The sequence below is a fragment of the Rothia mucilaginosa genome (genome assembly GCF_019334805.1).
Lineage (GTDB): Bacteria > Actinomycetota > Actinomycetes > Actinomycetales > Micrococcaceae > Rothia > Rothia mucilaginosa_C.
In genome coordinates this window covers 115,344-173,014 of sequence record NZ_CP079822.1, presented here as the reverse complement: position 1 = coordinate 173,014, position 57,671 = coordinate 115,344, and the positions used below count along the sequence as shown (strand labels likewise).

General features: G+C 58.9%; 43 protein-coding genes (2 of these 43 cut by a window edge). 31 read left to right on the top strand and 12 right to left on the bottom strand.

Going from position 1 to position 57,671, the window contains the following annotated elements:
* Positions 1-2,262 carry the 5' portion of a nitric-oxide reductase large subunit gene (locus LPB405_RS00685; RefSeq protein WP_219101528.1) on the bottom strand. It extends 156 nt beyond the left edge of the window, so 2,262 of the gene's 2,418 nt are visible here — the first part of the coding sequence; its start codon is at positions 2,260-2,262; its stop codon lies beyond the left edge, outside the window.
* Positions 2,263-2,885: 623 nt separating this feature from the next.
* Here LPB405_RS00685 and LPB405_RS00680 point away from each other — a divergent pair.
* From LPB405_RS00680 to LPB405_RS00640, 10 genes are all read left to right on the top strand, one after another.
* Positions 2,886-3,566 carry a lysophospholipid acyltransferase family protein gene (locus LPB405_RS00680; protein ID WP_044150489.1) on the top strand — a complete coding sequence of 227 codons (681 nt, stop codon included), beginning with the start codon at positions 2,886-2,888 and terminating at the stop codon, positions 3,564-3,566.
* A gap of 190 nt (positions 3,567-3,756) precedes the next feature.
* A complete protein-coding gene (uvrC, locus tag LPB405_RS00675) occupies positions 3,757-5,697 on the top strand; it encodes an excinuclease ABC subunit UvrC (protein ID WP_219101526.1) in 1,941 nt (646 codons plus the stop codon).
* A gap of 174 nt (positions 5,698-5,871) precedes the next feature.
* On the top strand, positions 5,872-7,077 hold the full coding sequence (gene metK / locus LPB405_RS00670) for a methionine adenosyltransferase (RefSeq protein ID WP_049353130.1): 1,206 nt from the start codon (positions 5,872-5,874) through the stop codon (positions 7,075-7,077).
* A gap of 33 nt (positions 7,078-7,110) precedes the next feature.
* Positions 7,111-9,564, top strand: coding sequence for a primosomal protein N' (locus LPB405_RS00665; RefSeq protein WP_219101525.1), 2,454 nt, complete (start codon positions 7,111-7,113; stop codon positions 9,562-9,564).
* A gap of 240 nt (positions 9,565-9,804) precedes the next feature.
* Positions 9,805-10,617, top strand: coding sequence for a hypothetical protein (locus LPB405_RS09020; protein WP_257604931.1), 813 nt, complete (start codon positions 9,805-9,807; stop codon positions 10,615-10,617).
* Positions 10,595-12,262 carry an aconitase gene (locus LPB405_RS00660; protein WP_257604930.1) on the top strand — a complete coding sequence of 556 codons (1,668 nt, stop codon included), beginning with the start codon at positions 10,595-10,597 and terminating at the stop codon, positions 12,260-12,262. The genes LPB405_RS09020 and LPB405_RS00660 overlap by 23 nt, the downstream gene beginning before the upstream one ends.
* Positions 12,263-12,493: 231 nt before the next feature.
* Positions 12,494-12,745 carry a hypothetical protein gene (locus tag LPB405_RS00655; protein WP_049327135.1) on the top strand — a complete coding sequence of 84 codons (252 nt, stop codon included), beginning with the start codon at positions 12,494-12,496 and terminating at the stop codon, positions 12,743-12,745.
* Between the two features lie 361 nt (positions 12,746-13,106).
* A complete protein-coding gene (locus LPB405_RS00650; protein ID WP_219101523.1) occupies positions 13,107-13,358 on the top strand; it encodes a DNA mismatch repair protein in 252 nt (83 codons plus the stop codon).
* 388 nt (positions 13,359-13,746) lie between these two features.
* On the top strand, positions 13,747-14,364 hold the full coding sequence (locus tag LPB405_RS00645; protein WP_219101521.1) for a hypothetical protein: 618 nt from the start codon (positions 13,747-13,749) through the stop codon (positions 14,362-14,364).
* Between the two features lie 26 nt (positions 14,365-14,390).
* A complete protein-coding gene (locus LPB405_RS00640; RefSeq protein ID WP_219101519.1) occupies positions 14,391-15,611 on the top strand; it encodes a hypothetical protein in 1,221 nt (406 codons plus the stop codon).
* 324 nt (positions 15,612-15,935) lie between these two features.
* Here the strand turns inward: LPB405_RS00640 and LPB405_RS00635 are convergent, their stop codons facing one another.
* Both LPB405_RS00635 and LPB405_RS00630 read right to left on the bottom strand, forming a co-directional pair.
* Entirely contained in the window at positions 15,936-17,063 is a 1,128-nt protein-coding gene (locus LPB405_RS00635) for a glycosyltransferase family 4 protein (protein ID WP_219101517.1), read from the bottom strand.
* Between the two features lie 9 nt (positions 17,064-17,072).
* Entirely contained in the window at positions 17,073-18,128 is a 1,056-nt protein-coding gene (locus LPB405_RS00630) for an alpha/beta fold hydrolase (RefSeq protein ID WP_219101515.1), read from the bottom strand.
* Between the two features lie 252 nt (positions 18,129-18,380).
* On the opposite strand from LPB405_RS00630, the gene leuS reads away from it, so the two are divergent.
* From leuS to LPB405_RS00525, 21 genes are all read left to right on the top strand, one after another.
* Positions 18,381-20,882: a leucine--tRNA ligase gene (gene leuS / locus LPB405_RS00625; protein ID WP_374021077.1), complete on the top strand. Its 2,502-nt coding sequence runs from the start codon at positions 18,381-18,383 to the stop codon at positions 20,880-20,882.
* 193 nt (positions 20,883-21,075) lie between these two features.
* Positions 21,076-22,158: a DegV family protein gene (locus tag LPB405_RS00620; protein ID WP_219101513.1), complete on the top strand. Its 1,083-nt coding sequence runs from the start codon at positions 21,076-21,078 to the stop codon at positions 22,156-22,158.
* Positions 22,159-22,668: 510 nt separating this feature from the next.
* Positions 22,669-23,673 carry a type I glyceraldehyde-3-phosphate dehydrogenase gene (gene gap, locus LPB405_RS00615; RefSeq protein WP_005506148.1) on the top strand — a complete coding sequence of 335 codons (1,005 nt, stop codon included), beginning with the start codon at positions 22,669-22,671 and terminating at the stop codon, positions 23,671-23,673.
* A gap of 344 nt (positions 23,674-24,017) precedes the next feature.
* On the top strand, positions 24,018-25,241 hold the full coding sequence (locus tag LPB405_RS00610) for a phosphoglycerate kinase (RefSeq protein WP_219101511.1): 1,224 nt from the start codon (positions 24,018-24,020) through the stop codon (positions 25,239-25,241).
* Positions 25,242-25,566: 325 nt separating this feature from the next.
* Entirely contained in the window at positions 25,567-26,505 is a 939-nt protein-coding gene (locus LPB405_RS00605; RefSeq protein WP_219101509.1) for a DUF6318 family protein, read from the top strand.
* A 157-nt stretch (positions 26,506-26,662) separates the two neighbouring features.
* A complete protein-coding gene (locus tag LPB405_RS00600) occupies positions 26,663-27,277 on the top strand; it encodes a DUF6318 family protein (RefSeq protein ID WP_257604929.1) in 615 nt (204 codons plus the stop codon).
* The gene (locus LPB405_RS00595; protein WP_219101507.1) at positions 27,274-28,146 is read left to right on the top strand and encodes a DUF6318 family protein; all 873 of its coding nucleotides are present in this window, start codon (positions 27,274-27,276) and stop codon (positions 28,144-28,146) included. The genes LPB405_RS00600 and LPB405_RS00595 overlap by 4 nt, the downstream gene beginning before the upstream one ends.
* A 469-nt stretch (positions 28,147-28,615) precedes the next feature.
* Positions 28,616-29,206 (top strand): DUF6318 family protein, encoded by a 591-nt coding sequence (locus LPB405_RS00590; protein ID WP_219101505.1) that lies wholly within the window; start codon positions 28,616-28,618, stop codon positions 29,204-29,206.
* 121 nt (positions 29,207-29,327) lie between these two features.
* Positions 29,328-30,074 (top strand): DUF6318 family protein, encoded by a 747-nt coding sequence (locus LPB405_RS00585; protein WP_257604928.1) that lies wholly within the window; start codon positions 29,328-29,330, stop codon positions 30,072-30,074.
* Between the two features lie 512 nt (positions 30,075-30,586).
* Positions 30,587-31,348 carry a DUF6318 family protein gene (locus LPB405_RS00580; protein ID WP_219101501.1) on the top strand — a complete coding sequence of 254 codons (762 nt, stop codon included), beginning with the start codon at positions 30,587-30,589 and terminating at the stop codon, positions 31,346-31,348.
* 14 nt (positions 31,349-31,362) lie between these two features.
* Positions 31,363-32,229 (top strand): DUF6318 family protein, encoded by an 867-nt coding sequence (locus LPB405_RS00575; protein WP_049341304.1) that lies wholly within the window; start codon positions 31,363-31,365, stop codon positions 32,227-32,229.
* A gap of 58 nt (positions 32,230-32,287) precedes the next feature.
* A complete protein-coding gene (locus tag LPB405_RS00570; RefSeq protein WP_049337663.1) occupies positions 32,288-32,890 on the top strand; it encodes a DUF6318 family protein in 603 nt (200 codons plus the stop codon).
* Between the two features lie 2 nt (positions 32,891-32,892).
* On the top strand, positions 32,893-33,774 hold the full coding sequence (locus tag LPB405_RS00565) for a DUF6318 family protein (RefSeq protein ID WP_219101499.1): 882 nt from the start codon (positions 32,893-32,895) through the stop codon (positions 33,772-33,774).
* A 69-nt stretch (positions 33,775-33,843) separates the two neighbouring features.
* The gene (locus LPB405_RS00560; RefSeq protein ID WP_219101498.1) at positions 33,844-34,419 is read left to right on the top strand and encodes a histidyl-tRNA synthetase; all 576 of its coding nucleotides are present in this window, start codon (positions 33,844-33,846) and stop codon (positions 34,417-34,419) included.
* A gap of 244 nt (positions 34,420-34,663) precedes the next feature.
* Positions 34,664-35,440 (top strand): triose-phosphate isomerase, encoded by a 777-nt coding sequence (tpiA, locus tag LPB405_RS00555; RefSeq protein WP_005509126.1) that lies wholly within the window; start codon positions 34,664-34,666, stop codon positions 35,438-35,440.
* A gap of 227 nt (positions 35,441-35,667) precedes the next feature.
* Complete coding sequence (locus tag LPB405_RS00550) at positions 35,668-36,132, top strand: hypothetical protein (protein ID WP_049349692.1); 465 nt, start codon at positions 35,668-35,670, stop codon at positions 36,130-36,132.
* Between the two features lie 108 nt (positions 36,133-36,240).
* A complete protein-coding gene (gene secG / locus LPB405_RS00545) occupies positions 36,241-36,498 on the top strand; it encodes a preprotein translocase subunit SecG (RefSeq protein ID WP_012903590.1) in 258 nt (85 codons plus the stop codon).
* 190 nt (positions 36,499-36,688) lie between these two features.
* Positions 36,689-38,098 (top strand): SWIM zinc finger family protein, encoded by a 1,410-nt coding sequence (locus LPB405_RS00540; protein WP_219101496.1) that lies wholly within the window; start codon positions 36,689-36,691, stop codon positions 38,096-38,098.
* Positions 38,099-38,180: 82 nt separating this feature from the next.
* Positions 38,181-40,949: a DUF6493 family protein gene (locus LPB405_RS00535; RefSeq protein ID WP_219101494.1), complete on the top strand. Its 2,769-nt coding sequence runs from the start codon at positions 38,181-38,183 to the stop codon at positions 40,947-40,949.
* 78 nt (positions 40,950-41,027) lie between these two features.
* Positions 41,028-43,928: an endonuclease gene (locus LPB405_RS00530; protein ID WP_219101492.1), complete on the top strand. Its 2,901-nt coding sequence runs from the start codon at positions 41,028-41,030 to the stop codon at positions 43,926-43,928.
* Positions 43,929-44,377: 449 nt separating this feature from the next.
* A complete protein-coding gene (locus LPB405_RS00525; RefSeq protein ID WP_219101490.1) occupies positions 44,378-47,020 on the top strand; it encodes a hypothetical protein in 2,643 nt (880 codons plus the stop codon).
* Positions 47,021-47,134: 114 nt separating this feature from the next.
* Here LPB405_RS00525 and LPB405_RS00520 read toward each other — a convergent pair whose 3' ends face one another.
* From LPB405_RS00520 to LPB405_RS00480, 9 genes are all read right to left on the bottom strand, one after another.
* A complete protein-coding gene (locus LPB405_RS00520) occupies positions 47,135-47,479 on the bottom strand; it encodes a type II toxin-antitoxin system HicB family antitoxin (protein WP_070635253.1) in 345 nt (114 codons plus the stop codon).
* Positions 47,472-47,723 carry a toxin HicA gene (locus LPB405_RS00515; RefSeq protein WP_083309920.1) on the bottom strand — a complete coding sequence of 84 codons (252 nt, stop codon included), beginning with the start codon at positions 47,721-47,723 and terminating at the stop codon, positions 47,472-47,474. Before LPB405_RS00515 ends, LPB405_RS00520 begins: the two co-directional genes overlap by 8 nt.
* Before the next feature lie 120 nt (positions 47,724-47,843).
* Complete coding sequence (locus LPB405_RS00510) at positions 47,844-48,938, bottom strand: 6-phosphogluconolactonase (RefSeq protein WP_219101488.1); 1,095 nt, start codon at positions 48,936-48,938, stop codon at positions 47,844-47,846.
* Positions 48,931-49,917, bottom strand: a complete 987-nt coding sequence (locus tag LPB405_RS00505; RefSeq protein WP_049349677.1) for a glucose-6-phosphate dehydrogenase assembly protein OpcA — start codon at positions 49,915-49,917, stop codon at positions 48,931-48,933. The genes LPB405_RS00510 and LPB405_RS00505 overlap by 8 nt, the downstream gene beginning before the upstream one ends.
* On the bottom strand, positions 49,914-51,461 hold the full coding sequence (zwf, locus tag LPB405_RS00500) for a glucose-6-phosphate dehydrogenase (RefSeq protein WP_219101486.1): 1,548 nt from the start codon (positions 51,459-51,461) through the stop codon (positions 49,914-49,916). The genes LPB405_RS00505 and zwf overlap by 4 nt, the downstream gene beginning before the upstream one ends.
* 299 nt (positions 51,462-51,760) lie before the next feature.
* The gene (gene tal / locus LPB405_RS00495) at positions 51,761-52,861 is read right to left on the bottom strand and encodes a transaldolase (protein ID WP_049354616.1); all 1,101 of its coding nucleotides are present in this window, start codon (positions 52,859-52,861) and stop codon (positions 51,761-51,763) included.
* A gap of 201 nt (positions 52,862-53,062) precedes the next feature.
* Positions 53,063-55,165, bottom strand: coding sequence for a transketolase (gene tkt, locus LPB405_RS00490; RefSeq protein ID WP_219101484.1), 2,103 nt, complete (start codon positions 55,163-55,165; stop codon positions 53,063-53,065).
* A 703-nt stretch (positions 55,166-55,868) separates the two neighbouring features.
* The gene (locus tag LPB405_RS00485; protein WP_012903578.1) at positions 55,869-56,771 is read right to left on the bottom strand and encodes an ABC transporter permease; all 903 of its coding nucleotides are present in this window, start codon (positions 56,769-56,771) and stop codon (positions 55,869-55,871) included.
* Positions 56,768-57,671 carry the 3' portion of an ABC transporter ATP-binding protein gene (locus LPB405_RS00480; RefSeq protein WP_219101482.1) on the bottom strand. Its footprint extends 230 nt past the window's final position, so 904 of the gene's 1,134 nt are visible here — the last part of the coding sequence; its start codon lies off the right edge, out of view; its stop codon occupies positions 56,768-56,770. Before LPB405_RS00480 ends, LPB405_RS00485 begins: the two co-directional genes overlap by 4 nt.

Genomic DNA, 57,671 nt, shown 5'->3' with positions numbered 1-57,671 from the left:
GATCTCCTTGATACCCAGCAGCGCCAGCTTAATCAGCGGGATAATGCCGACCAGGAAAATCACGTCACCGGGCATACGCATCCAACCCATCACGGCGGAAGCACCGTCGTGAATGAACGCGAAGGAACGAGCCTCGTAGTAGCCTTCACCCACGGACTTGTACAGCTGAGCAATACCCAGCGGCAGCAGCGAGATGAAGGACATCCACAGCAGACCAATGTTCAGGGTCCAGAAGGAGAACTTCAGACCCTTCTCAGGCCACTTGTCCTCAGGGATCAGGTAGCGCAGACCAAATACCGCGAACGCGATCGCTAGCATACCGTACACACCCATCATGGATGCGTGTGCGTGGTTTGCGGTCAGCGCGGTACCAATCTCGAAGTAGGACACGATCGGCAGGTTAATCAGGAAGCCGAACACACCTGCGCCGAGGAAGTTCCAGAAGCCCACAGCAATCAGGAACATAACAGCCCAACGGTGCGGGAAAGGCTTGGTGCGGTTGGAGTACTGGCGGGCACCCAGCTGCATGAAGCCCCACGCCTCAACGGTCAGGAAGGTCAGCGGGATAACCTCAGCAGCCGAGAAGAACGCACCGAATGCCATCTGCTCGGAGGGGGTACCGACGAAGTAGGTGTGGTGCAGAGTACCGATCACACCACCGGCGGAGTAGAGCACAGCGTCCATCATGATGATGGAGATTGCGATGCGCTCGCGGACCACGCCGAGCAGCACGAAGATGTACGCCACCATCACGGTGGTGAACAGTTCGAGGAAGTCCTCCACCCAGAGGTGAACCACCCAGAATCGCCAGAATTCGGCGACGGTCACGTGGGTACGCTGACCTGCGAGCAGGCCGACCGCGTAGAACATGGGGATGGCGAGGCCGGAGAAGAGGAACAGCCACGGCAGGGAGGTCTTCTTCGAGCCCTTCAGACGAGCGGAGAGGGTACGCCAGACGATGACGATCCAGATGAACATACCCGCGGTGAGCAGGATCTGGAAGAATCGCGGCAGGTCCAGGAACTCCCACTGCTGCGAGAAGAAGCCGGTGAGTTCCTTGGGGATGAGGCCCTTCTGAGAGAACCATTCGTTCAGCAGCGAGCCGAGGACCACGAAGACCACGGCGCCGATGAGAACGTAGGTAAGCAGGCCCTGCTTCTTGGGTTCGCGGCGGGTAATCAGCGGGGCGATGAAGATACCGCCCGCCAGGAACGCGCCTGCGGTCCAGAAGAGGGAGAGCTGAAGGTGCCAGGTTCGAGATACCGTGTAGGGCAACAGCTGGCCCATGTCGATACCGAAGAAGCCGGTGAGTTCTTCACGGTAGTGCTCGGTGAGTGCACCCACCAGAGCCTGCAGCAGGAACAGCACCAGGATCGTTGCGAAGAGCAGGCAGGCTGCCTTCTGCGAGGGGGTCAGGCGAACTTCGTCGGGCTGACGGAAGTCGAGGACGGGTGCCTCTTCCGCGTGCCAGCCGATAGCGCGGGACCAGCGGCCGTAGATGGCGAACATCAGACCGGTACCACCGATGAGGGCAATCAGGGAGAGTGCCGACCAGACCATCAGATCCGCGGTGGGCTTGTTGTCCACGTTGGGTTCGGAAGGCCAGTTGTTGGTGTAGGAGTAGGGCTGGTCGGGGCGGTCTGCCGCCGATGCCCATGCGGTCCAGCCGAAGAATGCGACGAGGTCGTGCAGTTCTTCGTCGTTCTTAATGGCGTCGGGGAACAGGCCCTGCGAGGTGTCACCCTTCATGAGGGTTTCACGGTAGTGCTTGAGCATGAGCTGGTAGCCCTTGGTCTCACCAGCGGACCAGGTGATGGTCTTAGTCTGCTCGTCGTACTTGTTCTCCTTGCGCCACTCGTTCTTGACGAGTTCGCGGGGGTCCTGCTTGCCCTGTTCACGGTACTCCTTGACGGCAGCATCGGTGGTCAGGCGCAGGTATTCTGCAGTGTAGTCGGGGCCGAGGTAGGCACCGTGACCGAGCACGGATCCGTACTGCTGCAGGCCGCGTCCCTGGAACAGTTCCTGACCGTGCAGGATCTGTTCTTGGGTTGCGATAGTTTTGCCGTCGTTGCCGACGATTTTATCGGGGAGCGGCATGGAGAGTGCGTAGGTGCGCATTGCAAGGACTGCCATAATGGTGAAGCCCAGGAGCATCACAAACGCAACAGCCTGTACCCAGCCTTTTCCGGCATAGGCACCGACCGTGTCTGAGCGGCGGGCAATCTTTGCTGCCTGCGCACGCGAGACGGGTTTTGTAGCCATAGTGTATGTCTCCAGTGTGCGTGGATTGTGTAGGTGGAGTGGTTCCGACGCACATCCGCTGGAGGGGCGGCTCACTATGTTCAGGGTGAATCGTCCTTGAGGGAGGTGCGACAGCCCACCCTGCTCTCATTTTTGCATATTAAATGCGTATTTACGAAACTTTGCTGACGTATCGTCACAATATGACAGGCGTATTCAGGCATAAAAGCCACAGTTACAAGGCAAAAAAGTTCGAATGTTACGTTGAGGTTGAATCCTTAGCTTCCGTGACTACTTACCAGCCTGCAACGGGGGAACATAGGGCGGAAGCTATGCAGGCTCCCTCAATCAGGACTCTTACTCGGGTTCCTACTCGGGCTTCTACTTGAGCTTCTACCGGAAATCTTGCCGAAATTATTGGTGGGAGGCGCATCCCAGCATGTGGAAGGGGAATGCGGCACCCCTCACGTTCCTACACTCGGGTGTGGAATAATAAAACTCGGTACTACTAAACACAGTACAAATTTTTTCAGTACAGATTCTGTGCACCCACACGGTGTACCCTCAGAAGGGGCCACTTACCCCGCATCCACGGCGGACCGCCGCCACAGCCCGCAATCTATCGGCACCTCAGGAGAGTTCACGTGCTTCTCTACAAATCCACCCAGAAAGCAGTCACCGGAATCCTGCGCACCGTCTTCCGCGCCCGCGTGACCGGACTCGAAAACTTCCCCGCCACCGGCCCGGTGATTGTCGCCTCCAACCACCTGTCCTTCCTGGACTCCATCATTATTTCCGCCATGATGCCGCGCCGCGTGGCGTTCCTCGCCAAGGCTGAGTACGTGAACACCCCCGGCCCGCGCGGCAAGATGATGAAGGCATTCTTCGAAGCCGTGGACATCATTCCCGTGAACCGCTCCGACCGTTCCGAATCGCTCAAGGCACTCGATATTGCCCTGGAGAAGCTGCAGGAGGGTAAGGTCTTCGGCATTTACCCCGAGGGCACCCGCTCCCGCGACGGCTACCTGTACCGCGGCAAGATTGGTGTGGCGTGGCTGGCGCACATGACCGGCGCGCCCGTGGTTCCGGTTGGTCTGATTGGCACCGACCGCCTGCAGAAGCCCGGCTCGAACATGATTTACCCGCGCCGCTTCACGATTCGTGTGGGCAAGCCGCTTTACTTTGAGAAGACCGGTGAGAAGATGACCGGCAAGCAGCGCCGCGTCACCACCGACACGATCATGGATGAGATTGCTCAGCTGTCCGGTCAGGCGCGAAAGCATGAGTACAACGTTTCGCCCTCAGCCGCACGTGACGCAGGCTAGGGCACTCGCCGCCTATACCGCGTAGACTTAAACCGCGCATTCACGCACCGACCCCCGCGTTATGGGGGAGATGGGTGTAGGATGCGCGGTTTGTCGTATGCGCGAGCCTGGGATGCCCCCGGTAGCCCCAGCAGCGGCAACCCCGCAGAAAGTCCAGTAGAAAGCCCAGTAGAGCGAGGAGAAAGTACCCATGGCAGAGCCTTCCAGCTACCGCCCCGCCCCCGGCGAAATCCCCACCGACCCGGGTGTTTACCGTTTCCGCGATGCCGACGGCCGCGTCATCTACGTGGGTAAGGCGAAGAACCTGCGCAACCGCCTCAACAGCTATTTTGCGTCCCCGCAGACGCTGAGCCCGAAGACCTACGCGATGGTGCATACAGCGGCGAGCGTGGAGTGGACCGTGGTGGCGAGCGAGATGGAATCGCTGCAGCTTGAATACACCTGGATTAAGGAGTTTTCGCCGCGCTTCAACATTGCGTTCCGCGACGATAAGTCGTACCCGTACCTGGCGATTACCGTCAATGACGTGTACCCGCGCGCGATGGTCACTCGCGGCGAGCGCCGTAAGGGCGTGCGCTATTTTGGCCCGTATTCGCAGGCGTGGGCGATTCGTGAAACCCTGGATGCGCTGCTGCGCGTCTTCCCGGTGCGTACCTGCACGAACGGCGTGTTTAACCGCGCGAAGAATAGTGGCCGGCCCTGCCTGCTCGGCTATATCGATAAGTGCGCGGCGCCGTGCGTGGGCAAGATTAGCGCCGAGGAGCATCGCGAGTTGGCGCGCGGGCTGACCCGGTTTATGGGTGGTGGCGCTGAGAAGCATATCGCCCAGTTGACCGCAGAAATGAAGGCCGCCGCCGCTGATATGGACTTTGAGCGCGCCGCGATTCTTCGTGACGATATTGCCGCGCTGACTAAGGCGTTTGAGCGTAACGCCGTGGTGCTCGGCGCGACCGTGGATGCTGACCTGTTCGCCTACGCTGAGGACGACCTGGAGGCGTCCGTTCAGGTGTTCTTCGTGCGCGGCGGCAGGATCCGCGGCCAGCGCGGCTGGATCGTGGAGAAGGTCAACGACAGCACCGACGCACAGCTCATCGAGCAGCTCATCGCGCAGGTGTACAGCGATATTGCGGCGAGCCTCGCCTCCCAGAAGGACGCCGAGAAGAGCCTGAACAGCTACGATATTCCGCGTTCCGTGCTCGTGCCGGTGGAGCCCGAGAATAAGGAGCAGCTGGCGTCCTGGCTGGCGGAGGTGCGCGGCGGCCCCGTGGAGATTAGCGTCCCGCAGCGCGGCGACAAGGCAGAACTCATGAAGACGGTTGCCGAGAATGCGCGCCAGTCGCTGACCCTGCACAAGAGTCGCCGTGCCGGTGATTTGACCACGCGCAGCGCCTCCCTTGTGGAGCTGCAGGAGGCGCTGGAACTGCCCGACCCGCTGCTGCGCATCGAGTGCTACGACATTTCGCATGTGCAGGGCACGAACGTGGTTGCCTCCATGGTCGTCTTTGAGGACGGCATGCCCGCGAAGAACGCCTACCGCACCTACAGCATTACCGGCGACGCTGCGCGTGATGATACCGCCAGCATGTACGACGTCATCACGCGCCGCTTCAAGAGGCACCTGGCGCAGCAGGCGGAACGCGAAGCTGCGCCCGTGCACTCCGGCGAGATTGGCGCCTCCACGCCCGAGCCTGCGAAGTTTGCCTACCCGCCGAACCTGGTGCTCGTGGACGGCGGCCCGCCTCAGGTGGCTGCCGCCTCCGCCGCGTTGAGCGATTTGGGCATTACGGATGTGTACGTTGCCGGCATCGCTAAGCGCCTGGAGGAACTGTGGCTACCGGACGACGACTACCCGGTCGTGCTGCCGCGCACCTCGCAGGCGCTGTACCTGGTGCAGCGCATCCGCGATGAGGCGCACCGTTTCGCTATCACCTTCCACCGTTCCAAGCGCGGTAAGGCGATGGTCGCCTCCGCCCTGGATGAGGTGCCCGGTTTGGGCGAGGTGAAGCGTTCCGCGCTGATTAAGCATTTCGGGTCGGTGGCTCAGATTAAGCAGGCGAGCGCCGAGGAGCTGACGGCGGTGCCGGGTATTGGTCCGGCGTTGGCTCAGAAGATTCTGGCGGCGCTGACCTAATCCTCTGGCGGCGCTGACCTAAGTGCCTGCTGGCGCTGAGTGAAGGCCCGCCCGGGGTATGAATGCAACACCCCGCCTCGTAATAGCGCTTAACAAACGTGTCATAATTGAAGGAAACCGTCATCATTACGAGCGCGCTATCTTCGCGCGCCCTCAACCAGTAGAGTGGAAACCGTGAGTAATAACCATCTGCGCCTATTCACCAGCGAGTCGGTGACTGAAGGCCACCCCGATAAGATTTGTGACCAGATTTCTGACGCCATCCTTGACGGCATCATCGCCCAGGATCCCGCAGCGAACGTTGCTGTGGAGACCATGGTAACCACCGGTCAGGTGCATGTTGCTGGTGAGGTAACCACCTCCAGCTACGTCGAAATCCCCTCCATCGTGCGCGAGACCATTCTGGGTATCGGCTACGATTCCTCTACCCGCGGCTTCGACGGCGAGTTCTGCGGCGTGTCCGTATCCATTGGTGAGCAGTCCCCGGACATTAACGCCGGCGTGTACGAGTCCCTCGAGGTTCGTCAGGGCATTGCTGCTGACGAGTACGACCGCCAGGGTGCGGGCGACCAGGGCATCATGTTCGGTTACGCTTCGAACGAGACGAACGTGCTGATGCCCGCCCCGATTTGGCTGGCGCACCGCCTCTCTGAGCGTCTGACCAAGGTCCGTAAGGACGGCCTGCTGACCGAGCTGCGCCCCGACGGCAAGACTCAGGTGACCCTCGGCTACGATTCGAACAATGTGCCTGTCTCTGTGGACACCGTCGTTGTTTCGAGCCAGCACACCGCAAGCTACGACCTGGCTGACCTGCGTGCAGACATTGAGAAGCACGTTATCGCACCGGTTCTGGGCAGCGTCGAGCTGGATTCCTCCAACGCCAAGTTCATTGTGAACCCCGCTGGCCGCTTCGTTCAGGGTGGCCCCGTGGGTGACGCGGGCCTGACCGGCCGCAAGATCATTGTGGACACCTACGGCGGTTCGGCTCGTCACGGTGGTGGCGCGTTCTCCGGTAAGGACCCGTCGAAGGTGGACCGTTCCGCAGCGTACGCAATGCGTTGGGTTGCGAAGAACATTGTGGGTGCCGGTCTTGCTGACCGCGCCGAGGTTCAGGTTGCATACGCTATCGGCCAGGCAGCGCCGGTCGGTCTGTACGTTGAAACCTTCGGCACCGAGAAGGTCGACCCGATTAAGATTGAGAAGGCTGTGCATGAGGTCTTCGACCTGCGCCCGCTGGCAATCATTAACGAACTGGATCTGCGCCGCCCGATTTACAAGAAGACCGCAGCTCACGGCCACTTCGGTCGTACCGAACCGGAATTCACCTGGGAGCGCCTGAACCGCGTGGATGCACTGCGTTCGGCAGTGTCCTCCTCCTAATATCTGTCAGGGTAGAGGAGCACGCAGATTCGGGTGACTCAGAGCAGTTCTGAATCGAACTCTTCGGCACCGTTGGGTGCTCAGCAGGAATCCCTGCAACAGCTTGACCTGTTGCAGGGATTTCCTGCTCTTCGTGATGCCCTGATTCCTGCCGCCCCGGAGCCGGTAAACGTTGCCGCCGAGTTGGAGGCGAGCGGCGTGCCGAACCCTGTGGCGCGTGTGCGCGTGGATAGCACCCTGCCGCAGGTGGACCGCACGTTTGATTACCGCGTGCCCGCCGAGCTGAGTGAGGATGCGGTGCCCGGCGCTCGCGTGCGCGTGCTGTTCAACGGCCACGAGCTGACCGGTTACATTGAGGAGCGCGCCGCCACGACTGATTGGACGCGCACCTCGCTGCTGCCGCTCAAGTCGGTGCTGTCGCGTGTGCCCTCTGTTGCGCCCGAAATTTTTGCGCTTGCCGAGGCGCTTGCTGACCGTTACGCCTCCACGGTGGCAAACGTGCTACGTCTGGCGGTGCCGCCGCGTATTGCCGCGCTGGATAAGAAGTACGCGCCCCTTCTGCCGGGTTATGAGTCGGCGTATTTGGGTGATTCTGCCCCGGTAAGCACTTCCGATGCCCCCGAGAGCACCCCGGAGAACGTCTCCGAGAGCACCCCGGCGAGCGCGGGGGAGAAGCCGCAGGAAAACGCTCCCGAAATCGCGGAACCTGAGTGTGCGGAATCTGAGCCTGATGCCGTCTCCGCCGCCTCCAGCGCTACCGACCCGTACGCCTGGCTTGCCACTCCCGGCGCGCCCGCGCCCTTCGTGCTGGATCCGCCGGCGCTGAACCCGGATGCGCCGGATGCCGCCTCCGTCTTTTCCGATTACGAGAACGGCGCGGAGTTCATTGAAGATGTTGCCGCCGGTGCCGCGACCCGCTCCGTGATGACGGTTCTTCCCGGCCACCTGGAGCACACGTGGGCGGATGTTTTGGCGACCGCACTCGCGGCTGCTGCTGCCAGCGGTCGCGGCGCTATTGCGGTGGTTCCGACCGCTAAGAACCTGGATCTTCTGGAGGCGGCGCTCGCCGAGCGTCTGCCCGCTGACTCGTTTGTGCGTTTGAGTTCTGATTCGACTCCGCATACTCGCTATCACGGTTTTGTGAAGGCTCGTTTGGGGCAGGTTCCGGTGGTGATTGGTACCCGCGCCGCCGCATACGCGCCGGTGGCGAACCTGGGCCTGGTGGTGTGCTGGGATGACGGCGATTCTTCGCTGGTGGAGCAGCGCGCCCCGTATTGTCATGCCCGTGATGTGTTGCTTCTGCGTGCTTCTGCTGAGAATACTGCGGCGCTGTTTGCCGGGTTCAGCATGAGTAGTGAGGCGGCGCGTCTGGTGCGTACCCGCTGGGCGTCTCATGTGCGTGCGCCGCGTGCGTTGGTGCGTGATTATTCGCCGCGTATTTTTTCGACGGGTTCGGAGTTTGAGTTGGCGCGTGACCCGTTGGCGGCGATGGCGCGTATTCCTCACCTGGCGTTTGAGCATGCTCGTCGGGCGTTGGCGCGTGGTCCTGTGTTGGTGCAGGTGGCGCGTAGCGGTTATATTCCGTCGTTTTCGTGCGAGCGTTGCCGCATGCCGGCGCGTTGTGGCGAGTGTAGTGGGCCTTTGTCGGTGGCTTCGGGTTCGTCGGTTCCGTCGTGTTCGTGGTGCGGTCATTTGGCGCAGCAGTGGCGTTGTTCTGAGTGTGGTTTTACGCATTGGCGTTATTCGGCGGCGGGTGCGACTCGTACTGCTGAGGAGCTGGGTCGTGCGTTCCCGAATGTTCCGGTGATTTCTTCGGCGGGTGATCATGTGCGGGCGTCGGTTGGTCCTGAGCCTGCGTTGGTGGTGGCGACTCCGGGTGCTGAGCCGGTGGCTTTTGGCGGCTATGCGGCGGCGCTTCTTCTGGATGCCGATAAGATGCTTCGTTTTGATTCCTTGCGTGCTCCGGAGGCGGCGTTGCGTCGCTGGTTGAATGCGGCGGCGTTGGTTCGTCCGGCGGCTCTTGAGGGTACGGTGGTGACGACTGCTTCGCCGTCGCCGGTGGAGCAGGCGCTGGTGCGTTGGGATCCGGCGTGGTTTGCTCGTCAGGAGCTGGAGGAGCGCGCGCAGACGGGTCTGCCTCCGGCGGTTCGTACGGCTGCGGTGACCGGTGCGGAGGCGGATGTTCGCGCCTTCATGGAGGAGCTCTTGGGTTCTTCTGCGTTGCCGGAGCGGGTGCGTGAGCAGTTGCGTATTGTGGGTCCGGTTCCTCTGGATCAGGGGTATTTTGCCTGGTCGGAGTCTCTTGAGGAGGATTCTGAGGAGGCGCCGGTTCAGGGCGATTGGCGTACCCTGATGTTCTTCTCGTACGGCATTGCCCAGCACGTGACCCGTGAGTTGCGTGCTACGCGTGCAACGATTGCGGCGTTGAAGAAGAACGTGGGGGAGCGCCCGGTTCAGATTCGCTGTGACGGCTTGGACGTGCTGTGATTTTCTAGTCGTGCTGTAGTGTTCTAGTGAGGGGCGGTTTTTGCCCCGGGTTGGGCGTTGAGCTACGCGGGTTTGCGGGCGCGCTGTGCGCAGAGGCGAGGAGGTGAGAGGCATGTCGAAGGTGCCTCATCTGCTGAAGGGTAGTGCGCTGTCTGATGGTGAGCAGCAACGGCTGGCTGAGTATGCTTCTGCGCATCCGAGAGTGCCCTGCACCGCAAGGGCCAGCACCATGATGCGGCGGTGCTGCTGGTTCACGGTATCGGCTACCAGAATCACGGCGAGACGCTCGCGTATTTTGGCAAGCCGGTGGCGCATAGTGTGCAGACTCTGCTGGCGCTGAACACGGATTCTGTCGCCGCCTCCGAAGAGAACCCTGCTGCAGAGGCTTCTGCGCGGGTTCGTGTTGAGGTGATTCCTGACGGTGATACCTTCCCGCCTGCCGCCGAGGTGAACCCGCTGAGCCACCACAGCGAGTTGACGTATTCGTTGACGATTGAGCGCACGGAGTACCCTGCTGACCCAGCCGACCCGGTTGAGGAAAGCCCGCAGGTTGAAGAGAACTCCGCGCAGGAAGAACCCGCCGAAGCCTCCGAGTCCAAAGAATCTACAAGAATCAGTCTGCCGAAAATTGAACTTCCGAAGGTTGAGCTGCCCAAGGTGGAACTGCCTAAAGTAGAGCTCCCTAAGATTGAGCTGCCGAAAATTGAGCTTCCCAAGGTAGAGCTCCCGAACATTGATTTCCCGAATATCGAGCTGCCGAACCTTGAGCTTCCGCGCCTGCCTCAGCCGAAGCCGCGCCCGGTTCGCACGGTCACTCGCCGCAGCCTCCTTTTTCAGGAGGGCTTCTGGCGACCCAAGCATTACCGCCCGTTGAAGGAGCATTTGCCCTGGTTGGCGACGGTTTTGCCGCTGTTTTTGATGTTCTGCTTCTACTACGAGCGCCCCGGCGCGACCTGGCGTGAGCGTGCCGGGCACCTGCTACGTTCTACGGCGCGGTTTGTGAACGTGGCGCTGTGGCTGGTGGGCGGCTATGGCGCTCATGACGTTCCGTGATGCTTTTGTGGCGTCTCTGGGTACTCCGCAGGGTGCATTTACGGGTCTGGCGGCGGCGCTCGGCCTTGGTATTGTGGGCTGGGTTTTGGCTCGTCGTGCCCGTGAGCTGTGGGCGCTGATGAAGGCTATTCCGACGCAGCTGATTCAGACGGCGACCAGCCCGGAGTCGCGTGATTTGGAGCGTATTTATGCGCGTCTGGATCGTCAGCTGGACGATTTGAGTTCCCGTAGCGATGCGGTGGGTATTATTGCCCATTCGCAGGGCGGCTATTTGAGCTATGAGCTTCTGCGTCGTCGTGCGGCGGCGGGTAAGAAGCCGATTCGTTTCTTCTACGGCCTGGGTAGTGGCCTGGTCCCGATTAGCATTATCGCCAGTGACCGCAACGACATTCCGGGGCATCTGGATGCTGCAGGCAGCTACCGTAACCGCGCCATGCTGCTGTGGGTGAGCGCGGTTGCGGCGTTCTCCTGGCTGGTGGAGGCGTCCCTGCTGTTCAGCCCGTACCGTTTGCTGCTGCATCATGCGATGCTGGTGCCCCTGTCGTTGAGTGTGGTGCCGCTGGTTGCGAGCGTGCCGGGTGCGTTGAAGGGGTGGGCGCGTATTGTCCGCAAGAAAACCGCCTCCGAAAATACCTCAGCAAACACCCCGGCGGATGTGCGCCTGGTGAACCCGTACGGCACGCGCGCCTACGTGAAGTGGCTGATTCCGGTGCTCTTCGTGCACGGCGTTTTCATGCTGTACGCGGTATTCATGCTGCTGCTGGTTCAGCTACGTGTTGAGGGCTCGGTCCCTGAGCTGACCGCTACCTCCGTGGCGTTTTGGGGCGCGCTGATTCTGGTGCTCATGATGTCGGTGCGTAGCGCCTGCCACCTGTATGTGCGCGCCTACGCGCCGATGTTGCAGGATCTTGATGTGGCTGACCGGTGCGAGATTTCCGCTCGTGGAGACAGTATCGGCAGGTCGAATATCACTCAGCCCGCCGGTGTGGATGTCAGCTTTGTGACCCTGCCGGGCCCGTCGGTGAATAGTCACATGCAGTATTTTGATGCGTGCTCGCCGGTGCCGTTGATGCTTTCGCACCGCCTGATTCCGCACATGATGCCGGCGGGGGAGCAGGCGCAGAAGGCAGCGGATTTCACCGATATTGGCGCGGAACTGAACCGCGGTTTTGCGCGCGTGAAGAAGTGGATGCGCACCATGCATTACGGGCTGTATGCGGTGCTTCTGCTGATGCTGTCGGTGCTACTGAATGTGGCGTCGCCGGTGAGCCTGTCCGCGTTGACGGGACTTGATACGTCGCACCTACATTCGGAGGGTTTTGACCGTCTGGTGGCGGATGCTCAGCAGCTGCGTGAGCAGGCGGGTTCTTCGGATCTGCTGCTGTGGATTCTGGTCGGCATTTTTGTGGTGGAGGCGCTGCTGATGATGGTGCTTTCGCCGTGGACTCAGCGGCGTTTGCAGCGTGCGTTCATGATGCGCAAGGTGGACCGCACGGGTCAGCTGAGCGAGTTCAATCCTTTGCCGATGGTGACGGCTCTTCTGGGTCTTGACGGTGAGGATGAAGACGCTGAGGATGCAGAGGAACATAACCTCGCAGGGGAGAAAAAGCAGGAGAGTAAAGCAGGGCAGAGCGCTGTAGTTTAGGGTGCTTAGGCGGTGCCGTTGGAAGGGCACCCCAGAATTTTTATGCATTCGTGTGCACCTAAGATTTGTTGGGGTTTGGCTGATTCTAATTGGCGTAGTCTCCGTATCCACGGTAATATATTCAGCACTGCGGATACTATTTCGGCGCTTGTCGAGGTGGTGTTGGCAGTATCTATCACTCAACTTCGCGTACGCTTCACAACCGTGCGCACCAACGAAAGATGAATACTGGTGACTCAGACTATGATCGCCCCCGCATACGAACCTGCATGCGGCGGGTCTGCTTCTGTACACAATTACGGCGTCATGCACCCGGACCCCGTGTTGCTTTCCGACATGACCAGCGCAGAACGAGGAGCTGTTTACCGCTACTTGGCGCGCTTCGCTGAGCTGGATGACGCAAAGATTTTCTACGCGTACGGTCACGCTTACGAACTGGCTCGTAAGGACGCTGAACGCGGTCTCTACGCAACTATGGCGTAGCCTGCATCGTTAGTTTTTAGAAATGCTGCTGCACTCCTCGTGAGTGCGGCAGCATTTCTGCTTTTCAGGCTGGCTTTCAGGTAGCTTTCAGACAGGTTTTAGCTTGGCTGAGACCTCGGGGGCATACGCCGCTATGATGCCCTGATTTCTTCCTGACAACCGGGGATGTGTCCACTATCGGGGCGTTCCCTGATGGTTCTTGAACATTGATTGGCTCTTGGGTAGTTTAGAGGTATCACAACCGCTACTGCGAAGAGACTTCCTGTGATTTCCGTAGGTTCTTTTCGCGGTGTTACCTCCGGCAGTGCCTGCATTGTTGCGGCGCTCCACTCAGAAACGCCCCAAGGAAAGGTACTCACCGATGAGTTTCACCAATATTGCCTATGATTACGAGCCGGAATTTGGCGAATCGGCACCGAGCCGCGACAATGGCATCACCCACCCGGACGCTGTGCTGCTCTCTTCGATGACTAAGGCTCAGCGTGGCGCGGTGTGCCGCTACCTGGCTCGTTTTGCTGAGCTGGATGATGCGAAGATTTTCTACGCTTACGGTCATGCGGATGAGCTGGCTGCGAAGGAAGCGGCTCGTACCGGTAGCTTCCCTGCGGTCTAAGGATTTTTGCTCCGGTGTGATGCTGGGGCGGTTCGCTACACACTTCCTCCGCGCCTACGCAGGGAACCCGCCCTCGCTTCGCGTCGGGCACCCTGAGGGCGCATCCGGAAGGTGTAGCCTCGCCGCCCCTGTACAGGAAACATACCTACCGACGACCATAAACTGAATACGAGAATGCCGCCGCACCCTCCCGAGAACCGGGGGAGTGCGGCGGTATTTCTGTTTTCGCTATGAGATGGCGCATGTCACTATTGGTCTTTGGTTGTGGGTTGACAAGGCTTTATGGCAGTTTTTGCTTCACGTTTTTATATAATGGGTGAGGCTGGCCGTAGGAGGCCAGTGCCATTGTATGACGACGTACGTACATCTAGTTTCAAGGAGGAAGACTATGACAGAAGAGTTGTCACAGGATTCATCAAGGCCCCAGGAGACATCGCAAGATTCCGGTGTTAGTTTTGAGGGACAATTGTCTAACCCGACAGGGGAAAATACTGCAGTACAGAACAATCAAAAATCTCAAGCGGTAACTAAACAAAACAATCAGAATAATAAAAAATATGATTTAGGCGTCCTTTTCGTGCATGGAATAGGAGACCAACAAAAAGGGGATACATTCAAAGCGATGTATGAACCAATTAAGAAAGAACTTGAGGAAAATAAAGAAATTTTATTTGTTGAATTAGATAAAACTGTTACGAAGGCCAGGTGTCCAGTTATAGAAATGGGACCTTCAAAGGAAAATAAGAGAGCTGATATTATATTTCGTGAATCCCACTGGAATAATCTAAACGGCAAAGTTAATTTAAAAAATTATATAGGCAATGCATATTCTTTAGTTGGCTTTGTAATCAGTCTTTTCATTGGTTCCCTAAAAGCACTTAATTATCTTCTAATATCCCTATTGGCTACCTGCGTGTCACACGTAAAGTTCCTCACTGCATTTATTTCACTCTTTGTTATAATTTCTTATATATATATAAGGGAAGATTTTCACAAGATGGGGTAGATGCACTAATTGGTGCAGTAATCACAGTGATTGTAGCACTAATTATTATTTACCTTTACTGGTTGTATAAAAAAGGGTTCAAAAAAGGGCTCAGAAATTCTTTCTTGATGTTAATAAAAATCCTTAGGAAAATTATAGATATTTTTATTGTTCTATGTGATGTAAAATCTTGGGTGCGTCTGTTTATAAAGATTAAGTCTATTGCAATCTTGTTGATTTGGCTTTATGTGCAGATTGATGAAATATCCAATGGAAAAACTAATCGAAATAATCCTGTCATCATTGTTCGAAACGATATTCAGAAATTATATAATAGCTGTAGTTCAGTTATTGTTATCGCCCATTCCATGGGAGCTTATCTTTCGGTTATGGCGATTCATCACATGCAAAATCTCGGAAGGGATAAGATTAATCTAATTACTTTTGGTAGCGGATTTGCCCCGGTGAGTTTATTGCGGGATTTGAATGGCAGTCGTTACCGTAAGATTAGGTTCTTTGTGAAGAATTTATTGATTTTTTTCACATTGATGGGAAGCATGTATTCCTTTATTTTCTTTACTGTTCTAGCGTACCAAGGGATGCCATTAGGAAAATCTTATGGGCTTTTAACTTTATTCTATGCTGCTACTTTCTATATTCTCTATAAAAATTCCATAAATGAATTGTCTAAATCTCAAGCTGTGGATATAGGGGGTAATATCGCTTGGCAAAACCATTCATTCACGTCTGATCTTGTGGGGAACTCTGTATCGCTCTTGCATTCAGAGGGTAGGTCACGATTAATTCCTGCATTCAATCCTTTTGCGCATTCAATTAAATCATATTTTTTGAATTGGCCTATAATGCGCAAGGTTGTTTCTGGAAGTATTCTAGACCTGCTTAATTTGAATCTGGGGAGCAAGAATTCTACCAAGCATCCAGGGAATTATAAAATTTTTATAATTATTTACGCTTTTTTCGCTATTTCAACGTATTCCGGGATGTTTTTTGGAGATTTAAGATTCACCTCTCAGTCACTTCTATATTTTTTGCTTTTTGCTCCCTTTTTGTTAATTTCCATGATGTATTTCTGGCAATTCAATAATTATGTCTATGGTTACAGTCCTTATTTGTACTGGGACAAAAAGGCTGGGGTAAAGATTAGACCTCGAGATTTATATGTTTGTTCATTTATTTTTGGATCTTGTGCAGGAATAACTGGTTTCTTCTTCTTGAATTTCGTTTCCCTATTGACATTAACTAGTTAATCCTCTCTGTAAGGTTTTGGCCATATTATAATTATGGAAGTTTATTGCATGCCCGATGTTACATATTTGTCTATTGACATAAGTAGTCGCTTCAAGATATAGATGCTCTATACGTAACCTATACTGCAACGTCTTTTTCCTGAGTATTGGGATTTATAGAGGTCTCATCTGTGTGAGAGGAAGCGACATTCCTACGAATCGTCTAGCAACTGCAAAGCCTATGGTCATTGTTACAGGCTGGAAATTCGATACAGATGTAAAATGCCGCCGCACCCTCCCGAGTTTCGGGGGAGTGCGGCGGCATTTCTTTGCCCAACGCAGGCCCTAGAGCCCGCGCACGACCTCCAGTAGCTTGAGCGCCGAGTCGCGCCAGGAGTAGCGGCGCACATCCGACAGGCCGTCAATAATCACGCGCTCGCGAACGGCGGTGTCCTCCAGAGAACGGATAGCCTTCACCCAGTCGGCGGCGTGCGCCTCCGGGGCACCGTCAATCGGCGCGAACACGGCGTGCGGCGCGATCTCACGGAAAATCGGGATGTCACTAATCACCGCGGGGCAACCGGCAGCCTGAGCCTCAACCACGGGCAGGCCGTAACCCTCCTCGCGGGAGGCGGTTACCAGGGCGTGCGCCTGGCGGAGCAGCTGCTGGTACTCCTCGTCGCTCACGCCGTTGTGCACCTCCACGTTCTCACCGATGAGGCGTTCGTCAGTGAGCTGCACCAGGCGCTGCGGTGGCATCTTCGACAGCAGGTGCAGGCGGTAATCCGGCAGGGAACGCATCGCTAGCAGCAGGGTTTCAACGTTCTTGTACGGCATGAACGAACCCATGTACACCAGGTGCTTGACGGGCTGCTCTTCGCGGGTGGTAGCGCGTTCCAGCGCGGTCTGGCGGGAAACAACGCTGCCGGGCTGCGGGGCGTTGGGCACCACAAACAGCGGCTTGGTGGTCAGCTCGTGCTCACGAATCAGCGAGGCGGTCGACTCAGAAACCGTCACGACCGCGTCGCCGTGATTGAGCAGGAAGCGCTGCGGGGTGTAGGTCTTATGGAAGAGCCGCCAGCCCACGCGCACCGGTGCGGGCAGGAACCCGGGCGGGGTCGGGTGCGAGTAGTAGATCAGGTCGTGCAGGGTGAGAATCAGCTTGAATTTGCGTCCGGTGGAGCCGATAGTCTGCATGGGGGAGAACACCACGTCCGCCGCGTACTTGTTCAGCTGCAGGGAGGCGGTCGGTTCGAGCGGGCCGGTGGGCGAGCAGATTTTCACGTGCGGCAGGTCCGGCAGCATGTCCAGCTGACGCTCGTCGCTAATAATCATGGTCAGGTCGAGGTCGGCGGCGGCTTCGTCACCGGTGTCGACGAGGGTTTTGAGCGCGCCCAGCAGGGACGCGGTGTAGCGGCTGATGCCGTCGTGGAAGCCGATACGGGTGTATCGGGCGTCAACCATGAGTTTCATGTTGGTTCCTTACTTCTCGTTCCCTGAGTGGCCGGCGGCGAAATCGGCGATGAGTTCCGCGGCTCGGCGAGGGGTTTCGTAGTGGATGAGGTGCCCGACTTCGGGGATCATGTCCAGGCGCTCACGGGCGCTGGTCGAAGTAGCGGGCAGGTCGCGGGAGGTCAGCGTCGCGTACATGGCGCGAGCTGTTTCGGGGGTGCCCAGGTCGTCGTCTTCGGCGACGAGCATTTGCACCGGCACCCGGATGGCGGCGGCGTATTCGGCGGCGGTGTGCGTAATGGACGCTTCGTAGGCGCTGAGCACTCCGCGGCGGGAGCCGAAGGAGCCGAAGTAGGCGGCGTGCTGGCCGTTGATGAAGCGGCGCATTGCCTTGTCTTTGGTGCGCATCATGACTTCGCTGGAGGCGCGGGTAATCAGCTGCGAACGCAGTAGCGGGTAGCCGATTTTTTCGGGTAGTGCCGCGCCGGCGCGGTAGTAGAGGGAGGCGAGGCGGGAGGCGACGCGCTGGCTACCTTCGAGGGCGGGTTCGCTGATGGGGTTGATGAGCGAGAGCAGTGCGAGCGAGTTCGGGTGTGTGGCGGCGAAGGCGCTGGTGACGATGGAGCCGAAGGAGTGGCCGATCAGGTGCAGCGGTAGGGGCTGTGCGTTCTCGCGGGCGGGGTTGGTGTGCTTCACAAAGTTGTTCAGCCACGCCACGTACGCGTTGATATTGTCTTCGCCCTGAGTGTTTTTGCCCTGGGCATTTTCGGGCAGGTCTGCGGAGCGGCCAAAGCCGGGCAGGTCGGGGCTGATAATACTGACGTTCGGGATGAGCTTCAGCAGGTAGTTCGCAATGATTTCCAGGCCGTGGTGGTCGCCGCGGAAGCCGTGCACGAGCAGTACGGGGTAGGAGCCTTCGGGGAAGGTGCCGTCGTTCATGCCTTTGCCGTACTGCCAGTAGCGGGTCATGACTGCCTGCGCGCCGTCACCGATGAGGGCGTCGTGGCGGGTGCCGGGAATGAGCGGGCCGGGCACGCCCTCAAGAACTGAGGTGTTGGGGGAGTGCGGGGTAACGGTGGAGGTCATGGGTACCTTTCGCGGGTTGGGTACTGGGACGGCGAAGTCCCGTTCTTAATTCTAGGGGAGAAGCCTGAAAGACCTCTGAAACCCGCCTGACGCATCGGCGGCCGGGCGGGTAATCGCGCCGGTGGCCGGACGGGCGCTCGCGCGGGCGGTGCCGTCCATTTGGTAGTCGGTGCGGCCTCAACTCTGGCGCGGTGCGGGTTTCGCGTTACACTTGGAGGGTTAAGTTTTTATCAACCTGTCTTTATTTAAGGAATCGCTGTGTCTGCTCAGGTAGAGACCGAACGCAACGAAAATGCGTACGACTTCCGCGCTATGGAAGCCAAGTGGCGCCCCTACTGGGACGAAACGAAGGTTTTCCAGCCCACCGGTGACGCCCCCAAGGGCCGCAAGTATGTGCTGGATATGTTCCCGTACCCCTCCGGTGACCTTCACATGGGTCACGCGGAGGCATTCGCTATTGGTGACATGAACGCCCGCTACTTCAAGCAGTGCGGCTACGATGTTCTGCACCCGATTGGCTGGGACTCCTTCGGCCTGCCCGCTGAGAACGCAGCCATTAAGAACGACACTCACCCCAAGGAGTGGACGTACAAGAACATTGAGACTCAGGCTGAGTCCTTCAAGCGTTACGCTATTGCCGCTGACTGGAGCCGCCGCCTGCACACCTCGGACCCCGAGTACTACAAGTGGACTCAGTGGCTGTTCGAGCAGTTCTACAAGAAGGGCCTGGCGTACCGTAAGGACTCCATGGTCAACTGGTGCCCCAAGGACCAGACTGTGCTCGCGAACGAGCAGGTTGTGAACGGTGCGTGTGAGCGTTGCGGTACTACCGTGACTAAGAAGTCGCTGAACCAGTGGTACTTCAAGATTACCGATTACGCACAGCAGTTGCTGGACGACATGGAGCAGCTGGAGGGCAAGTGGCCCGACCGCGTTCTGCTCATGCAGCGCAACTGGATTGGCCGCTCTGAGGGTGCTGAGGTGCGCTTCGAGATTGAGGCGACCGAGGACCAGCCCGCTGAGTCCTTCACCGTGTTCACCACCCGCCCGGACACCCTGTACGGCGCAACCTTCATCGTGGTTGCTGCGGATGCGGCGTTCGCCGAGCAGATCGTGGCACCCGAGCACAAGGCTGCCCTGGAGCAGTACCGCGAAGACATTAAGGCACTGAGCGATATTGACCGCCAGTCCTCCGACCGCGAGAAGACCGGCGTGTTCACCGGCCGCTACGCAATCAACCCGCTGACCGGCGCAAAGCTGCCCGTCTGGGCTTCTGACTACGTGCTCGCCGATTACGGTACCGGCGCGATTATGGCTGTGCCCGCGCACGACCAGCGCGACCTTGAGTTCGCCCTGAAGTTCGACCTGCCCATCGTGAAGGTTCTGGACGTTGAGGGCGCTGAGGACCCGGCTACCAGCGGTATTGCTGCGGCTGGTGACGGCGTGCTCATCAACTCGGGTGAGCTGACCGGCCTGCCGAAGGCTGAGGCGATTGCTAAGGCTATTGAGCTGGTTGAGGCTGCCGGCACCGGTGAGGGTAAGGTCATTTACCGTCTGCGTGACTGGCTGCTGTCCCGCCAGCGTTTCTGGGGCACCCCCATCCCCGTGATTCACTGTGAGGATTGTGGCGAGGTTCTGGTTCCTGAGGATCAGCTGCCGGTGCTGCTGCCCGATAACCTGCGCGGTGAGCAGCTGGCTCCTAAGGGCCAGTCGCCTCTTGCTGCTGCCGATGACTGGGCGATTGTGCCTTGCCCCGAGTGTGGCAAGCAGGCTCGCCGTGACTCGGACACCATGGACACCTTCGTGGATTCCTCCTGGTACTTCCTGCGTTACGTTTCCCCGAACTACGATGAGGGCCCCTTCGACCCGCAGGCTATGAGCGAGTGGGGTGCCGTCGACATGTACGTGGGCGGTGTGGAGCACGCTATTCTGCACCTGCTGTACGCACGCTTCTTCACCAAGGTTGTTCGCGACCTGGGCCTGATCAAGCACGATGAGCCGTTCAAGGCGCTCATGAACCAGGGTCAGGTGCTCAACGGCGGCAAGGCGATGTCCAAGTCGCTGGGTAACGGCGTGAACCTGGGCGAGCAGCTCGACAAGTTCGGTGTGGACGCTATCCGCACCACCATGATTTTCGCGTCCCCGCCCGAGGATGACGTGGACTGGGCGGATGTTTCCCCGTCCGGTTCGCAGAAGTTCCTGGCTCGCGCATGGCGTGTGGCTCAGGATGTCACCAGCGAACCCGGTGTGGACGCAACCACCGGTGACCTGGAGCTGCAGAAGCTGATTGCTCGCACCGTGCACGAGGTTCAGGGCCTGCTGGATAACGGCAAGTTCAACGTGGTTGTTGCTAAGACCATGGAGCTTGTGAACGCTACCCGTAAGGCTATTGACTCCGGTGCTGGTGCGGCTGACCCGGCTGTCCGTAAGGCTGCTGAGACTATCGCGATTCTGCTGTCTCTGTACGCACCCTACACCGCTGAGGACATGTGGCACGCTCTCGGCCACGACACCCCGGTTCTGACCGCGGGCTTCCCCAAGGTTGACCCGGCTCTGCTGGTGGATGACACCGTCACCGCTATCGTGCAGATTAAGGGCAAGGTCAAGGCTCGCCTGGAGGTTGCGAAGGATATTTCCGAGCAGGAGCTTCAGGAGCTGGCTCTGGCGGATGCCGCTGTTCAGCGTTCGATTGGTGACGCCGAGATCCGCAAGGTGATTGTGCGTGCGCCTAAGCTCGTGAACATCGTGATCTAGGGTCTTAGATAAAGAAGTTTCTTAGATAAAGTACAAGCCCCGCTGTGGCTTCGGTTCGTTCTACGGAACGTGCCGGAGGCGCGGCGGGGCTTTGCTGTACTGCGGTAGTGATGAGTGCCATAATGTTCAGGGAACGCTAGGAGAGGGTTCGTCATCGAATCACGCACTGACGAACCGGAAGAAGGGCCGGAATATGGAGCGAGAGAATAAAGCAGAGAACCGCATTGCCGTGGTGACCGATAGCGCCGCCGCCCTCGACCCGGAGCTCGTGCAGCGCCTGAGCGCTCGCGGTAATTTTGTGCTGGTTCCGATGCCGGTGACTATTCGCACGCCCGGTGAGCCGGATCGTCAGCTGCAGGATTTGACCGCCGCCGAGGTGGATGAGGCGATTATGCTCGCGCACGTGATGGGTCAGACGGTGAGCACTTCCGGGCCCGCGCCGGGCGTGTTTGCTGATGTGTATGACGAGTTGGCGTCGCGAGGTTTTACGCATGTGGTGTCGGTGCATCTGTCCGGTGAACTCTCGGGCACGGTGGAGGCGGCACGCACCGGCGCCCGCCTGAGCCGCCTGGGTTCTCAGGGCGTGAGCGTGGTGGATAGCCGCACGGTCGCGGGCGCTTACGGTCATGCGGTGGTGCGAGCCCTGGAGGTGCTGAACTCTGCCTCCGCAGGCTTGCGCGTTGAGAATCCGAACCCTGAGTATCCGACTCCTGACTATCCGAGCCCTGACTATCCAACTGCGGCGCAGCTGGTGGACTACATTCAGTCGGTCTGCGAGCATTCCACGCTCTACTTCTATATCCCGACCCTGGATGCCTTGCGCCGCGGTGGTCGCGTTTCCCCGGCGTTGGCGATGGTGGGCCAGATGTTCCAGATCAAGCCGATTGGCACGATTACTGAGGGCAAGCTGGCGTATGTGGAGCGCCCCCGCACTGCTGCGCGCGCCCTGGAGCGCCTGGTGGAGGTGACCGTGCAGACTTGCCGTGAGCATCAGCATTCGGCGGCGCTCAGCTCTGCTTCAGTGGGCTCTGCCGCCGCCGACCTCGCTAGTTCTTCGCTTGCCGCATCCCCGCGCGGTGAGGTGGTTGCGGTGCATCATGTGGGTAATGCGGCGCAGGCGGTGCAGCTGTATGAGCAGGTTCAGCAGATGCTGGGGGAGAGCTCCCTAGTTCATGATGCCGCCGCTTCTTCGGCCCCGGAGTTTTTGGTGAGTGCGTTGCCGCCGGTGCTGTCGGCTCATTCGGGTTTGGGCGCTGTTGCGATGGTGGTGTACTAGCTACCTCTGTTGCGACACGAAATGCGACACGAAAACTGTATGCCGGGCGCACGTTTAACCCGTTTTAATGCTGTGGTGTGCCTTACGTTGGGGTCGTCTGTTTTTGAGTGAGAATTTGCACCGCGTGCGAGCGTATCGGGTGTCATTGAAACCCATTCGCAGGTGAAAGGGTATTTTTTACCCTCAGATTTTGCCTTGATATGGCGCGGTTTTTAGCAGATGTGTGTTTCGTGTGTGTTTATGTTGCCGTGACCGTATCGCAACATTTTTTAGGGGTGAACACAACGCAAAACAACAGAAAACAACGGGTTTTTACTGGTTTTTATGGCGCAACTCACAAAAATTTATCGATAGAACACACCAAAACACACACAAACTAGGGTAGGATTATTACCAACAACGGCGGAACGCACCGGGCAACATAGAGCACGGACGAATCCGACTAAACCAGAGCCCGCAAGGCATCGGGTTTGTACACCGCCACCAACGCACTGACAAGGAGATACTCCAGTGACTGTACGCGTAGCAATCAACGGCTTCGGCCGCATCGGCCGCACCTTCTTCCGCGCAGCTCAGACCGAGGGCGTCGGCTTCGAGATCGTCGCAATCAACGACCTCACCGATGTTGAGACCCTGGCACACCTGCTCAAGTACGACTCCATCATGGGTCGCTTCAACGCAGAGGTCGAGGTCAAGGAAGGCGCACTGGTTGTTGACGGCAAGGAAATCAAGATCCTCGCTGAACGCGACCCCCAGAACCTCCCCTGGAAGGACCTGGGCGTTGACGTAGTCCTCGAGTCCACCGGTTTCTTCACCGAAGGCAGCAAGGCAAAGGCACACATCGAGGCTGGCGCCAAGAAGGTTATCCTCTCCGCTCCCGGTAAGAACATCGACGGCACCTTCGTCATGGGCGTGAACGACGACCAGTACGATGCAGCTAACCACCACATCGTCTCCAACGCATCCTGCACCACCAACTGCCTCGCTCCGATGGCTAAGGTTCTGAACGATGCATTCGGCATCAAGCAGGGTCTGATGACCACCATCCACGCATACACCGCTGACCAGCGTCTGCAGGATGCTCCCCACCGCGACCTGCGCCGTGCACGCGCAGCAGCTGTGAACATGGTCCCCACCTCCACCGGTGCAGCAGCAGCTGTTGGCCTGGTTCTGCCCGAGCTGAAGGGTAAGCTGGACGGCTTCGCAGTCCGCGTTCCCACCATCACCGGCTCCATCACCGACCTGACCTTCACCGCTGAGCGCGAGGTCACCGTTGAGGAAGTCAACGCAGCAGTCAAGGCAGCAGCTGAGGGCCCCATGAAGGGCATCATCAAGTACAACGAGGATCCCATCGTGTCCAAGGACATCGAGGGTGAGCCCATCTCCACCGTCTTCGACGCACCGCTGACCAAGGTCATCGGCGACCAGGTGAAGGTTATCGCTTGGTACGACAACGAGTACGGCTACGTTGCACGCCTCGTGATGTTCACCAACAAGGTTGTGGCATCCCTCTAAGCCCCAATAGGCTTGCGACGCTCACCGAGTGTAAGCGTCACCCCGCGTAACTAACGCATAGTGAACCCCGGCACCACCGCATCAAGCGGGGGAGTCGGGGTTTTCTGTACCAAGACTCTTTATGAGGGCCTTGAATAAAACCCCAAAAAACGTATCAACATACTGGTTTCCGTCGCCCTTTTTGGGTCAAAAATACCGTAAGAAAATAGCTGATAGAGAGTGCGAATATCCGCGATATTCCGCGGAGAAACACCATCTAAAAACTATTTACTAGGCTGTCAAACACCCTAGTATTCGGTATGATGGAAACGGTATATAAACCCACCTATCCAGGAGGAATTCCTATGGCTAAGGCACTGTCCGAACTGCTCGAAGAAGGCGTCGCAGGCCGCCACGTTCTCGTCCGTTCCGACCTGAACGTACCTCTGAAGGACGGCGTTGTCACCGACGACGGCCGCGTCCGCGCATCCCTGCCCGTCATTGAGAAGCTTGCCAAGGCTGGTGCACGCGTTATCGTGACCGCACACCTGGGCCGCCCCAAGGGCAAGGTCGACCCCCAGTACTCCATCGCACCGGCAGCTGCACGCCTGGCTGAGCTGGCATCTGTGCCCGTGAAGGTTGCAACCGACCTGGTAGGCGAGGACGCAAAGGCTAAGGCAGCAGCCCTGGCTGACGGCGAAGTTCTGGTCGTTGAGAACGTCCGCTACGACGCACGCGAGACCTCCAAGGACGACGCAGAGCGCGGCGAGTTCGCTGACGAGCTGGTCGCACTGACCGGCGAGAACGGCGCATACGTGAACGACGCATTCGGTGCAGTTCACCGCAAGCACGCTTCTGTCTACGACGTTGCTAAGCGTCTGCCCGCATACCTGGGTGACCTGGTGAAGAAGGAAGTTGACGTTCTGGCTAAGACCCTGAACGACCCCGAGCGTCCCTTCGTCGTGGTCATGGGTGGCGCTAAGGTTTCCGATAAGCTCGCTGTGATTGACAACCTGATCGGCAAGGCTGACACCATCCTCATTGGTGGCGGCATGGGCTACACCTTCGCATACGCACAGGGCTACGAGGTCGGCCAGTCGCTGCTGGAGAAGGACCAGGTCGAGAACGTTCTGCGTTACATGAAGGAAGCTCCCGAGAAGGGCACCGAGATCATCACCGCAGTGGACGTTGTTTGGGCTGACGCATTCTCCGCTGATGCTAACACCGAGATCCGCCCCATTGAGGACCTGACCGGCGGCAAGCTGGGTGCAGAGGCTGAGGGTCTGGACATTGGCCCCAAGACCGCTGAGACCTTCGCTGAGAAGATTAAGGGCGCAAAGACCATCTTCTGGAATGGCCCCGTTGGCGTGTTCGAGATTGCTCCCTTCGCTGAGGGTACCCGCGCGGTTGCACAGGCTATCGTCGACTCTGACGCATTCTCCATCATTGGTGGTGGCGACTCTGCTTCTGCAGTCCGTAACCTGGGCTTCAAGGATGAGCAGTTCGGCCACATCTCCACCGGTGGTGGCGCTTCCCTCGAGTACATTGAGGGTAAGACCCTGCCCGGCCTGGAGGCACTGGGCGCCTAATCTGGATGCACAGGTTTAGTACACGGTTTTAGTGTAAGGAACCCCCGTCGGGGCGGTATTTCGGTACCGTTCCGGCGGGGGTTTCTGCATGCCCGCTCATGCCCGGCTTACCCTATGCGGGTGGGTTTTGGGGCTGTTTCCTGGCTATATGCTGTGGGTTCCCTGGGTACGCGGCTTGTACTTGGGAGGGGCAGAGACGGCTTTACTAGACTGGAATTGTAGAGGTTCCCGCGGCCTACGGGGCATCGTCTGCTACACGTGGTACGGGGGCTGCAACTTCATAAAATACATCGCGGTATTTCACGAAATCTGTGGAGGAGCACCAATGACCACTAACAATGACGGCAATTCAATGAGCCAGGCTCCGGAGCAGACCTCTGAGGAGAACCCGGGGCAGAATCATACGCAGAGCCCAGAGAAGAAGAAGCGTTTTTCCCGGCGGACGCTGGGGTATGCCGGCGTAGGTGTTCTTACGGCAGCGGTTGTTAGCCGGTGCACGGGCCTGATTAAGACTCCGGAGGAGCTTGAAGAGGAACGTAAAAAGAAGCAGGAAGCTGAAGAGAAAGAACAGCAGGCTCAAAAGGATCGGGCTTTGGCTGCTCTTGAACCGGATCAAGAATTCGTGGGGGTAATCGATAAGTCTTATCTGTATAAGGATGTTCCTCTTACGTATACCGCCTACGAAAGCCGCGGTGAGTTTGTGCCCGCGACTGAGGAGCACCCCGCCCAGAATGTGCCGTATCCTGTACCTCAACCGGAGATGCACGAATATAGTCTGCAGGGTTTTCTGACCTTCATGGGGTATTTTTGTGCGGCCCTCAACTACTTCTATTACACGGGAGATACCGAGCCGCTGTCGAAGGTTGTTGAGCCGGAGGCTGTCCTTCCTGAAACAATGCTTCGTCTTTACCGGGAGAAGCGCGGATGGGTTATATCGAAAGATGATGTGTGCAAGGCGTGGATTTATTTCCCAACGAGTAGTCCGGATGAGGTATCGATGTCTGAGCGGAATGGACGACACATTCTAAGGTGCTTACTGGGGGTGGAGGAGAAAGAATCCTACATAGGGTATTTCTATATTCCAAGTATTGGTGAAAAATTATCTCTTTACAAATATCGGAGTCCTCTGGGGCGAGAATCATCGTACGACGATGGAGAGAGGATGGAAGCTGAGCATCTGAACAGCCGGTGGACCCTATTGATGAAGGACGAGGACTGGACACCGATGTACCCTGCAGATGGTTCCCATACCGGTAAATCTTAAGATTTGGTTCTTAATGTAACCTCAGTTAGGAGATGCGAGCAGCTGCCAGCCTCCCTATTAAGCCCCATCCGTAGTGGGTTTTGTTGTACGTCCAAAGATGAGTGTAAGGAAGAAGAAAATGATAGATAGCGAAAAATTGCCTAAGGAATTTATATACATGGACGATTTCTCGGGAGAGTATTCGTTAGCAACCGCTTGTTTAACTGGCGAGTATATTCCGGCGAATCAGGATCATCCCGCATATTCTGCACCTATCCCGGATTATGATTATACGCGGCAATCAGCAATTAGCTTTGTTCGGGAGCTTTTCAATTATATCTATTATTACTCCTGCCAAAATTATGCGCTTTTAGCGTCTGATATAAGGGGTTTAGAAGACCCGTGGAGGGAGGATGAAAACTTTTTCCCGGCTATTCGAGATCTCTTCGAAGAGGGTAAAGGTTGGGTAGTTACACCTGATACTAGGATTCTCAGCCTGCACGTTCTTGAAGCCCAGCCGCATATTACACGCTCGGAGCAAGAGGTAACTGAGTGGAAGGTGCGATTTGATATTCATCCCGAGGCAAAAGTGTATCGAAAAGATACCGGAGAGATGCATCCCATCGCTGAATTTGATACGCGTGGCCTGCTTCGTGACGGATCAATACATGGCACGATGAGAACGGTAAGAACGGTAAGAACGGTAAGAACGGTGAGAACAAAGGGAGAAAGACCAACAATCAGTTTTATCCCAGAAGGTACCAACAATGCGTCAGAGGAGAAGGCATCATGAGTATCAACAGCGGTCCTAACCCATATCCAACCCCGTATTCCGACCCATATTCCCAACCCAATTATCAGCCTGAACTTCGGAAGAACCGTCCCGTTAGCCGCCGTGTCTTTTTAGGCAGAGTGGGCGTAGGCGCTTTGGGTGTTGGGCTACTCGTTTCTGCGGGGTATCGTGCTGGCTTGCTGGGAACGTATGATGAGCGACGGGAAGCGCATCTACGGCTTCAGCACCAAAGATATATAGACATGGAACCGAAAGAGCCGTACGACTATCAGGAGGAGCTCGAAAAATCTAGTAGATTGCTCATTTACACTGCGTATGAGCGCAGCGGGCGGTATATTCCTGCAACGGAAGAACACGCGGCGCAGAATGTTCCCTACCCTGTATTGCATCCGGGTATGAATAAATACACCAGGTCCGGATTATATGTTTTTGTTGCTTACTATTATGCGTCTCTGAAATATTTTTACCTCACGGGAGATACTGAGCCTCTTTCTAAGATAGTGAAGCCGGAAGATGTTCTTGAGCCTGAAATCCTCCAGTTCTATCAAGAAAAGCGCGGATGGCTTATCTGTGATGATGAGATATTTAATGAGGTATCCATTAATTCTGCTGCTTTTTCCCCGGGTAAAAGATTTGAGTATACTAAGCGGAATATTTTTGATTGTAGTGTGGAATCTTTTCTTCACCGGGTAGGGCATTTCTTTATTCCAGAGTCGGGGGAAAAGATTCGCCTTGACCACTATGAGACGTTTAAAAGCAGTAGGTTTAGTTCATATGTAGAAAACTTGAAAGGGCGATGGGTTTTGATTAACAATCAAGATGATTTGATGCCTCTATATCCTCCCGGTTTTCATAAAATAAGATACTAAACCGATATGTGGAAGTTGCTGAATACTCCATTTGGGAAGTAGATTTGGCGCAGAGTTTTAGAACAGGAACCTCCGTTGGGGCGGTATTTCGGTACCGTTCCGGCGGGGGTTTCTGCATACCTGCGCATGCCTGGTTAGTTATCCTTGCGGGTGTTTACATACTGTTTCCTGGCTATATGCTGTGGATTCCGCAGCGTACCGCTTCTATCGGGGACACAGAGGAATAGCTCTAATAGACTGGAAATATAGAGGACCCCGGCCGGCAACCTCAAGATAGTCGAGGGGGAGCGAGGCAGGGAGTGCACGCACCTCTACAGGCAAGCAAATACAGACAAGCAAGACGGACAGCCAAAGGCGGACGGGCGAAGACGCCCAGGCGCTGAACCTAGCCGCCCGCGAGCAGCCCAGAACCACCTCGGCAGCTCGTGAACTCGATAGCTTGTGAATACGGAATCCAAGGAGGGAAAGAATGACCGTAAACGCTCAAACGCTTTTTGACGAAAAAGACTACACCGGAACATACCCGTATGTTGCCGACCACGTGATCGGGCCCTACACGCCCGCAAACCGGGACCACCCCGCCTACTCAGCACCCGCCCCTGGGGTGAGGTACACGTCGAGTGCTTACGAGGTGTCAAACCTGCGTCCCTACCTGGGCTACTACTACGCCTGCCAAAACTACATGATTCTCGCCTCCGAACCTGCAGTTCTGAGGATGGACAATATCAGTGAAGAAATGTTCTTCCCAACTATTCAGGACCTCTACGAAGAGGGCAGGGGCTGGGTCATTACTCCTAATCCCAAGATTCTGACCATGAACCTGCTTGAGGGGCAGCCGCGCCTCATCGACGAGACGCTAAAAATTGTGGAATGGAATGTGCGGTTCGATATTCTTCCCGAAGTTCAGGTGTACCGCAAAGACACGAACCAGGTGTACCCCATCACCGATTTTGATACGCGCGGTCTGATCCGTGACGGCGCAATACACGGGGCTCTACGCACACAATTCACGAATGAGTGGAGGCCCGTCCAATTCATTTCAGAAAATAGTTTGAGTTAGGGGAGGGGAGAGCAACATGACGAATAACTTTGGTGGACCAGGATACGGCGGACCCGGATATAACGAGCAACGAGCGTACATGAGGCGTGTGATATCTCGCGCCAGGTTTATACGGGCTGGCGTGTTCGCTGGCGCCGCCCTCGTCGCGATAGCTTTTGGCTGGGGTACCAAACTGCTCAACGAGATGGGTTCAGAATCCCAAACCGATAAGAAGCGTGACCAGGAATTTGTGCGCCTGGAACCCACGGAGAAGTACGATGCGCTGAACACTATGGGGCCTTCCTCCGGGCCGCTCGTCTACACGGCGTTTGAGCGTAAGGGCCGCTTCATTCCTGCCACGGAGGCGCAGGCGGCGCAGAACGTGCCGTACCCTATTCAGCAGCCCGGAATGGATAACTACGACCGCGGCGGCTTGTACGCGTTCTTGGCGTACTTCTTTGCGTCGATGAACTACTTCTACCACACGGGCGATACTGAGCCTCTTTCTAAGGTCACGGACCCGGAAAAGGTGCTACACCCCGAAATTCTTCGCCTGTACAGGGAGAAGCGCGGGTGGGTTATCTCGGCTGATAAGAATGTGCTGAGCGCCAACGTTGCTGATAATCTTGTTGCGGGTGAAAAGGCTAAAAATACGAGTCGAAATATCCTGGTGAGTACCCTGTACACGACTAAGGCTAAGGACCTTGCGTTTTATGTGACTGAGACGGGTGAGAAGCAGGATATCCGCAAATATTTGAGGTATCTGGGGCGTTTCTCGCTGGCTGTGGAGCATCTGCGTGGGCAGTGGGTGATTGTGGTTGACCGCGACGGCTACAGCAACCGTAACACCTACGAGCCGATCTACCCGCGAGGATTTGGGCAGCTGTAGCTTTCTCCATGTGGCTTCTTGAGGAACCCCCGCCGGGCAGTACTTTTGGTACTGTGCTGGCGGGGGTTTCTTGCTGGGCTTTCCTGGTGGGCTCTTCGCGGTTGGCTGGGGGAGGTGGAAACAATGGGAGGTGGAAGCAACGGGAGGTGGAATCCGTCCTGCTGGGTTCGTGTGCCGCGGGCGCGTGTGTTACCTTGAAGGGTGGGCGAGGAAGCTCGTTCACCGTCACATCAACTTCAACTTCCGGAAGCTAAATTTATGGTTACTTTTCAGGCTTATGCCGTCCCTGTGCCTTTTCAAGGTGAGTGCGCTAAAGCTCTTACAACGCGGCTCTCACGATGCGGCTCAAGCATCTAACGCCGACAAGTTAGATGCTGACTCGCTAAAGGTATGTATTCGTTTAATGATTTCATTTGTTGTCTGAACAATGAATGTTCTTTGTAAGTTGATGCAGTAGATATTTCAACTCCCAACAAATGTAGAAAATTTATGTAACCTCAAGGATTATTGCTGTGAGTATTATTTACCCTACTTCTCGTAGAGGGTTTATGAAGGGCGTGCTTGGCGTTGGTAGCGTCCTAGCTTTGAGCGCCTGCTCATCCACGCCAAAAACCAAAGAAAATAACTCAAAAGAAACCCCTTCGGCAACAGCTAGCGCTTCTCCAAAGCACAATGCCTACGCAAAACCATTCCATGACGATTATGATTACCGCAAGGCAATCAATGATCCAAAAAATGTATTTAATATCGGCATATATGAACCGGCAATGGAAGAACATCCCGCATACGCAGCGCCGCCGCCATACTACAACAGCACATATGAGCGTAATATGACGGCTTCTTCCATGAATATCGCGGTCACTTATTATGCAAATTATCAGAACTATATGCTTCTATCCGGAGACTCGCGACGACTTCATCTTGAAAATATGTTAGGCGGATTGTTCTTCCCCACCATTCAAGAACTCTACGACAACGCTAGTGGCTGGGTCATTACCCCGAACCAGCGAATTCTTAATTTCACGATTCTTGAACCTCAGCCCCGTATTGTGGATGAAGCAAATCACGTATGCGAAATTAACGTTCGATACGACCTGAAACCAGAGGCGAAAGTCTTTATCGTGGGGGAGAAAAAGCTCTACCCGATTACTGATTTTGACACTCGCAACATTGTTACAGGTGGGTCCATCTACGGAACTATGGTGTGTCGATTCCTGGACCCCAAGTGGGAAGTCAACTTTACCCCCACATATGGCCCAGTGCAGGGGAACTAAAGGAAAGGAAAACAGTGAAGGAAAACAATAACACTCCTGCTCTTCGGGAATCCTCAACCGGCAATAACCCATCAGAGCAGAAAAAGAACCCCAAAATCTCTCGTCGTGCCCTGTTACTGGGATCTGCTGTAGTAGGCACTGCCGCAGCATCGGGTCTGTATGTGGCTGGCTCAAACTGGAAAGCTTCGCTAAACGAGCGAATCGCGCAAGAAGATGCCTCATGGAAGCGAAACCAAGCACTAGCCGCCGCCGAGCCTGCAACAACAATTGCAGAGGAAAGCTACAAGAATACTGCAGCAGGTCTATCTGGTCGGCTGGTGTACACCGCATACCGCAAGGACGGTCTCTACGTTCCCGCAACCCGTGAGGCACCCGCACAGAATGTACCCTACCCAGTTATCCGCGAGAAGATGAATACATACGATATTTCAGGTATGTACTTGTTCTTCGCCTACTATAACGCTGCCAAGAACTACGGGTATTTGACCGGTGATCTTGAACCCCTAGCAAAGATTGTTGACCCCGAGAAAGTTATCTTTCCCAATGTGTACGAATTTATAGCCAATAACCAGGGGTGGATTGTTTCGGATCAAGAAATTGAATCGTATATGGTGGAAACTCACGGATACGGTAGCCGAGAGATTCAGGGACGAAAAATATACAAGCTGCAGACGGAATTGTCGATATATGGAGACGCCTATTTTGTGTATCGCGATACCGGCGAAGTGAAATATTTTCGGGATATGTTTCATACTGACCGCCACCCAACTATAGATTTCTACGGAGAGTTTTTGGATGGACGCTGGGTAAGCGTTGACGAAAATCTACAAGGGGATCTTTTGTTGCCCAAGGGTGTTTCTGTCGCCGGATACACGAAATAGATTCGTGAATTCAAAATAGCATTTGGCGATCAGAGACATATTTTTAGAAGGAGAGGAAATGACTGTCGACCCGGAGTGGACTAAAAAATTCTTCAACCAAGAGGACTATAGGGGAGCATACCATCTTGTCGATACTGACATGATTGGAATTTATACCCCGGCAGACCAGCAACACCCTGCATATTCTGCGCCGCCGCCAGACTACAGCTATACGTTTACTAAATTTCTAACGTCCGCTGATTTGGAATTCTATAATATCTACTACTATCAATGCCAAAACTATATGCTTTTGGCATCCGATTCGCGCCGCCTCGAATATGCAATGACCGCCGAAGAACTATTCTTCCCCGCCATCCAAGATATCTTTGACGACGGAAAAGGCTGGGTCATCACCCCCAACCAACAAATCTTGACCATGCACATTCTCGAAGCACAACCGCGCATCCACAACGAAGAACAAAAAATCTTCGACTGGAACGTCAAATTCGACATCCTCCCCGAAGCAAAAGTCTTCCGGAAAGATACCGGGCAGCTACAGCCCATCACCGAATTCGACACGCGCGGACTCCTTCGCGACGGAGCAATCCACGGCACCCTGCGCTCCCGTTTCCTCGATCCCGGATGGGACATCCACTTCATCCCCGAAAAGAAGGAGGCATAACAATGGAGCCCCAACGTAAGGAACAGGAGACGAGCGCCCAGCAGAATTCCTCCCAGGAAGCTCCTCCGGTATCTTCTGGTCAGCTACTTGCTCATCAGCAGGAGCCGCGAAAGCCCCGTTTTTCTCGTCGTACCCTCGCTGTAGCAGGCGTGGGAGCCCTTGGTGCCCTCTTCGTCGGTCGACAGACCGGTATCCTCGCCACCAATGAGGAAAAGCAGAAAATACGCCTTCTTAAACGGGATAGGGCACTAATCGCTCTAGAACCTGACGAGAAGTTTGATGCTGGTTACGTAGACCGTGGAAGCGCAGCGGGGTTTATGGTGTACACCGCCTATGAACGCAACGGCAGGTACGTGCCCGCCACCGAAGAGCGTGCCGCCCAGAATGTGCCGTACCCTGTTCTGCAGCCGGGAATGAATGAGTATAACCGCGGTGGTTTCTACATTTTTCAAGCGTACTTTTATGCCGCCCTGAACTATTTCTACTACACCGGAGATACCAAACCGCTCTCTGAAGTAATCAACCCCGAAGAGATCATTTCTCCCGAGCTTCTTCGGCTGTACCGGGAAAACCGCGGTTGGCTTATCGCCAATCAGGACGTGTACCGCGTACAGGTTACGATTCCCGGTATCGGTAGACGCCAAAAGAACAGCCGTAATATCAGCGAATATCAGGCAAGACGACGTATTCGCGATGAGGCTGTCTTCTACGTGTCCCAAACGGGGGAGAAGTTACCCATCGATAAGTTCTTGAAGACCGGTGAGGAAGAATACGCTTTCCTCTGCGCGGAGCACCTGCGCGGCCGCTGGGTGCTCGTGGAAGACGATAAGGACGCCACGCCGCTATACCCTCCGGGATTCTCCCTCGAAGGACTAGAGGTATAAGAACCCACCTTCCCGGTAGCCGCACGCCCTCACCGATAACCACACCACACCAACCACCCTAGGAGACATATGGAACAGTCGCCCCAGAACCCCGGCGTGCCCGCGCAGGCTAGCCACTTGCCGGACAATACTGTGCAGAGCAATGCTGCACAGGAAAATACCGTGCAGAACAACGCTGCAGAAAGCATCACGGTAGAAGCCACTGCGGCACCTGCCGCAACCGTCCTCCAGAGCCCCGAGCATGACCCTGCTGCAGCTGGTGTCGCCTCCGCAGCTCCCGCCGAGGCGGTAGCACCCGCGCCCGCAGAGCCTAAGCGCATGGGCCTGTACTCGCTTATCTGCCTCCCCACCGGCGGATTCACGGCCTTCTTCATTGCAAATAGTCCCTACCTCTGGATGTATTACGCCTATTGGGAATCTTCCTCGGTAGCAACGGCTACTCTCATCATTTCGTTTGTTGTTTTGCTGTGTGTCTGCTTCACCTACTGTGCTCTTGCGGCGCTCATCGTTGAGAAGATCGCTACCCGAAAGCTGCCTTGGGGTCGTTCCCTCGCCATAAGTGCGCGCGCTACCGCGCTTCTTGTGATTGTTTTGACGATTGTCTTTTTCTGCTACACCTCGTACCTTCTCCGAGGCGGCTACTAACACACCGTAGACAAACATCACCGGCAGAATACCGGCAGGGTAGAGCCCCCTAAGCTCCACCCTGCCGGTACTTCGTATCCGGGGTTCCGCGCAATCAGCGAACGCGGGGTGAGAATAGTCAAGGCACAGCATAAAACCGCGCCGAACCAGTGAAAATATGCCGCCAACCCTCTAAAATAGAAAAGGAAAATTCCGAACAACAACCCCGCCCGGCATACCGCGCGGGAAAGCTAAGGAGCGAACTATGTCGCGTAAGCCCCTCATCGCAGGCAACTGGAAGATGAACCTCAACCACGCAGAGGCAGTCACCCTCGTCCAGAAGCTCGCATGGACCCTCGACGACGCAAACTTCAACTTCTCCGCAACCGAAGTAGCCGTCTTCCCGCCCTTCACCGACATCCGCTCCGTGCAGACCCTCGTCGAAGGCGACAAGCTGGACATCCTCTACGGCGGCCAGGACCTCTCCGTCCACGACTCCGGCGCATACACCGGCGAAATCTCCGGCGCATTCCTCTCCAAGCTCGGCGCAACCTTCGTGCTCGTCGGCCACTCCGAGCGCCGCACCTACCACCACGAAAGCGACGAGCTGTGCGCGGCAAAGGTCCAGGCAGCATACAAGCACGGCCTGACCCCCGTCCTCTGCGTCGGTGAGCCCCTCGAAATCCGCGAAGCAGGCACCCACGTCGAGTACACCCTCGAGCAGCTGCGCGGCTCCATCGCAGGTCTGACCGCAGAGCAGGCAGAAACCCTCGTCATCGCATACGAGCCCGTCTGGGCAATCGGCACCGGCAAGGTCGCAACCGCAGACGACGCACAGGAAATGTCCGCAGCAATCCGCGCAGAAATCGCTAAGCTCTACTCCGCAGACGTTGCAGAGAAGGTCCGCGTTCTCTACGGCGGCTCCGTCAAGTCCTCCTCCGCACCCTCCATCATGGGCAAGGAAGACGTGGACGGCGTGCTCGTCGGTGGCGCATCCCTGCAGGCTGACGAATTCGCAGCAATCGCACGCTTCGACGCATAAAACCCCGACGCACCACAGCGTCTCATAGCGTTACAGCGCCCGGCGGGTACCCACCCGACCGGGCGCTGAACCATTAAACCGCCACCGAGTTAGCGGCGGGGGGGCAAGAGACGAGCGTAGGAAGGCTGGTGTATGACTCAGGTGTAAGAGCCGGGCGCGTTCGCCCCTAACCGCAAAACCCGCCCAGAATACGCCGACCCCGCGGTTCGCCCCGTACACTTAACGGCATGTTCAGCTTTGGTTTTTCTCTGGTCGTCGCAGCCCTCGTCGGCATGATCCTCTACAGCTACCTGCGCAACCGCAAAGTGAGTGCCCCGCGCCTACCCGGCAATGACGGCGGCAACATCGGCTACGCAGGCGGCGCAGAATACCAGGAACCCTCGCCCGAATACCAGTACTTCGAGAGCCGCCGAGAAGCATTCCTCGACCAGCTCTACAGCCGTACCTCCTCACCGGAAATCCCCGTGACCCTCACCCTGCGCGACTGGGTTGACCAGGGCTTCTACGCCGGAGGAGGCGCCTACTGGGCAGCCGCGCAGCAGTTCACCTACTACCTCATCGACGGCGGGTACGTGCGCGCCTACGACACTGAGGGCGATGAGCTCACCGCCCAGCGCGTGCTCACCGACCGGCCCGCGGCCCTGCAGCTGACCCCCAGCGAGTACCAGCGCCGCACCAACCGCGCCGCGTAAAAAGCCGCCTCAACGTGACCGAATGGCGGCTGTAGCGTATAGTTAAACCCGTCTGTCTGCGCCCCGCAGCCCAGGCACCCCACCAGAAGACAACGAAGGAAGGTCCCCATGGACGTCATCATGAACGTACTCATGGTCATCATTGCCATCACCAGCGTGATCGCAGTGATGCTTGTGCTGCTCAACCGCGGTCAGGGCGGCGGCCTCTCCGACATGTTCGGTGGCGGTATGACCAACTCCCTGAACTCCTCCGGTATGGCGTCGAAGAACCTGATTCGCCTGACCGTGACCGTAATCGTCATCTGGGTTATCGCAGTGGTCCTGTACGGCCTGGCCCTGCGCTTCAACGGCCAGATTGTGGTCTAGTCAGAGCCTCTCATCAGAGCCCACGCCCACCCCACCGAGGGTGAGCCAATAGAGCTTCTCCCCGGCACTTCTCAACCGAGAATGCCGGGGATTTTTTATGCACCAAACGGCAATGACGAAAGCGGTAGCGGGGCGCGAATCTTTACGGCATGATAGGACATATACACCACATACGAAAGGCAAAGAAGCCATGAGCGCCTACACCCTCGACTACACGTACACCGCCCCGTCAGCCCTCATCGACGGCGCCGACTCCCGCGCGCTCAGCCTCGCCACCAGCGGCGGCAGCACCCCTGAAGGTGCCGCCTCCCACCCGTACTTCTTCTCCGGGTTCCTCGAACGAGCAGACGTCTACGCCACCGCATTACTGGTCGTCGCCAGGGTCGCCCGCACCCGCTTCTACGTGCCGCCCAGCTCCCTCGCCGGAGCCCTACGCGCCGCAGACCCCGTCGTCACCAGCACCGCCGAAGGCCTGCGCTTCGAATCCTTCAGCGCCTGCTGCGGAGTGTACGCGCGCCTCGACGTTGACTCCAGCGCGCTCGACGCCAGCCACAGCGCCGTAGGCGTCACCAACGTAGACGTCAACCCGCCCCTGCGTGCCGCGCTCGCCTCCCTCAGGGCAGGGGAGCCCATCCACCTGAACGTCGGCGACGACGGGCTGCTCACCACCACCCTTGACGGCTCCGTCATGGAAGAAAAAGTGCCGCTGCCCATCCGCTGGCTCAAGGGCTTTGCAGAAACGCAGATGCTCTCATCCCGCATGAGCCCCGTGCACAGCCTGGACGCTGCCGCCGCCCGAACCTTCATCCACTCCCTGCCGCGTAACTCCAGCACCAAGGCGGTCCTGTGGGCGACCCGCGCCGTGCGTTCCCTGCGGCTTGCCACCCGCGCCACCGCCGGATCCGTATGCGTGGCGGGCCCCGAGCGTCTGCGCGTGCTTGAGCCGCTCATCCGCCACATTCAGCGCCTGGACGCCTACAGCGAGCCCGTAACCGCCGGTAACGCGCCCGTGCCCAGCGTGTGGGTGGCGCACCTGCCCGGCGCACGCCTGAGTATTGGTCTGAGCCCCGAAAAGTCACGCGGATTCTCAGGTGAGGGGTCCGTGCTGCAGGCGCTGTCTAACCCGAACACCGCCCGGAACGCTGACATGCTCAGCGTGCTGCTCTCCTTCGAGCCGCGCATTGACGTGCCCGTCATGTCTGCCCGCGCCGGCCTGGACGAGGCGGCAACCCGCGACGCCCTCGCCCTGCTGGCTTCCTCCGGTCAGGTTGGTTTTGACGCGCACGCTGGCGAGTATTTCCACCGCCCGCTGCCCGTGCATCCGGAGGCGCTGACCGCCATGCACCCGCGCCTGGTCGGCGCGAAAAAGCTTGCCGACTCCGGCGCCATTGAGCGGGTCGGGGCGGGGGAGCACGGTACCGGTGAGTACAGCGTGCGCAGCGGCGAGAATACGTACACCGTGGTGTTGCCCGCCGACCCGTACGCTGTGGAGGGGTACCTCTGCTCCTGCCCCTGGTGGCTGAAGTACCGCGGTACGCGCGGTCCCTGCAAGCACGCGCTGGCGGTTAGCATTCTCTACCGAGAACACGCCGCCGGCTAGGGTAAACGCCCCGGCGCACCACGCACCGCGCTAAAAGACGACGCCCCAAAAGCTCGCCTCAGCTTCCACCCGAAAGACCACCATGAGCAAACGCCCCGAAACGCACACCTTCCCCGAAGGGGTCATCACCGAGCCGCTTCCCGGCGAAGTCATTCACCCGCTCCTCAGGCAACAGAAAACCTGGAGCGACATCATGCACTTCAACCGCAATCTCGCCAATATCCTGGCGGTCGGTGGCACCCTCGAACAGATTTACCGCCGCTGGCAGTACTTCGACATTGTCACCACCCCCTACGGATCCCAGCTCGGCAAAAACACGCCCGGAACCGTCACGCAGGACCGCGTGAAAGCCTACGCAGAGTTCGGCTGGTTCACCGGAGGCGTTGCCATGCGCCTAGCTGAGCTCTACGGCGGGGCGCGCCTCAAACACAACGAGGAATACTACACCGCCCTCATCAACTGTGACCGCGAGCTGATCCTCCCGCTGCTGCGTGAAGATAAGCAACTGCGTGAAGAGCTCATCTGGGGCATGCTCGCCGTCGAAGGTAACCGGGACGTATCCCTCACCCAGCGCGACTCCTACAAGCCCGCACAGAAGGTCAACAACCCCGGCTGGTCCTGCGCCCTCATCGAAGCCACCGAAACCGGGCTGATCAGCCGTGACCGCCTCATTGACGCGCTCTTAAGCTCCCTCATGAGCGACTTCCCGGCGTACCGGGTCGGCTGGTTTTCACGCCTGGTCACCGGGCTTAAACTCACCGCTGAAGAAATCGCGGCACGTCAGAGCGAATTTCTGACGCTTTTCTCCTCGCCCATCGGTCCGAGCGTAACCCTCGGCGTGCAGCATATTCACCGCCTCTGGAGCAAAAACCCGCAGGCGCTGGATGCCGCCGCTTTCGCCTACGCGGCACCCGCCGTATGCGCCGGAACCAAGGCAAACGCACTCAAAATCCTGACCATGCTCCAGGCGCTTTACCGGGCGGGCACCCTCGACGCTGCCGCCTACGAAGACGCTGTGGTCATGGCGCTCAGCCACACCCACGCGCAGGTTCAAGCCGCCGCCCTCAACCACCTCGAAGAATGGGTGCAGGCTGGTGCCGCTGAGGACGCGAGCGCCGACGTTATCGTGTTCGCTGAGCGTGCCCGTGAACTCTACCGCGACTACCGTTCCCAGCTGGATCCGCTGGTTGTGGCGCAGATTCAGGAGAACGGCTCGCCGCTGCTTGAAGAAGCACAAGACCTGGAGAATGGACAGGGGAGCGGTGAGGAAAGCGCCCTCACTGAAGCTGCTGACATTGAGGCCGCCGCCGCGGAGGCGCTCGCCGCCTCCCGCACCGCAATCCACCGGTACTGGGACACCCCCGTGCGCCCCGTTACTGCATCCGACGTGCAAGAACGCGCCCGTGCGCTCCTGCACCACCAGGTCGCGCCCTGCGCCATCCCCGACACGCTCAACGAAGCAGACCAGCCCGAAACGCACGCCGGATGCGAGCTGGAGCTGGAACTGCTCACCGCCTACCTGCTCAGCGCCGACGGCACCGCGCAGAGCCCGAACCTGCTCGAACAGCTTGTTCCCCTCTGCCTGAAAAAGCTGAACCACTGGGGTCTGGATTGGTTCGATATGCGCGTGCATTTGACGGTTCTTGCCGCCGCCGGGAAGCTGCGTGAGCGCGCGCAGGCATCGGAGATGACCCCGAAGGAAGACCCCGGTACGGTGCCGAACCTGCACTACATGTACTCCCGCCACGCTGCGTTCTTCAGCACCGGGTTCAAGGATGCCCTCGGCGCGCTGAAGAGCAGGCAGAGCTACACGCCGATCGCCACCCCTGAGCTGTTCGGTGGGTGGGTGCATCCGGATACCCTGGTGCGCCGGTACGCCAAGAACCTGGCTGACGGAGCCCCCATCCTGCGCCCGGATTTTACGGCGGCGCTACTGCGTGTGCGCGTGCCGGAGGTGCTACCTCCGTACGCTACTGACGAGCAGCGACAGGATGCGCAGAACCGCCGCGCTGAGGCGCTGACCCTGCTTGAAAGCCTCGAAGAGCAATACGTGAAGAACGCTGGGCAGGACGCTCCGCGCTCTGCTCCTACCCAGATTCGTGTGCTCCGCTCCGCCCTTGACGGTACCCTCGCCACCGGGCGCGTCAACCCCTACCTGGAATCCATCACGGTAACCCAGAGGGAAAAAAGCTGGGGCCTTCAGCTGAACGGGGTGGCGCACGGTGCTTCCACCCCCGAGCTGAACGCTTTCCGCGGACTCGCCACCGCCCACCACAGCGAAGAAGGACAGTACGCCCTGCTCTATCCCTCACGGGCAGAACCGCTGGCTTTCTACTGCGCTAGTAGCAACTGGTACAGCTTGGACCATAGCGCCTTCGACCGTGAACTCTACCTGGCTTTGGCGGCGCACCCCGGCGTGTGGGGTCCCGCCTGTGCATTCGTGTTCGCCGCGGGCTTCTCGGAGCAGCGCGTCGAGGTTCGTTCCCTCGCCGTGGAAATCATGCACCGCGTGCTGGACGACCAGCTCAGCCTTGAGGACGCCACCGCAGGCTTCGTGGACTTTGTGCCGCTGGCGATGCTGAACCGTTGGGCGCTTGCCCTCACCGACTTCGCCCAGCTGGATGCGTGGGCGGCGGTGCGATTCTTCGCGTGCCTCATACCGCACCTGGATACCGGGGCGAACTCGCTCGGTAAGCTGCTGGGCGCCTTCAGCCAGGCGTTGGCGACTCTCGACCCTGCCACCCGTGCGCAGCTCGTGGATGAGCCGCTGCGTGCCTGGTTGGGTTCGCTGACCGGTTCTTCGCAGAAGGCGCGGTACGCCCGGAATATCCTCAACCAGGTGCAGGGCTAACCGTTCAACCGGTCCCCGTTCAACACTTCCGTTCAACTCTTCACAACCATTCACCATCAACTCTGAAAGCAGGTACCAATGACTGATACCGCCCAGCCGCATAACCCTAACGAGCACAGCGCAGGTGAGCGCACCCTCGAAGAGCGCCGCGCCGCCCTCAAAGCCCTTATGGAGGCAGAATCAACTGACGTGCAGGAATACCACGCCGTCATCACAGGCGCTACCGAGGAGGAACGCGCATCCTTCGCCCGAACCCTCACCCCTAAGAGCGTGATCGGTAGCGACCACATTAACCGCACCCCGCTTGCCGCCTACGTTGCCGGGGCGCTCGTGCGCACCCCCGACGGTGACCCGTGGGAATACCACCGTTCCGCCGGCCGCGCCATGCGCACCCTACTCTGGGAAGGTAAACCCGATCAGCAGCTGATTGACGCGTTCCTGCTCGGCGCCACCGAACGCCCCGAGGAGTGGATTCTGCGTTTTATTGAGGGGCTGCCGAACTCTTGGGCGCGCTCGAAGAAGATCTGGGAAACCTGCTACACGCTACTTCGCGCCCGCAACCTGAGCTGCGATGCCCCCGAATACCTGGTCCTTTTCCTGCACGAAGCCCTGCCCAGCGTGAAGAAGGGAAGCACCAGTAATCACGCCCAGCTCAAAACCTTCTTCACCCGTGACATGACCCTGCTCGACCAGGAATTCTGGGCGATTTTCCGCACCGAAGGGGTGCTCTTCAAGGGCTATGGCAACTACATGGGCGAAAGCGCGGAACTGTGCCGCCTCATGGGCGAATACTTCGACATCCGCGACGAGATTCTGGACGCCCTGCTACGTGGCCTGACCAGCGATTTCAGCGCCTTCAACTCGGCGGCATTCCACTCCGTCTACACCGATCTGCAGCCCACCGATGAGGAGAACCGGGCACGCTTCGGGCAGCTTATGGCTGTCCTCACCGCCGAACCGAGCGCATCGGTTGGTTTCGCCCAGACCATGCTGCAGAACGTGCTCAAAGCCTGCGCACCCGCCGCCCTGCAGAAGAACGAAAACGCAGAGCTGGTACCGCTCGAACAGGTCGAGCTGGAACAGCTCATTGACGCACTCGGCGCGAACCTCTACCGCACCGAGAAGAAGATTCAGCGCGGTGCCCTGCGCCTGCTCAAGCTCATCGCCACCCAGTACGCTGGTTTGAGCAAAGCCAAGCGCAAGAAGGCGCAAACCGCCGAGCAGCTGGCGCTCGCCGAATACATTGCTGAGCGCATCCTTGAGGCTTACGAGGTGCTACCCCTGGAACTGCGCGGCGCCGCGGAAGCCTGCCTGCCCGAAGACCGCCTACCCCAGGCGGAAGAGGCGGAGGCGGCGGGCGCCTCCGTAGAGGTACCGCCGGTGCTCTTGCCCGGCGTTGAGCACCGAGAACCCGTCGCATCCATCGCGAATCTGGATGAGTTCTGCACCCTCATTACGGAAGAGTCGAACACCACCTCGGGTCGAATTACCGGGGACGAATCTCCCCGCACTAGGGGAGAGAACCTGGCTCGTCTTTACCACTTTGCCGCGACCGACAAGCTGGCACCGGCGGGTCAGCAGCAACTGCGTACCCTGCGCAAGATTGCCAGCGAATATTACTACAACAACGTCGCTTACATGTCTGTTCTCCGCGCAGTATTGGAAGCTAACGCCGAGGCCATGGGGTGCAAATCCTGGGAGCTACCCGAGCTGACGCCGCTCCTGCAGTATTCCGACCGTAGTGAGATGGTTGCACGAGCTCGCCCGAGTAACGCGCTCCTGAGCAAGGAAGAGATGATACGTCTGACTATTCAGAATAAACACCATCTCTGGAATGCTGACTACAAGCCGTTGAAGGGTTACCGTGACCTCTATGAGATCTTCCGCGAGCAGATGCGTGCCGTCGCCGCCGGGGGAGAGTACCACACGGAAGGACGCACGGTGCGTCTGCTGAGCGCACCACTACCCGCCCGTCAGCTTACCTACAGTGACTGGACTTATCGTACTGTTTCTGGTCTGGATATGCCCTGGAGCGGCTTCAATCGTGGTCTCGACAATGATCGAGTCTGGGAATACCAGGAGGCCAGCAGGTCGGGTCGTCTTCGCGAGGCAGGTTTCGAAAACTTTAACGTTGAGGAATTCGTGAAGTACCAGCCCATGTGGCAGGTCAAGGGCGACATCGTGGATACTGCGGATGAGGCGCGCGAGGCGCTGAGCCACGCAACCGCTGGCATGAGCCCCGAGGAAGCCATCGCCTACGAGGTGTTAAACACCGCCTTGATTCCCTTCGTGTGCCTACTGAATCTCGATAGCGTCGATGGGTGGCGGGGCGACTATATTATCGTGCTCACCGAGTGGGCGTCCTGGTTGCTTCAGAACAACCCGGACCTGCTCTCGGCATACTTCCTGTTTGCCGCTTCGCAGTGCGTTGAGGAGAAGACCGTCACCCCCGTTCCCGTACTAATGCGCGCGTTGAGGGAGTCCACCGTGCAGGTGGGCGCCCCGACCTGCACCCTGCTCGGCTACGTGGCGAGCGCGAAGAATCCTGAGTACCGTCTGGCGGCGGCAGAGGCCATTGCGGCACTCTTTGAGGCGGGCCTGCTGGATGCGTCAACCTTCGCTGAGACCCTGAAGTGGGCGCTGGAGGACGGGATGGTTCTTCCGAACCGCCTGGTGGCGACCCTGCGTGAGGTGTCGGCTATTAGTCCGCTGGCGGGTTGGCGTGTGCTGCAGGTTCTGCGTCTGCTGCTGCCGATGGTTGATGGGCTGACGAAGGGCGGCGACTATGTGCGTCTTGCCGTGGAGCTTGCCGAGCTGTACGGCACGCCGGTTGAGATTCCTGCGGAGCTGGAACCGAAGATGAAGGGCTCCACGGTCATGGCGAAGGCACTACGCGCCCTAGCCGCCGTGCCTGCCCGCGAGACGGAGGAGGCGCTTGCCGCCCGCGAAGCTGCGCTCGCCCTGCTGGGGGAGTCCTAGTCCGAGAGTCCTAGTCCGAGAGTCCTAGTCCGAAAAACCTACCTGCCGGTGAGGCTACTTGCCCCTTAGCTAGAGCCTCACCGGTGGGTAGAAACCCCCTAGTAGAAACTCCCTAGTATGCTTCGGTGACGAAACGGCTTGACCCCCCTCGCGGGGCGGGAGTAATCTATAGGTAATGGCGGATCATGAAGAGTCCTACTTTCTGAAATATCTTTTTCTTATATTTGTCGGATTCTTCGCTTCCCGCCATTTTTCTTTTAACTTCCGTCCCGCATAGACCGGGCACCGCCCATGAACTGGGCACCACCGAAGCCCCGAGCTAATGAGCTAAGCGCCCCCAGGTCACCGATGACCAAACCCAGCGACAACTCGCACCCACGCCGCTACGATAAGAAAATAGACCACCACCGACGGTGACAGTCGGGTGAGACCAACGGAAAGGACGACCCGTGACTACTCCCTACGACGCATCCCCCTACCTGCAAGAATCACCCTATCTCAACGAATCTGCGTACCTTCACGGCGAAGCGCCCGAGGGCCTCAGCCCCCTCGTGCGCCTCATCCTGATGCGCCGCTACGGCGTGTACGTCTTCACCGACCTGTACGGCCCCTACTACCGCTCGGACTTCTCGAGCATTAATGAGCGGCACCACTCCGGCGTATTCGACACCGACCTGGGGCGAGTGTCCTTCCTGAGCGATTGCGGTCTGACCCTCAGCGACGAGTCCCTCGCCCAGGCGCTACGTGCCAGCGCCAACGAGTTTGCCCTGTTCGCGACCATCTGGTCCTACGAATACGGGTACCGCCCCGGCCGCGTGTTCCGCCGCGACTTTGATCTGCGCGCCCTGACGCTCAGCGACGAGCAGCGTTACACCGAGCAGATCATGCACTACCTCTCCAACCCGTACTACAACCCGGACGGCACCGAGCGAATCCTTGGCGGCCTGCCCGAGAACTACGTGCCCTACGAGTGGCAGCAGCCGATGAGCCGCTCCAACTTCACCAGCATGGAACGCAACCGCCGACCCCTGCAGATGGTCAGCGGCGTGCAGAACGCCCTGATCATGGCGGGTGCCCTCTACCAGCAGCTGCTCGGTCAGCAGCAGGCGTACAACCAGACCGACCAGCGCGACCTTGTGGCGTTGCGCCGTTTCCTCGCCCAGCATGACGCACTGCCGGCTGCCCGACCGGAGAACACCAGCCGCGAAAACCGCGTGTTCATCGCCGCCTGCCTGCACCCCGAAGACGCTGAGCACTTGCGCACCATGAAGGAGGCGCTCGCCCTCGCCGCCGCCTACTCGCGTCTGCGTTTCAACGGCACGGTGGGGGATCTGAGCCTGAGCACCGCGCCGCGCCTGAAGCTGCGCCGTAGCGAACGCACCCGCATCGCGCACCTGCTCAACCGGGTGCTGGAAGCTGACCCGGTCGGTGCCCGCTACGACAGCGCACCCGCCGCCGAAATGTACAAGCGCCTCGTCAAGGCGGTTCACCCCGGCGACTACCCGTCACTGACCGCGCTGAGCCGCTGGGCTGACGACCTGTACCGCGGCGAGGTGTACAGCTTCGAGTCGCTGGTGGACCGCGCCTACGCAACCCGGGATGCGCAGAACGTGGCACGTCTGCTCTCGACCCGTCCCGGCGTGTTTGCACGCCAGCTGGTGCGCGCCCTGGATGCTTTCGAAGCGCCCCGCTACGGCATTGATACCACGCCGAGCCCCGGCCAGCAGGTCATCTTTGACGCGTTTGCCGCCGTGGCGCCGCGTGTTTCCGCGCCCATTCTGGTCCAGATTCGTAACCTGGTGGCCCTGCAGCGTAATGCGCTCGCGAACCCGCCGAAGGAGCGCCCCGCCAACCCAGTGGCGGTGCAGGAGGACCGGGAGCTCGCCGACTACGCGCGCCGCAACCCGGAGGGCGTCGCGAGGGTTCAGAACATCATGCAGAACGCGGGCATCCCGAACCCGCTGGGCTCGTTCTTCGGGGATAATTCCGGCCCGGAGAACCCGCTGCCTTCTATCCCGGTCGGTTCCGAACCTGCCGCGAGCCAGCGCGAGGAGCGCCGCGCGGCGTCCGCTCAGAAGACTCAGCCTGCCGCCCCGCAGCGCATGAACCTGTCCAAGACCGGTATCGCCACCATGATTCCGGCGCGCGAGTACAGCCCGGTCGTGCTGGACCTGCTGGAGCGCCTGGTCGAGATTGGCCTGTCCGGCCGTCTTGCCGAGACCAGCATCTACCTGCCCGAGCAGGTGGGTGATACGATCATGCCGCTGAACACACGCAGTGCCCGCCCCTCCCTGGACGGTATGGGCCGCTACAACACCTCCACGGTGCACCTGCCGCCCACCGGCGTGATTCGCCTCTTCTGCTTCTGGGATGAGGGCGTGGACATTGACCTGTCGCTGATGATGTTCGACGCCGAAGGCAACTACATGGACAAGATCAGCTACTGGTCGCAGACCGTGAAAAACAGCCAGGGCGCCATTTACGCGCACCACTCCGGCGACATTACGGACGGTACCGGCGGCGCCTGGGAGTACATCGACATTGAGGCTCGCAAGGCGCTCAAGGCGGAGGTGTGCTACCTCGTGCCGGTGGTGCAGCTGTACTCCGGCTTCGGGGAGGCACACACCCTGGCCGCGGTGAACGACCTGCAGGCGGGCTTCATGGTGGTGCCCGCCGTAGGTGTGGGTGAGGTGCATGAGGTGAGCCAGGTGCACACCAAGTTCACCTTGCGCGCTGAGAGCCGCGGTGTGCTGCCGTTCATCGTGGACCTGCAGAACCGCGACCCGTACGACATCCCGGAGGAGACCGACGCCATCGTGAAGGTGACGGATATTGGTCTTGCCCACGGCATTAACGTGTTGCAGTCTGGCGCGAACATCACCGCCGTGCGTGAGCACTTTGACTGGGCGCAGCCCATGACGGTGCGCGAGTACCTGCAGCTGACCGGCGCGAAGCTCACCCCGAGCCCCGAGGAGGCGCAGCAAGTGCTGGAGGCGACGGTTCCGTCGCTGGCGGCACTGTACGTGGGCTTTGAGGCGGATGAATCTTCGGAGGAACAAGAGCCGCAGAATCCTGCCGCTACTGAACAGTAGGCGGGCGTAGCAAGAGTGGAGCCCCGGATAGTCGAAACTATCCGGGGCTCCACTCTTTTGTCATGTCATAACATTTTGGAATCTTCGTTGGATGATGAAGACATGCTGGCTTACTTAGGCGACCGCTTCGAGCTGTTGGCTCACGTACTGGTTCAGGCTCTGGTGAGAAAGCGCTGCCTGCTGAACCAGACGACGATGCAATTGCGGTGAAACACGCAAGTTGAATCGTCCTGAGAAGGAACGCAGAGAGAACGGTTCGGGTGCCTCGCGGCCGTCTTCTTCAAGAATTTCGAGGGTGTCGGCGACGACTTCTCGGATACCTGCGAATGCCTCGGTAGAGGTTGGGGCCAGGTATGAGAGGCTGGGAAATTCGGCGACGGTTCCGACGAATTCCTGGTCGTCTTCAGACCACTCGACGCGGTAGGTGTAGAGCTCCTGGCGGGGGAGAGTATTAGTCATCGTTATTCTCCAGTTTTCGAATGGCTGCTAGAGCCTGCTTGACTTGGTATTTCTTTGCTTTACCAGAGTTTCCCTGTTGAATGTTGACAATAGGGTCACCATGCCAGGGCGTGCTGTAGTAGTGGTGAGATCCGCGGATACGCGGCGCTCCAAAGAAATGGGTGCATACCTTTTGAAGTTGAGTGAAAGTAACGTTTTGAGGGCTGGTAGCCATCTTCGCGACTAAATCTTCAATACTCGGCATACTTTATAGTACCACTTCTGGTACCATTTCGGGCTGGTTTAAAACCATAGAGAAAAGCCCCGAATAGTCGAAACTATCCGGGGCTCCACTCTTTATCTTGGTGCAGTTCAGAACCGAACCTTACGGGCGGTTCTCAGGAGCCAGCGACTCCTCGGTTGCAAAAATCAGGGTCTGCTTCTTACCGCGCGCACCCACCGCCGGGGTTTCCAGCAGCAGCTGAGCGTTCAGATCCTCAGCGTCCAGCTTCGCGCCAGCCAGAAGGCGGCTGGTCGCATCCTGCTTATCCTCACCGGTGATGAGGAAGAACACGTGACGCGAATTATTGATAATCGGCAGGGTCACCGACACGCGCTCAGCCGGCGGCTTCGGCGAATCGGACACCATCACGGTCACAGCCTTACCGCCCTCAACCGGATCCTCCGGCAGGCCGGTACCCAGCAGAACCTGCTTACGGCCCGGGAACAGGGAAGCAATATGACCGTCCGGGCCCATGCCCAGCAGGGTGATGTCAAAGACCGGTGCGGGCCACTGGCCGCCACCGCCACCACCGCAGCCTCCGCCGCCGCATCCACAACCACCTGCGGGCTCAGTAGCCTCAGCGTCAAATTCGTCCAGGGTGGTCTCTTCGATGGACTGCTCGGGTGCAGAAGAACCGCAACCGCCGCCACCGCAACCACAACCGCCGGAGCCGCCGTGCTCGTGACCTGCGCCGCCACCGTGACCGCCAGCCAGCGGCAGTTCGGTTGCGCCCTCAGGCATCTGCACGCTCACAGCCGGTGCGGAACCGGCGTAGTCGCGCATCTCGAAAGCGTAGTGCTCAGCAGCAGCCTCAAGACCGGTGAAAATATCGGACGGACCCATACGGTGCACATTGCCCACAACCAGGCCGTGCGACAGCAGGGGAGCGAGCAGCGCCTCAATAGCCTGACCGTCATTACGTTCGGGGCTACGCTCGGGCACGTAACGCTCATCGGAGAACCAGAAGTGCACGCGGGACCAGTCGATATCCTTCACACGCTCGTTCTCAGCCCACGCCTTCAAGGTAGCGATACCCATCGTGCCGCCGGTCAGCGAAATGTGGGCGATGGTGCGCTCAGAGAGCACGTGCTCAATGATGTCGAGGATGCGGGTCACCGCGTCCGCTGCGAGAGTCTCGCGGGTCGGGTGCGCCACCAGGGTAGGGGTGGATGCGCCCATGTTCTGAATCTTAGGCATCGAAAACCTCCGGGTATTCTTCGAGATCCAGCATGTCTTCAGGCTGGCAGGTATCGTCCACAAGGGTTACAGTGCGCAGCGCCTGCTTCAGCACGTCACCGTAGGTGTCGTCCGGGTCAAGGCGGCGCAACTCCTCAGAGATGCACTCGGCGAGGGTACGCACCGGCAGCGCAATCTGCTGGTCGGGTGCGTACGGGGTGGAGATGGTTGCCACGGAAATGCCGGGGCGGAACATCGTCACGGAACCGTCTTCACGCTCAATGCTGACGCGGTACAGGCCGCGGTTTGCCGCGCCAATGGTGGCGAGGTGTACGGGCGCTTCAAGCTTCCAGCCGAGCCACGTACCGAGCAGCACCACGGACGGGGACTTGCTCGAACCCCACACAACCACGCGGCGTACGGGGGAGGAGGGCATCTGCTCCATGAGCGCTGCCAGCTGGGTGCGCCACAGGGTGAGGCGGGTCCACGCCAGGTCGGTGTCGCCGGCGCGGTACACCTCGGCGAGGTGCTTGAGGGCCTCCTTCGGGTCCTCAGCGCGTGCAGAATCGGTGATACGACGCTGAGCGATACGACCGATGGAGTGCTGTGCTGGGTTCTCCGGAACCGAGTGTGGCCACCAGACCACAATGGGGGAATCAGGCAGCAGCAGACCGGAGATCAGTGCTTCGGTCGGGCGGGATGCGCTACCCCAGCCGCGCAGAACAATCATCTCGGATGCGCCGGTGTCGCCGCCGAGGTGGATTTCTGCATCCAGCTGGTCGGGGTCGAGCGGGTCGTGGGAGATGTGCACAATAATGCGGCTCGGGTGTTCGTGGGAGGCACGAATTGCGGCGCGCATTGCTTCGCGGGAGTGGCCCTTTTCCGCGAGAACAACGAGGGTGAGAACTCGTCCGCTGCTGAGGCTACCGTTGGCGGCAGTCAGGTGGCTCAGTTCCTTGTTGATAGCGGAAACGGTGGTGTTATGCAGGTGCGAGATCACGGGCGCCTCCAAGCGCGGTTGTCACGCTCAAGCATCTCGTGTGCTGAACGCGGACCCCACGAACCGGATTCGTAGGGTTCAGGCTTAATGCGGTTTTCTTCCCAGTACTCTTCGAAGGGGTCGAGGATCTTCCAGGAGAGCTCAACTTCTTCGTGGCGGGGGAACAGCGGCGGCTCGCCGAGCAGAACGTCCAGGATGAGACGCTCGTAGGCTTCGGGGGACTCTTCGGTGAAGGAGTGGCCGTAGCCGAAGTCCATGTTGACGTCGCGGATTTCCATCTGGGTGCCGGGCACCTTCGCGGAGAATCGGATGGTCATGCCTTCATCGGGCTGCACGCGGATGACGATGGCGTTCTGGCCGACCTGCGGGTTTTCACGTTCGCCGAAGAGACGGTCGGAGGACTTCTTCAAGACCACGGCGATTTCGGTGACTCGGCGGCCCAGGCGCTTGCCGGCGCGCAGGTAGAAGGGGGTGCCTTCCCAGCGGCGGTTTGCGATGGACACCTTCAGCGCTGCGAAGGTTTCGGTGCGGGAGTCTGCGGGGATGTCGTTTTCGTCGAAGAAGCCGTTGACGTGCTCGCCGCCCTGGTAGCCTGCGGCGTACTGGCCGAGGGCGAAGGAGTTCGGCAGGTCGTCGATGCGGACTGCTTCGAGGACCTTAGCCTTTTCGGCACGCAGGTGCTTGGCGTCGAGGCTGAGGGGCTCTTCCATGGCGGTGAGGGCGAGCAGCTGCAGCAGGTGGTTCTGGATGACGTCGCGGGCCGCACCCACGCCGTCGTAGTAGCCTGCGCGGGAGCCGATGCCGATGTCTTCTGCCATGGTGATCTGGACGTGGTCAACGTAGTTGGAGTTCCAGAGCGGTTCGAACATCTGGTTGGAGAAACGCATCGCCAGGATGTTCTGAACGGTTTCCTTGCCCAGGTAGTGGTCGATGCGGAACACTGCGTCGGGCGGGAAGACTGCCTCCACGATGGAGTTCAGTTCGCGTGCGCTTTCAAGGTTGTGACCGAAGGGCTTCTCAATGACCACGCGGCGCCAACCGTCGACGGGGTTGACGGTGTCGTTATCGCGGGATGCGAGGTCGTGTTCGGCGAGCTTGGTGAGGACCTGCTCGAATGCCTTCGGGGGGATGGAGAGGTAGAAGGCGTGGTTGCCGTGAGCGCCACGCTCGTCGAGTTCGGCAAGGGTGCTCTTGAGCTGTTCATAGGCTGCGTCGTCGTCAAAGGCACCTACGACGAATCGCATGCCCTGCTGGAACTGGTTCCATACGTCTTCGCGGAAGGGGGTACGGGCGTGTGCTTCAACGGATTCGCGTACGTAGGAGCGGAAATCGTCATCGCTCCAGGGGCGGCGGCCGAAGCCGACAAGGCCGAAGCTCGGGGGGAGCAAACCGCGGTTCATGAGGTCATACACTGCCGGAAGCAGCTTCTTGCGGGCCAGGTCACCGGTTACGCCAAAGAAGACGAGCGCGGACGGCCCCGCAATGCGGGTAATGCGGCGGTCGCGAGTGTCCCTGAGGGGGTTCGCTTCATGACCGTTAGTCACAATATATTCCTTTGATTGCCTTGGTTGGTTCGTGCGGCGCGCGGTTCGTACCTTATTCGCGCGGAGGCGATGCCGCATTCTGGAAGGTGTGTACCCTGTATTGTACCGGTTTTGACGGAATGATATGAGGGGCACCTAACCCGCCGAGATTCCCTGGGGCGACCTGAGTGGTGAAGCTCGGGCGGGAACCCTGGCGAAAATCCCGGCGGATTAGGGTGCGGTGCCGCGGTGCGCATCGGGCGGTGCACACCGACAGCGGTTAGCGCCGCGCTATAGTTCGGCGGCTACGTAGGGTACGGCTACTTGGCCTGCTCGAGTGCCTCGCGGACGGTCTGCAGCAGCTCTTCCCAGGAGACGTCGAACTTGGACAGGCCCTCAACCTCGAGCTTCTCCACGACCTCCGGGTAGGAGACGTAAGCGGAGATAGCGTCCAGAACCTCGTTGGACTCGGAGTAGTTCGGCACGATGGTGTTGCCGGTGATTTCGCCGTGGTCGGCAACAGCGTTCAGGGTTGCCTCGGGCATGGTGTTCACGGTGTTGGGTGCAACCAGGCCGGTCACGTACAGGGTATCGGGCAGTGCGGGGTCCTTCACACCGGTGGATGCCCACAGCGGACGCTGTACGTTCGCGCCGTGTGCCTGCAGGCGTGCCCAACGCTCGGAGGAGAACATTTCCTCGAATACCTCGTAGGCGAGGCGTGCGTTTGCCAGGCCTGCCTTGCCCTTGAGCTGTACAGCGTCGCCGCCGGCAGCTTCGAGGCGCGCATCAATTTCGGTGTCTACGCGGGAGACGAAGAAGGATGCGACGGAGTGGATGGTGGACAGGTCCTTGCCGTTCTCCAGCGCCTGCTCCAGGCCGAGCATGTAGGCGTTGATGACCTCGCGGTAGCGGGTCAGGGAGAAGATCAGAGTCACGTTCACGCTGATGCCAGCAGCCAGGGTTTCTGCGATGGGGCGCAGGCCTTCCTGGGTTGCGGGGATCTTAATCATGACGTTTTCGCGGCCCACGCGCTCGTAGAGTTCACGTGCCATCTTGGCGGTGCCTTCTGCGTCGCGTGCCAGGCGGGGGTCAACCTCGATGGAGACGCGGCCGTCAAAACCGTTGGATGCCTTGTAGACGGGTTCGAACACGTCGCAGGCGTTGCGTACGTCGTCGCAGGTTGCGGCGAACACTGCTTCTTCAACGCTTGCGCCGGCGGCGGCAAGCTCACGCATCTGCTCGGCGTATGCGGCGCCCTTGGAGAGTGCGCCAGCGAAGATGGTGGGGTTGGTGGTCACACCGACGACGTTGTGGGTCTTGATGAGTTCGGCGAGGTTGCCGCTGGTCAGACGCTCACGGGAGAGGTCGTCAAGCCAGATGGAGACACCGGCGTCGGACAGCTTCTGAGTGGACTCAGACATGTGAAAACCTTCGATTCTTTGTCGAGATTGAAATATCGAAATTGAAAATTAGATAACGGTGAAATCTTCTGGGCGGCGGGAGGCTCCGGCTGAGTGGTCAGCCGGAGCCTACCCGTTGCGCCTGCACCCCACCCGTACAGAGGAGCCCGCACAGGAGGGGGGGCGCAGTGTGCGCGGCAGTTACCGCGGCGTTGTTACTGCTTACTTGGCAGCGTCGATGGATTCCTTAGCGGCGGCCACGACAGCCTCCGCGGTGATACCAAATTCGCGGTACAGGGTCTTCGCATCGGCGGATGCACCGAAGTGCTCGATGGACACGGCGCGGCCGGCGGTGCCGAGCAGGTCGTACCAGCTCATTGCCAGGCCAGCCTCGACGGAGACGCGTGCCGCAACCGAGGAGGGCAGGACCGACTCGCGGTACTCTGCGTCCTGCTCAGCGAACCACTCGCGCGAAGGCATGGAAACCACGCGAGCCGCGATGCCCTGCTCTGCGAGGGTTGCGCGAGCCTGAACGGCGAGCTCAACCTCGGAGCCGGTAGCGATCAGGATGACGTCCGGGGTGCCCTCGGTGTCAGCCATGATGTAGCCGCCGCGTGCGGTGCCCTCAGCGGAAGCGAACTTCTCGCCCTCAGCGTCTGCGTGCACGTCTTCACGAGCCCAGACGGGCAGGTTCTGGCGGGAGAGCACGAGGCCTGCGGGGCGGTCGGACTTCTCCAGGATGGTGCGCCATGCGACGGCGGTTTCGTTAGCGTCCGCGGGGCGAACCACGTCGAAGCCGGGGATAGCGCGCAGGGAGGAGAGGTGCTCAATCGGCTGGTGGGTGGGGCCGTCCTCGCCCACGCCGATGGAGTCGTGGGTCCACACGTACAGTGCGGGAACGCCCATCAGTGCGGAAAGGCGAACAGCCGGGCGCTGGTAGTCGGAGAACACGAAGAAGGTGCCCGAGAACGCGCGGGTCGGGGAGGAAAGCACAATACCGTTCACGATAGCTGCGGCAGCCTGCTCGCGAATACCGAAGTGCAGAACGCGACCGTAGGGGTTGCCGGTCCAGTCTTCGGTGCTGCGCGATGCCGGGTTGAAGGAATCCGCCCCCTTGATGGTGGTCAGGTTCGAGCCGGCGAGGTCAGCGGAGCCGCCCCACAGTTCGGGGAAGGTCTCAGCGATAGCGTTGATGACGGTGCCGGATGCCGCGCGGGTTGCCACGGAGGTGCCAGCCTCGAACACGGGGAAGGCAGCCTTGTAGTCTGCGGGCAGTTCGCCTGCGACGAGGCGCTTGTACAGTTCGGCGCGCTCGGGGTTAGCCTTAGCCCATGCCTCGAACTTTTCGTCCCATGCCTTGTGCGCTGCGGCGCCGCGCTCGACAAGCTGGCGGGTGTGCGCCAGGACGTTCTCCTCGATGAAGAAGCTCTTGGCGGGGTCGAAGCCGAGCAGTTCCTTGGTTGCGGCGACCTCTTCAGCACCGAGCTTGGAACCGTGCACTGCGCCGGTGTTCTGCTTGGTGGGGGCGGGGTAGCCGATGATGGTGCGCAGCTCAATGAAGGAAGGCTTGTCGGTGACAGCCTTCGCGCGCTCAATAGCGGCGTACAGTTCTGCGACGTCCTCAACGTAGTCGCCGGTGCGGGTCCAGTCCACGCGCTGAACATCCCAACCGTAGGACTCGTAGCGCTTTGCTACGTCCTCGGTGAAGGCAACGTCGGTGTCTTCCTCAATGGAGATGTGGTTGCGGTCCCAGACGACAATCAGGTTGCCGAGCTCCTGGTGACCTGCGAGCGCGCACGCCTCGGCGGTCACGCCCTCCTGCACGTCACCCTCGGAGGCGATGACGTAGACGTGGTGGTCGAAGGGGGAGGTGCCCGGGGCAGCCTCGGGGTCGAACATGCCGCGCATACGACGCTGTGCGTAGGCGAAGCCAACGGCGGATGCCAGACCCTGGCCGAGCGGGCCGGTGGTGATTTCTACGCCCTTGGTGTGCTTGTATTCGGGGTGGCCGGGGGTGAGGGCACCCCAGGTGCGCAGGGCTTCCAGGTCGCTCATTTCGAGGCCGTAGCCGCCGAGGAACAGCTGAGTGTACAGGGTGAGGGAGGTGTGGCCGGGGGACAGGATGAAGCGGTCGCGGCCTTCCCAGCGGTCGTCGGCCGGGTCCTGGTTCATGACCTTCTGGAACAGCAGGTAGGCGACCGGGGCCAGGCTCATCGCGGTGCCGGGGTGGCCGGAGCCGACCTTCTCCACGGCGTCGGCGGCAAGGATGCGGGCGGTGTCAACGGCTCGCTGATCGGTTTCTGTCCACTGGAGGTTTTCTGCCACGTGGGGTGTCCTTTCACAACGTGAGTGGATGCGCCAGCAGGCGTGTGCTAGCGCGCTGTTCATCGGGTGTAACGTGCCTTCGGGGGCGCTTATTCCCGCGCCGGTAGGTACCCGGGTAGGTGCCTTGGTAAGTACCCGGTAGGTGCGGGGAGCCTGGAGGTTTGTTTCGACCCTTTCGTTTTAACAGGATAGTTCACTGGGCGGAAGTATCCGGTGTGTGAATGCAGACATTCACAGGGTGATACGGGGCTGAGATGGAGAAAAAAGCGACGCTACAACGCGGGCTCCGCGGATTTCGCGGTGCACGTTTGAGCTGTGTTTCTGAGCTATGCGCTGAATATTGTTCAGTAACGTAACAATTTTTGTGTAAGTGGTGAAGCTCATGTTAAGGTTGAGCAGGAAGGTTGTAGACCGAAACAGTGGTTGGGTCGGTCTGCATCTCGGTGATTGAAGCCCCTCCTCCGCGTAAGAACCGTTGATTATCTTACTGTGGTGGTGAGATAAAAGGTTCTGGAGGAGGGTGCTTTCTTTTAGTCTCGGACCGTGCACTTTGTGCGTGGTTGAGACTAAAGGTTTGTGTTATATGTATGGGCGCCGGATATGATCGGAACATATCCGGCGCCCGTCTTTTAATTTGCGATGAGAAGAAGCTCTGTCTGCTCTTGCACTGTCTGCGCTTGCACTGTCTGTATTTGTGCTGCCTCTAGTCGGACCACTTGAACTTACGTGAGGCAACAAACCCAATGACCACGGTCCACACAATGAGGACCCAGTGCGGGTCGGCAAGCCACTGATGCTGAATGAAGTTACCGCGCAACGCATCACCCAGAGCCGCCGAGGGCGACCACGCCACAATTCCGGCGTACCAGTCGGGGAAGGACTTCAACGGGAACACCACGCCGCCGGCACCGGCAAGAATGACCCAGGCAATATTCACGATGGCGAGGGTCGCCTCCGCGCGCACCGTACCGGCAATGAGCAGGCCCAGCGCCGTAAATGCGCCAGCACCCATGATCATCGTGATGATGGAGCGCGAGACGGCGATAGCGTCCGGGCGCCACCCCAGGCCGTACCCCAGAACCGCCACCAGGGTGAACTGAATCGCCACGACCACCAGCACCGCAATGCACTTGCCCATAATCAGGCCGTTACGGCCCAGGGGAGTGGTCGCCAGGAACCGCAGCACGCCGTAGCGGCGATCAAAACCGGTGGCAATGCCCTGGCCGGACAGCGCCGTAGAAATCACGCAGAGCGCCAGAACGCCGGGGACCGCCGCATCCATGCGGGAGACCCCCACCGAGTTTGCGTATTCATCGATCAGACCGGTGAAGCGCAGGGCAATGAGCGCCATGACGGGGAAAATAATGTTGAGCATCAGCTGTTCGCCGTTGCGTAGCATCGCCATGGTTTCGTAGCGGCCCTGCTCAATCACGCGCACGAGCGGGTAGTTCGCGCGCGGGGGAATGTACTCCTCATCTTCATCAATAGAAGAGACCTTGGGGCGGGTGTTCGCGGCACGTTCTTCCATTCGGATCCCCTCTGCGCGGTTCTCTTCTACCGGATTTTCTGCAGCCCGGTTGTTCTCGGTGCGTGCGGTGTTGCTCATCGGATATCACGTCCTGAAATGTCGAGGAAGACATCCTCAAGAGTCTTCGGTTCCATGGTGAGAGAAATCGGCATGAGGTAGCGCTCGGCGAGAGCGGAGGTGAACGCCGCCAGGTGCTCGGGACGCAGTGCGCCGACCAGCTCATACTCGCCGGGTACGGAGGGCGCACCGTCACGAGTCGGGGTGTAGGGCACCTTCTCGATGAGCTCCACACCGGCACGCAGATGCGCGGGCAGCAGTTGCTCACGGGTGGGGGTGGGTGCATCCAGTGTGTACTGCAGGCGGTTCGTGCCGTCGCTGGCGATGAGCTCGGAGACGGTGCCTTCCTGAACCGTGGTGCCGTTTTCAATGATGTAGACGTAGTCGGCGAGCTTCTGCGCGTCGTCAATCAGGTGCGTGGTGAGCACGATTGCGGTGCCGAGTTCACGCTGTTCACGAATGATGTCGAAGACGACGTTGCGGGATTGCGGATCCAGGCCTGCGGAAGGCTCGTCGAGGAAGAGCACGTCCGGGCGGCCGATGAGGGCGGCGGCGAGGGAGACACGCTGCTTCTGACCACCCGAGAGGCGGCGAATCGTGGTGCCGTTGAAAGCATCAATGCCGAGGCGTTCTGCAAGCTCTTCGACCGGGTACGGGTCGGTGTACATGGTCGAGATGTGCTCGAGTAGCGGAATGGGGTGCATGGCGTTGGGCAGGCCGCCGTCCTGGAGCATAATGCCGACCTTGGCGCGCAGCTCCGGGTCCGCCTGTAGCGGGTTTTCTCCGAGCAGGCGCACGGTACCACGGGTGGGCTTGAGCAGACCCTGGGCGCAGGCGAGGGTCGTGGTTTTGCCGGCACCGTTAGCTCCGAGCAGGACGACCACCTCACCGGGGAAGACGCGCAGGTTGACCTTGTTGACG

Coding starts and splice junctions, on each gene's coding strand:
- uvrC (WP_219101526.1), top strand. CDS start 3,757: ATGGCAGAGCCTTCCAGCTACCGCCCCGCCCCCGGCGAAATCCCCACC.
- LPB405_RS00660 (WP_257604930.1), top strand. CDS start 10,595: ATGGCGCTCATGACGTTCCGTGATGCTTTTGTGGCGTCTCTGGGTACT.
- LPB405_RS00650 (WP_219101523.1), top strand. CDS start 13,107: ATGAGTTTCACCAATATTGCCTATGATTACGAGCCGGAATTTGGCGAA.
- LPB405_RS00645 (WP_219101521.1), top strand. CDS start 13,747: ATGACAGAAGAGTTGTCACAGGATTCATCAAGGCCCCAGGAGACATCG.
- LPB405_RS00635 (WP_219101517.1), bottom strand. CDS start 17,063: ATGAAACTCATGGTTGACGCCCGATACACCCGTATCGGCTTCCACGAC.
- LPB405_RS00630 (WP_219101515.1), bottom strand. CDS start 18,128: ATGACCTCCACCGTTACCCCGCACTCCCCCAACACCTCAGTTCTTGAG.
- LPB405_RS00620 (WP_219101513.1), top strand. CDS start 21,076: ATGGAGCGAGAGAATAAAGCAGAGAACCGCATTGCCGTGGTGACCGAT.
- LPB405_RS00610 (WP_219101511.1), top strand. CDS start 24,018: ATGGCTAAGGCACTGTCCGAACTGCTCGAAGAAGGCGTCGCAGGCCGC.
- LPB405_RS00605 (WP_219101509.1), top strand. CDS start 25,567: ATGACCACTAACAATGACGGCAATTCAATGAGCCAGGCTCCGGAGCAG.
- LPB405_RS00600 (WP_257604929.1), top strand. CDS start 26,663: ATGGACGATTTCTCGGGAGAGTATTCGTTAGCAACCGCTTGTTTAACT.
- LPB405_RS00595 (WP_219101507.1), top strand. CDS start 27,274: ATGAGTATCAACAGCGGTCCTAACCCATATCCAACCCCGTATTCCGAC.
- LPB405_RS00590 (WP_219101505.1), top strand. CDS start 28,616: ATGACCGTAAACGCTCAAACGCTTTTTGACGAAAAAGACTACACCGGA.
- LPB405_RS00570 (WP_049337663.1), top strand. CDS start 32,288: ATGACTGTCGACCCGGAGTGGACTAAAAAATTCTTCAACCAAGAGGAC.
- LPB405_RS00565 (WP_219101499.1), top strand. CDS start 32,893: ATGGAGCCCCAACGTAAGGAACAGGAGACGAGCGCCCAGCAGAATTCC.
- LPB405_RS00560 (WP_219101498.1), top strand. CDS start 33,844: ATGGAACAGTCGCCCCAGAACCCCGGCGTGCCCGCGCAGGCTAGCCAC.
- tpiA (WP_005509126.1), top strand. CDS start 34,664: ATGTCGCGTAAGCCCCTCATCGCAGGCAACTGGAAGATGAACCTCAAC.
- LPB405_RS00550 (WP_049349692.1), top strand. CDS start 35,668: ATGTTCAGCTTTGGTTTTTCTCTGGTCGTCGCAGCCCTCGTCGGCATG.
- secG (WP_012903590.1), top strand. CDS start 36,241: ATGGACGTCATCATGAACGTACTCATGGTCATCATTGCCATCACCAGC.
- LPB405_RS00540 (WP_219101496.1), top strand. CDS start 36,689: ATGAGCGCCTACACCCTCGACTACACGTACACCGCCCCGTCAGCCCTC.
- LPB405_RS00535 (WP_219101494.1), top strand. CDS start 38,181: ATGAGCAAACGCCCCGAAACGCACACCTTCCCCGAAGGGGTCATCACC.
- LPB405_RS00530 (WP_219101492.1), top strand. CDS start 41,028: ATGACTGATACCGCCCAGCCGCATAACCCTAACGAGCACAGCGCAGGT.
- LPB405_RS00520 (WP_070635253.1), bottom strand. CDS start 47,479: ATGACTAATACTCTCCCCCGCCAGGAGCTCTACACCTACCGCGTCGAG.
- LPB405_RS00515 (WP_083309920.1), bottom strand. CDS start 47,723: ATGCCGAGTATTGAAGATTTAGTCGCGAAGATGGCTACCAGCCCTCAA.
- LPB405_RS00510 (WP_219101488.1), bottom strand. CDS start 48,938: ATGCCTAAGATTCAGAACATGGGCGCATCCACCCCTACCCTGGTGGCG.
- tal (WP_049354616.1), bottom strand. CDS start 52,861: ATGTCTGAGTCCACTCAGAAGCTGTCCGACGCCGGTGTCTCCATCTGG.
- LPB405_RS00485 (WP_012903578.1), bottom strand. CDS start 56,771: ATGAGCAACACCGCACGCACCGAGAACAACCGGGCTGCAGAAAATCCG.